The sequence below is a fragment of the Candidatus Nanosynbacter sp. HMT-352 genome (genome assembly GCF_022819385.1).
In the GTDB taxonomy this organism is placed as follows: Bacteria; Patescibacteriota; Saccharimonadia; order Saccharimonadales; family Saccharimonadaceae; genus Nanosynbacter.
In genome coordinates this window covers 344,828-402,498 of sequence record NZ_CP089290.1, presented here as the reverse complement: position 1 = coordinate 402,498, position 57,671 = coordinate 344,828, and the positions used below count along the sequence as shown (strand labels likewise).

The window sequence follows — 57,671 nt, the reverse complement described above, 5'->3', positions numbered from 1 at the left end:
ATTATCAGCGAGCGCCTGCATCATATTAGGACTGGGAATCGCACTCCATTTCACGGCAATTTCCATATTCCAGCTAAATTTTTGGATTATCATTTTAATTACCGCCATCTTGCAAATCCTATTTTCAATTTCTATCGTTAAAATCATCGCCGCACCGCTTAATAAAATTCTGGCGGCGCTTTCTCATAAAATTGGCGAACTGACCACCGACACTCCGCCAAATCCTAACGATAAACGCTACGAAAAAACTGGATTTAAGACGGCGCTTCAGGCAATTTATGGCGATTATCAGCCAGAGCAAAAACCAGCTAGCGACAACGACAAGCCAAAAATCCCGCTCACTCAAGCTCTAAATCAAGCCAGCACTGGCGTCGTGATTCTTAATTCCAATCAGAAGATTATCTTCGCCAATTCCGCCGCCCCGATTTCCAGGAACGCAAAAGGCGAGGATTTTCTGGCGCTTGATTTTCTAAACGAACCAAGCATTTACGATTGGCTTCACGAAATCTCCAATGAGAAAATTAAAGCCGAGCGCCGTTGGCAGCGCATTAGCACCAACCCTGATATCGTCCAAAAAACACGAATATTCGACATCATCGTGTCGTTTGAGAAAGGCGCCGCCGCCGAAACTGTCATTTTTCTCATCGACAAGTCTGAAGGATATTTGCCAGAAGAAGAGGACCTCAATTTCATCTCATTTGCCGCTCACGAACTCCGCGGACCGATTACAGTTATTCGTGGATATCTGGACATTATCAACGAAGAGTTTGCTGGACGCCTGCAGGGCGATGAAAGGCAACTTCTTGATAGGTTAGTTGTTTCGTCCAACCGCTTATCTAGCTATATAGACAACATTCTTAACGTTGCCAGATATGATAGGCATCACTTGAAGGTTTATCTTCTGGAAGACACTGTCGCCAATATTTACGCCTCGATTGCTGACGATATGCAACTTCGCGCCTCGACTCAACACAGAATGCTCAGCGTCAATATTCCAGATGATCTGCCGACAGTAGCCGCTGATCACGGAAGTATCGGGGAAGTGATTGGTAATCTAATTGACAATGCCATTAAGTACAGTTTTGAGGGCGGGTCCGTAACCGTTTCCGCAGAAAAAAAAGGCGACTTCGTGGAAGTGTCCGTCGCCGATAATGGAATTGGTATGCCAGCAAATGTCGTGGACAATTTGTTCCACAAATTCTATCGATCGCACAGATCACGCGAGGCTGTGGCCGGGACGGGAATCGGGCTTTACATCTGCAAAGCTTTTGTCGAATCTCACGGCGGCTCGATAATCGCTCGATCTCGCGAAAACGAAGGCTCGGTATTTTCGTTCACTTTGCCAATTTATGCTACAGTTAAAGATAAATTGCTAGAAGACGGACAGCTGAATAATCAATTGATACGAAAGGGCGGCGGCTGGATAAAAAATCACGCTATGTATAAGGGCTAGGAGGAATTATGATAAAGACAATTTTATGCGTGGAAGACGACCGATTTATTGGCGAAATGTACGTCAGAAGTCTGCAAAAAGCGGGATATGACGTGACGTGGGTGGTTGACGGGAATGACGGGCTAGTGGCGGCACGCAACCAGAACTTTGACTTGATAATCTTAGATTTGATGCTACCAGAGCAACGCGGTGACCAGATTTTAGACGCACTGAGAAATAATAATGTCGATTTGGTTCCGAATAGTAAGATTCTGATTATGACCAATTTTGAGCAGGATGAGGCTTCACGAAAATCCGTCATGAGTCGTGTTGACGGATATCTAATTAAGGCTGACATTACGCCGCGGAATTTGATAGATGTCGTCAAGCAGATGAGTAGCGATGACTAAAAATATTTTGACGCAATAAAAAATGAAGCTGAGGATATTCACCTAGAATATCTGAACTGTAAATGATTCAAGACAATAAAAAAGAGCCTCTTACGGACTCTAAAATGACATTCTTGGTGACCCCACCGGGAATCGAACCCGGGTTGCCAGGATGAGAACCTGGTGTCCTAACCGCTAGACGATAGGGCCGTAACTCCATGGATTATACCATGGAAAGGGAAGACTTGTCTACTTTTTCCCTATGTTAGACGTCGACTTTTTATGATAAGACAGCATAGCCCAAGAAAAGTAAATTGTAAGAATAACAATATATAAGTTTATAAATATTGTTGGCGTCGTCATTGCGGTAGAAAAAACCGCAAGCGCCCTATCACTATCCTTGCTTACAATTATTATGGAATCACTATTGTTTATAGAATCAATCTTATAATCATAGAGTGAGGACGCAAACACAAATGTAAATATCATACATATCAGCAAAATAATTATTTTTGAGACCCGCCCTAGTACTTCATTTGTTGCCCAATATTGCCTAAATACACACATCTTAATCATAATAAGCGACAATGCTAGGTTATAAATTATAAAAATGTCACGTATGAGATCTGGCATCATAACATATGCCACACTAAAAAGGCTGCGGCAAAATGTTTACTGAGTACTGGCGCAATTGTCACAAAACTCACGATTACAAAAAACACCGTCAGCATAATAGTCCTGTCTTTAGTCATATTTTTATTCGTGACTGCAGTAGGCAAGGGCTCTGCAACAGCTGGAGCTTCCGTAAAAGTTAATTGCTTCTTCATATCTTCAGTTCCAGGTGAAGCGATTGGCGCGTTATCCGTAAGGTTGTTTTGATTATTATATTGATCATTATTCATAAATCATTCTCCCGACTATTATATTTTCAAATTATTATCCTATCGCAATTAATAAAGGAATCAGTATTATTAAAGTTCATTATTTTTTTATTTATGCCTATCATATCCATATAATATCACATCAATTATCGGCAATAAATAGATAGTCAATAACGCAACAGGGAAGATGATTACAGGAAAAAGTATTAGAATATCTATCGACACAAGTTTACCATATACCCAAAGCGCCGCAAAAATTATTGCCGACAGTACAGAAGAGTGGATTGCCGCTTTTGGACTATCATTTACCATCTTGTTAATATTCTGATAATAACCCCTCTTGTACCACCTAATCATAAAAATAATTAGCAACGGGGAGAGCATCATCGATGCGTTTGAAATGGCTAATATCAAAAAAGAAACGTGTATGTTATACGGTCCTGTCGATCCTCGCATTGAAACGTAATTTCCTACTAGCGTAATAATGGTAAACATTAAAGAAAAGAGCATAACACGCTTAAAGGCTCTCTTTTTCTCTGTGCTGTCATAGACTGGCGCATTGCTTACGTCGGGATTGTTACTTTGGTCATTATGCTGATCATGATTCATAGAGTTACTATACCACATTTATCACTTGAGATTTTTCTGAAAATTCGCCATAATAAAAGCATGAAAAAGGGCGGGATTTACTTTAAGCCTCACGCAATTTCCAGATTTTGGCTAAGGAGATTGTGTGAAGTGGCATTACTGAGTTGTTTCACAATCATTCTTTTATACGCATGGGCGCGATTTATACCGACCGGCTATCAATTGCCAATCGGATTATCTGTCTCAGATTTGGCGGCTGGCGTAGCAGGAATTGGCAGCTTAATTGTGCTGATTTTATGTTTTTGGCTTCCCAGAAAACACGAAACTGGAATAGGAATTTTCGTGTATTTGTTAACCGTCGCTGTCGCCGCAACCACCATAATTACCAGCGGCGGAGTCGTTTCACCATTCCTAGTTATGTGGATTATCGTGGCAATTTTTGCAGGATTTTTCGGCGCAATAATCTTAGGAATAATGGGACTTTTGGTTATTTTGCAGATTATAGCCACCAGCATTCAACAGGGAATAAACATACAATTCATCATCGGCTACCTCTTCTTCGGATTTTTGCCTTTGATTTTTAGCCTTGTTCTATGGATTCGCCGCCAAAAAACTGATGACAATACGTCCAATCTGGAGAATAGACTTTCCGCGGTTGAGAACAAATCTGACGTAGTGATTAATGCCATCGACGACGGCGTTTTGGCTATTTCCAAAGACGGCAACATTGAATTGATAAACCCATCCGCCCAACAAATCATCGGCTGGGACCAAGGCGACGCACTCGGGCTTAACTGGAAAAGCGTCTTAAAACTCGTCACCTCAGACGGAAAAGACGTAGAAGACCTCGAAAATCCAATAGCTCAATCTTTATCAAAAAACCAGCCAACTCATAACGATAAATTATTCCTATTGACCAGCTCCGAAAAACGCATTTTAGTGTCAATCGTCAGCTCTCCAGTCGGCACGGACGGCGAAGGAATCATCGTAGTTTTCCGCGACATCACCAAAGAAAAAGCCGAGGAGCGCGAGCAAGCCGAATTCATTTCCACCGCCAGCCACGAGATGCGTACGCCAGTTGCGTCAATTGAGGGCTATTTGGGTCTGGCGTTAAATCCAGCCACCGCTCACATCGACGAGAAAGCCCGCGACTTCATCACCAAGGCTCACGAATCGGCGCAACATCTGGGACGGTTATTCCAAGATCTCCTCGATATCAGCAAAGTTGAAGACGGGCGAATGAAAAACAACCCGAAGATCATCAACGTAAACGAATTTTTGAAGGATATTTTTGACGGTTTGGCGACAAAAGCTAGCGAAAAGCAGCTCAATTACATCTTTATGCCAGACATAATTGATGAAGGTAAGGAGAAGTCATTGCAGCCGATTTTTTATGCCAATATTGACCCTGACCATTTTAGGGAAGTTGTCAGCAATTTGATTGAAAATGCCATCAAGTATACGCCGTCGGGCGAAGTTGTCGTCAATATTACCGGCGACGATAAACAGATTTCTGTAAGCGTGAAAGATAGCGGCATTGGCATTCCAGCCGAAGATATTCCGCATTTATTCCAGAAATTTTATCGGGTGGACAATTCTGACACGCGAGAAATTGGCGGAACTGGCTTGGGGCTATATTTGAGCCGTCGTTTAGCCGAGGCGATGTCTGGAAACTTGCGAGTTGAAAGCAAATATAAAGAGGGAAGTACGTTCTATCTGGAAATTCCTCGCATGAATAGTTCGGACGCAAAACAACGCTTGGAATCTGCAGAAACCAAAAAGTCCGAAGATAAAACGCCAGATTCTACCGTTCCAGAAGAAACTGAAATTGCCGCAGAAGAGAAGGCGGAAGATATCACAACTGAAAATAATAGCGAAATTGTCGATTTAGACCCAGTAGCAATCGCAACTCCAGAAAATCCAGATCCAACCACACCCGCAATCCCGACGACCCAGCCAGAAATTCCACAACCAGCCAGAAATTCTTCCGAGCCGACGCTGGCTGAAATTGAGGAAGAATTGCGACGAAAACGCCAGCAATTATCAATTCCTGGTCGCGAATAATAGCCATAAGAACTATGGATTTTTTGTCAAAACTTCAGTATAGTATAAACATATGACAAAAATTTTATTGGTTGAGGACGACAAAAGTTTACGCGAAATTTACGGTGTACGACTTTTGGCGGAGGGCTACGATATCGTTTCGGCGGGCGACGGAGAAGAAGCTCTAGCCATGGCAATTAAAGAACGTCCGCGATTAATTTTAAGCGACGTGATGATGCCAAAAATCTCTGGCTTTGATATGCTGGATATTTTACGCTCAACGACAGAAACAAAAGACGTTAAAGTTATTATTATGACCGCGCTATCCTCAGAGGATCAGAGAAAGCGTGGCGAGCAGCTTGGTGCTGATAAATACCTGGTGAAATCTCAGGTAGGAATAGAGGACGTTGTGAGAGCAGTTCACGAAACCTTGGGAGATCTTCCGGGAGTCGGCACAAATCCAGTGCCAGTTTCACAACCAGCTCATACATATGAGCCAGTCGCTCCAACACCTCAGCCAACTCCAGCAGCGCCGCAGCCAGTTACTAGACCTGATATTTCTTCATTGTCGCCGCAACCAGCCGCCCCCGCTGCAACGCCAACAGCTTCTGTAGTAAATCCGCTTACGCAACAACACCCGCAACAGGTATTCGCTCCAGCGCCGCAACCGCTACCTCAACCAGCGCAAGCTCCAGCACCGCAATCAATTCCAATACCTCAGCCTCAGCCGACAACTCTGCCGCAGCCTATGGCGCCATTTTCATCACCTGCGCCGCGACCTTCAGGGCTTGGTGATCGCATTATTCAACCTTTACCAGCTGATGATTCTCAGAATTCTGTAGATATTTCCAAGCTTATGGCAGAAGAATTAGACAATACGCAGAGAATTTCTCAACCAACTCCAGAGCCTCAACCAGCGCAAGCTCCAACACCTCAGCCAATTCCAACGCCTCAGCCACAACAGCTAGCACCAAATCCTATTGAGCAAGCTAGCGTAATACCTCAGGTCCAAGCACAGCCTCAGGAGCAAAACATTCCACATCAACCATCAGAACCTCAGTCACCACAATTTCCACCGATAAATCCGCAACAATGATAAACCCAGACACAAAGCAAGAATCTTGGCGCCTCAATAAATTCGTGGCGCTGTGCTTGGGTGTTTCCAGGCGGAAGGCCGACGAATTGATAGAGAAGGGAAAGATTATCGTTGACGGTCAGCCCGCCAGATTGGGTCAACAAATTTCTGACGCAAATAAAATTTCCTATAACGGCAAATTGCTAGAATTGCAATCCAAACAGCTCATCATCCTACACAAGCCAACTGGATATCTTTGTTCGCGCGCTTCTCAGGGCGGCGTTCCGACAATCTATAAATTACTACCGAAGAATCTTCACCACTTAAAACCCGTTGGTCGCCTGGATAAAGACAGTTCTGGGCTGATTCTCATGACGAACGACGGCGATTTTGCTCACAGCATGACACATCCGTCGTTTTATAAGATTAAGCGATATCTCGTTACAATCGACCAGCCATTGCAACCTCTACATCGCCAAATGATCAATGATTTTGGTGTACAGCTTCCTGACGGACGCAGTCAATTGACGCTAGAAAGACAACACGAAGGCGATGATTATCGCTGGATAGTGGAAATGAGCGAGGGAAGAAATCGTCAAATTCGGCGAACTTTCGATGCGTTAGGCTACACTGTTAAAAAACTCCACAGAACAAACTTTGGCAATTATTCGCTCGGCGACCTCAAAAGAGGCGAATGGCGAGAAGAGAAATTCATGAATTCATAATTTACTCCGCGACTATTTACATTTTACGTTAAATATTGTAATATAGCTTTTATGCTAAATTTAATAGAAAGTGTAATTGCAAAATGGAAACGCTAGGACGCGAATCTAAGCCCTTGCCCTCAGAAAAACTAAGAGCAGTCGTATGCAACCTTAAGGAAGAAAGGTCGAATACTATATATGAACTGTTCTATGAGAAGGATAAGTCCAAGATTTTACCAAAACTCCTAGAAAACCAAATCTACGCTTACATCGAACTTATTAAAGAGGTTGAGAAACATACTACGAAATTTAAATATCCTATATCCGTAGCGTTCGAAGATGGCGATAATAACGTTTACTACTGCATAAATAACCCTAAAGAAAATTATTACATAACACTTTACCCAAATCCAATTAACGAAGAATCTCCAAAGGCCTACATTCACAATTATGCCAGGGAATATAATAGTGAGGACGAGGAGTACAAACTAGTCGTAGCCAAGTCTAAAGAGTTTACAACAGAAAACAACCCGAACTATTTTACGGATTTCCTGAAAATAATTCGTCCGTGCGAGGCTTATATAAATAGCGTGCTCGCCAAAATGTCTTAAAACTGCTATAATATATAATCATGTCTAAATTACCAACAGTCGCCATAATCGGGCAAGCCAACGTCGGCAAAAGCTCACTATTTAATCGCTTGACGCGCTCTCGCACGGCCATAGTCGCCAGGGAAGCCGGCACGACACGCGACAACGTCGTTAGTAAAGTTTCGTACAAACGACGCAACGTAGATTCTGCGCCGTCAGATAACTATTCGCAATTTTGGCTCATCGACACAGCTGGATTGAAGACTGCTGAGGACGAATTTGAGGCAACCATTCAGGACCAAATTGCTGACGCGTCTGCCGCTGCCGATGTAATCCTCGTAACAGTCGACTCCACTGTTTATCCTTCTGACGCTGATCGACAATTGGCCAAAAAGGCTCTAAAAAGTGGCAAGCCAGTCATTCTAATCGCAAATAAAGCAGACTTAAAAGGCTCTCTTCCTATCGACGAATTCAAGCGACTCGGCATTAAAAACATCATAAAAACTTCTGCAGAACACAGCATCGGCATTTCGGAGCTTCTCGATAGCATCGCCGAACTTATTCCGCCAGCCACCGAAACCGCACCTGATGACATTATTCGCGTCGCGCTAATCGGTCGCCCAAACGTCGGCAAGAGTAATCTATTCAATACCTTAGCGGGCAAGCAGCAAGCCATCGTCGCCAACGTCGCCGGCACAACTCGCGACGTAAACCGCGTTCAAGTTCGTTATCACAGTCAGACGATTGAACTGCTCGACACCGCTGGAATTCGCCGCCAAGGAAAGCAAGAAACGGGAATTGAAAAGTTCTCAGTTCTTCGCACCATGCAAGCCATCAACGAAGCCGACGTTTGTCTGCTTCTTATGGACGTCAATGAGCTTAACGTTCAATTGGATCAGCGCCTAGCTGGAATTATTGACGAAGCGGGCAAGGGGCTTGTTCTGGTCGTCAGCAAATGGGACTCCGTCGAAGGTAAAGACGCTTATACTCATGATGAAATCGCGCCACAAATCAGCTATAATTTCAAGTTCACGCCGTACGCGCCATTGATATTCACTTCTTCCGTCACGGGGCAGAATGTCGCTAAGTTATTCGACCTAGCGCTTGATATTTATAAGCGTCGTCGCCAAGAATGTAAAACTCGCGCCTTAAACGACATTTTACAGAAAGCCATCGCCGCACATCCGCCAGCTGGTCTGAAAAACTCGCACCCGAAGCTGCGCTACATTGTCCAGACTGACGTTGCTCCGCCGTGGTTTGTTATATATGGCAGCAATCTGAAATTTGTCCACTGGAGCTACAAGCGTTATTTGGAGCGAACTTTACGTGAAGCTTTCAATTTTGCAGGAACTCCGATTAAAATGTCTTTCCGCGATGAAAAGCAATTAAAAGCCAATCGTGAACGCGTTGCGCGCGGTCTGGCGCCAGTCACCAAAGCCTACAAGCAGGCCAAAAACGCTGAAAAAGACATATAATACCACATTTTTGACAAAATCTATTGACATTTTGTTCTATTAGTGATATATATATTAGCTTTCACAATGTGTTAGCTTGCGTCAAATTCGACACATCGTTGGAGGAAAATAAATCCTCCGCCCAACTGGAAGGACAGTCCCATGCTGGAAGGATTCCTCAAACTCATGCTGCTCGCAGCCATTGGCGTGACTATCGGGTCCGCCGTGGCAGGAGGACTTACAGGAGCCCTCGTAGGAGGACTCATTGGTAAGGCGGCGGGAGCTCCCGTTGCCACAACTGCTCCAATCGGAGCAGTTGTCGGAGCTGGAACAGCCGGAGCCGCTGCGTGGCGGCGCATCTGGTGCAACGGCAAGAGGGACAACCCTCCTACTGATAGTCAGGCGTAAGCCTGCTCGAAAATAGCTCGCTCGAAAATAGACTCAATATTGAATCCAGTTTTCGGCTTGAGCACGTTTTCGAGCGGGCTATTTTCTTTTATAACGAATCTTAGCTGTATTCGCTTCATAGATACGTGTCTATGCTGATGAGTCGGAAACGACGAAAGCGAACTTTTATTCAAACATCATCAATTGCGCCGACAAAACTTCACGCGTAATTTCGTCCGCACGTTCACCAATTAGCACAATTTTTGCTGGCTCTTCCGCCGCAGAATTAGCTATTTGAATCTGATTTTCCGTTGCCTCCAAATGATGCCGCGCGCCATTATCGTCAATAAAACAGCCCTTCATTCGCCTAAGTTTATAAGCGCCAAAAAGTTCTGGCCAAATTTTTTCCAGAGTCGACGCAGCAATTTTCATACCAGAAACATCCAGCACAGCATACGTCGGATTATCCGGCACGACCAACTCGCCATCGTATGTATCAAAAAACGTTAGTAGTCCCGACGGCGTCGTCATTTTATTGATATCAAATTTACCTCGTGGCGCGCTCAATATTTTTCCGTAAGGCAGGGAGTTCAGCTTGGATTCGTATTGCAATCGCTCGTCGTCACTTAGCAAATCTTCTTTGGTCACTAAAATCATGTCCGCCGCTTGCAACTCAATTTCATGCGCCGGCTCAATTCCACGTAAAATCTCATATGCATCAATAACGTAAAAACTCTGCGCCAACTCGTACTTATTGAATATTTGTGCATTAATCAACTTCTCGACCAAATTTATCGTTCGCGCCACACCAGTCGCCTCAATAAACACTGGGGTGGGGGAATTGCGACAAAAGTCGAGTAGCATTCGCGTCAATGCATGCTTTGACGAACAACAAACACAATCACCAGCCAAAGTCGTCACAATATCCGCCAATTTCTCCAATCGATAACCGTCAACGTTTTCATTAGCATATTCATTCTCAATCACCCGAGAGCCCTTATAGTCACTTTGTTGCAATAAGAACTCAAGGACACTAGTTTTCCCAGCGCCCAGCGACCCATTCACCAAATATAGCGGAACTTTATCGATAATCGCTCGCCCATCATCAAACGGCGCATTAATGCTAAATTCCAAATCATCGTCACGCTTTGCCATATGCTTATTATACGTCATTTTCACAAGGTGATATACTAAGTCTATGAAAGTCATCTTAGCGTTGGGAAATCCAGGCGAAAAATACACAAACACGAGGCATAATGCTGGGTTTTTGGCTATTGATAAATTTGCGTCAGAACAGGGGAAAACCTTTTCAAATAAGCCGAAGTTTTCCGCCGATATCACTGAACTCAATATTTCCGGAGAAAAAATCCTACTAGTTAAGCCAACTACTTTTTACAACGAGGTCGGAATTTCCGCCCGAGCAATCTTAGATTTTTACAAATTGACATTGGACGATTTACTAATTATTCACGACGACACGGCGCTGGATTTTGGTAAAATTCGAACCCGCAAAGGCGGTCGAGACGCGGGCAGTAATGGATTAAAGTCGCTCCACTCTCACGTCGGATCAGACTTTTGGCATATTCGTATTGGCACAGATAATTTGCTTAGGCGCCAAGTTGGTGACGTAGATTTTGTCCTGGGTAAATTCAACTCAGACGAGCAAAAGATTCTCCAAAGCTGGATATTACCCGAATCAATTAATTTGATCGAGAAATTCATCAACGGAACTATCGAGCCGTTCAGTATAAAATATTAAACAGATTCTAGCGTCGTTTTCGCGGCACAATTTTTGAAGCGCCGCTCTTCAATTGCTCTTCGGCTTGATGTAATTTCACAGCCGCAGCTTCTTGCAGATTGATCGATCGAGCCTCCAATATGCTGCTGCCGACCGCCAAACTCACGAACAATAAGCCCAAGCCGCCCGTCGCCCATTCCGGCAATTCCAAGTGGAATAATTTGGCAATCATCATCACGCCGAGCGCCATAATTGCCCAGTGAGCGCCATTTTCCAGATATTTATATTTGCTAAGCGCGCCTGTTCGCAATAAATATACGGTTAGTGATCGAACCCAAATTGCTCCAGCGCCCAGTCCAGCCACGATTAATAGCACGCTGTTGGTAATAGCGAACGCACCAATCACACCGTCAAAGCTAAAGCTGGCGTCCAAAATTTCCAAATATAGCAAGCTAGCAAACGCCGCCCAGCCAGTTTTAATCTTAACGGATTTTGCGTCATCTTCATGGAAAAATGACCCAAATAGTTCCAACCCAATATGCAGCACAATTCCAAGCACTGCCGAAATCAACACCAAAGATTTATGCGGCGCCTCGACCGTAAAATACAAAACAGCCGCCACGCTAAGCATTATACACACCTTAAAATTCTCAAATCGCCCAGCCTTCGCCAAAATCGGCTCAACATGTCGCATCCAGTGAACACGCTTGTTGTAATCGATAAAATAGCTAAGCCCAATCATAATCAAAAACGCACCGCCAAATGCGTCAATCATCGGCGACGCCTCGTGCAGGATTTTGCCGTACTCAACAGGTTTATGTAGCGCCAGATTAACAACATCCATAAATCCGTGGCCGCTCGCAATCATCACAATAGCAATTGGCAATATAAATCGAACAACAAACACCGCCACAAATATACCAGCCGTCAGGAAGACTTTCTGCCAGATTTGACTCATTCCCGCCAAAACCTTGCTATTTATCACCGCGTTGTCGAAGCTAAACGTAACTTCCAAAACCACCAAAATAGTGAATAGCCAAAGACCGCTAACGCCCATATGGCTAAAAATCAAACTGCCCAGACCTAAGGTCAATAGGACCGAAAACCAGAAAATCCGAAACGGATGATGTGAATGTAAAAGATGCTTCATATTGATTTAGTATAGCATAAGCATGGAGTATAATTTTATATATGGCACAAAAATCGCCAGATGGTCGCATAAAAAAGTTTTTATCAGCCAACAGCGAATTGATCGGTTGGGTGGTTTTTGGCGCCCTTATAATTTCTATTTATCAATTCAGCTCACGATTCGGCGTCATGTTATTAAACGGAGAATTTGCAGAATGGTGCAATAAATTACTTCCGTCATTACAAGATTTCATCACGCTGACGCTAAGCGTAATTGTCGAGGCGGTCCCATTCTTAATTTTAGGAATTATCATATCCGCGCTTATCAGATACTTTTTATCATCAAAAGACGTTTTCAAAATATTGCCAAAAAACGCCTTTCTTCGACGAATTGTGCTCTCTATGATCGGGCTAATTTTACCCGTGTGCGAATGTGGTAACGTACCAATTGCACGCAGCTTAATAGCAAATGGACTGAAACCTGCCGACGTTATTAGCTTTCTTTTCGCCGCGCCAATCATAAACCCGATAACCATAATTTCAACCATGACCGCCTTCAGCTTTGACGCCCGAATGGTTTGGTGGCGAATTATTTTTGCACTAATTATCGTACAAATAACCGCTTTTATCGTCGGATTTTTTAAGGAAGATTCCATTGTCAATCCAGAGTTTGAAAAACTTTGCCACCCTCATAATCACGGTTCGAAATTGCCAAACCTATTCAGCTCATCACGTAATGAATTCTGGCAATTATTTACTATGTTGGTCTTAGGTGCTAGCATCGCAGCTGCCACACAAATCTTCGTTCCGCGATTCATAATAAACGCCGTCGGCGGCGACATTTTCTTATCAGTCATATCCATGATCACGCTAAGTTTCATCATTTCGATATGCTCCAGCATCGACGCGTTCTTTGCATTAGCTTACGTGCGAAATTTCACGACAGGCTCAATTTTATCTTTCTTACTATTCGGACCGATGATAGACATAAAAATGATTACGCTATTAAAAACAACTTTTCGCTGGAAATTTATTGCAACAATTACCTTAACTGTATTCTTCTTATCTCTAATTGTCGGACTGGGAGTTAATTTATATGTACGCTAACCTTGCAAAATCAATTGGCGGAATTGTCGTTTGCGCATATATTTTGCTATTAGCTTGGCGCGACCAACTCGGCTTTTACGTTCATCCACGCTATCACACATTCGCGGTCGTAATTAGCGCAATCGGCGTTATACTTTTGCTTATTGATATAATGTTGCAATTAAAAAATAAACCCGCAAAAGACAAATCTAGAATTAGCTTGAAAAAAATTACCCCGATATCTTATTTTGCGATAATTATATTATCAGTCGGATATATATTTCCGCCAAAACCGCTCTCTCCGAGTAGCCTTGCTCAAAAAGAAAGTCCTATGATTATTGAGCCCGAAAGTCGTTGCGAAACACCTCAACCGAAAGAGAACTCTTCTACAATCTCAATAAATCGCTGGAAAACCGCAATAAATTCCTGCAAAGAAACCGCTTATTTTAACGGCAAAGACATCACCATAACTGGCTTCGTTTCAAATGATCTGTTAAAAAACTACGGCTATAATTACTTCAATATTGTCAGATACGTTATAAGTTGCTGCACTGTTGACAGCGTGCCTATGAAAATCCTGGTCGAGAAAAACTTTTCGACAGACTACCCAGATGGAACATGGCTAATCGTCAAGGGTAAATTGTCGCAAAAAATCGTTAATAGTCAAGCTGAATACGTCATAACCGACGCGCATATCACAAAAATCAGCCAACCCAAATATCCTTATGAATTGCTCGGAATATAAGTCTATTGCACACTTGTTGCAATAAGTTATAAACTATTAATAGCACTATGCTAAATGAAATATTTGAACGCCACAATCTTCGCCTGACAAAACCTCGCCAGCAAGTATTTGACATCCTGCGAAATTCAGATGTGCCTCTTACGGTTGGTGATATTGCAAAAAACTGCAAAAACATTAACCGCGCCAGCATTTACCGCACGCTACTGATGTTCGATAATTTGAACATTATAAACACCATAACTATTGGCTGGAAGAATTATTACGAGTTAGCGGAACCTTTTATACCACATCACCACCATCTCTACTGCATCAATTGTCAAAATGCCGAACCTATACAATCGCAAGAACTCGAAAAACTCATAGATCTCATTGGTAAAAAACATAATTTCATAGTCACAAAACACCACTTTGAGCTGGAAGGTATTTGCGAAAAGTGCCGACATATTATAGAAAATAAATAATTTTTCCCAACAAAAAAGCGCCAGGTAAGGGTGGGCATCACCTGACGCTTTTTTACCCTTCAACCCACCCGAGCTACCGTATCAGCGAAGCGTCGCGACTAAAACTCCAAAAGTCCGCGCCTGACTATTATCAACACCAATTAGTGCTCGCCTTAACGGATGTCGCCTTTGAAAAAGGGCAGTTAAAGGGGTTAGTATGCGCGTAACGTTGAACCGCAAAAAGTGGAGGGTAAGAATACTTAATGCCATTGCGCGCAACCTAACATATAGTTAGAATAGGGGGTATAAGGTGCGTTTGGTTAATGATTACTTAACCAATCGTCCTTGATTATAGCAAACATTTGACAAAGTGTCAATACTTTTTACCACATTTTTTATGGAAATCAATAGAATTACACCAGATGAACATATTTTCTCCCAGAGATTAGCGCATATTGCCAATCCACCAAAAAGCTTATGTTATATGGGAAAATTGCCAGAAGTAAGCGCGCCCGTCGTATCAATCGTCGGGTCCCGCAAGCCGTCTGCCTACGGAAAAGAAGTGACCGAGCGATTAGCAACAGATCTGGCAAAAGCCGGATGTGTAATCGTGAGCGGGTTGGCGCTAGGCGTGGATTGCATTGCCCAAAAAGCTGCAATTGAAGCTGGCGGAACGGTCGTGGCGGTCGTCCCAAACGAGCTTCCTGATATTTCACCGCGGACCAATTATCAACTAGCCATGAGCATCATAAAGCAGGGTGGCGCGGTCGTTTCAGAATGGATGAAGGGCGATAATAAAATAGTCAATCGTTGGAGTTTTCTGGAGCGCAATCGGCTGGTTAGTGGGCTGGCAGATGGCATTATCATCACTGAAGCCGCCGAGCGAAGCGGCACACTAAACACCGCCTCGCATGCACTTAATCAGGGAAGAGATTTGTTTGTAGTTCCCGGAAACATAACCAGCCCACTGTCGGCGGGTTGTAATACTTTATTAAAACAAGGGGCGTATTTGGTGACAGACGCCGACGATGTTTTATCAATCATCGCGCCAGAGAGATTACAAAAAGACAACGGCCAAGAATTAGCAGCCAGCGCAACAATTGAAGAAGCTATTATCATAAAACTCATCTCAGAAGGGCTGCGTGACGGCGACGAAATTCAACAAAAATCAGGATTATCCGCATCAGATTTTGCCACGGCGCTTACAATGCTAGAAATCAACGGTGTTATCAAACCTCTCGGGGCGAACAACTGGACGTTACGGTAGTTTTATTATATAATGCTACTTTATGAGAAGCCCCGACAGTTTACATCCAGAAAATGACATTACAGACAAAAAAAGAGAAGAGCCCTTTTTCAGTATAGAAGGCATACCCCCAACGCTACTTAGCCTCATCGGAACTGCCGCTGCGTGCATTGGGATAAAGGACCCTACTACATTTAAAGGATTTGCCACTTTCGTTATTGGCAGTGTAATGGATGCGCTAGACGGCAAACTAGCCAGGGCAACTGGAGGAGAAACTAAACTAGGCAAAATTGTTGACCATACTGGAGATAAAATCAAAGTATTCTGTACTATATGGAACATGTATAACGCAGGCACAGCTCCAAAATTGGTACTTGGTGGCTTTGCCGCGTCTAACGCTATCAATGCAGCGTGTTCAATAAAAACTCATATAGACAACCCCGACATGTCACAGGCGCCTGAAAAAAGTGGCAAGATAGCCATGGCCATGGAAGTTACATCTCTAATATTATATTCTGCCGGTAAATTTGCTGAGCTGCACGGCTTAAGAAAAACTAGCAACACAGTCAGGGCACTAGGTGGGCTGGCGGCGGCAACTGCTATAATTCCTGCGATACTATCGACAGCAAGCTATATCAGACGAGCAAGCGGCAATAACCACAACCCAGAAAAGCACCAAAATACGGGAGTTGATCGCAGTCTTGGAATAGCGGCACTACTTGGTCGCATTGGAGAATCTAGCCGTCAATAGAGATTGTTATTGTAGCTACATAGTGATTTGTTATAATATAAAGTTATGAAAAATCTCGTTATCGTCGAGTCACCAGCCAAAGCTAAAACCATCGAGAAATATCTCGGCAAGGATTTTCACGTCCTGTCCAGCGTGGGGCATATTCGCTCGATCGTTAAAAAGACGAAGGATGGAACGCCGCCGATTGACGTGGCTAACGATTTTTTCGCAATCTATGAAGTTGATCCTGAAAAAAAGAAAGTTATCACCGAACTAAAGAGAAATGTCAAGGCAGTTGGCAAGGAAAATGTTTGGCTCGCAACCGATGAAGACCGCGAAGGGGAGGCCATTGCTTGGCATTTGTGTAAGGTGTTGGATCTTCCTATTGAAACAACTAAGCGAATTGTTTTTCATGAGATCACCAAAGACGCCATAACCAACGCAATTAAGAATCCGCGAACCGTGGATATGAATTTGGTTCAGGCGCAACAAGCCAGGCAAATCCTTGACCGACTGGTTGGTTTTGAGCTCAGCCCAGTCGTCTGGCAGAAAGTTCCTGGCGGAAAATCGGCTGGTCGCGTTCAGAGTCCAGCAGTGCGATTGCTAGTCGAGCGCGAACGAGAAATTATGAAGTTTGAGGGCAATTCTCAGTTTAAAATTACTGCCATTTTTATTCACGACAATCAAGAATTCAAGGCCGAGCTTAATCAAAAATTCGATACAGAAGAAGCGGCGAACAAGTTCTTAAATAGCCTGAAACCTGCCGAATTTATTGTTAGCGATATCTCAAAAACTCCTGGGACCAGAAATCCAGCGGCGCCATTTACCACTTCAACCCTGCAACAGGAAGCCAACTCTAAACTTGGTTTCAGCTCCAAAGCAACCATGGCCTCGGCACAAAAATTATACCAAGACGGAAAAATCACCTATATGCGTACCGACTCCGTAAATTTGAGCGGTCAAGCCATCGCGGCGGCCACCGATTTTATCAAGCGTCTTTACGGTCCAGATTACTCAACGGTTCGCAAATTTAAGACCAAATCCGCATCCGCCCAAGAAGCCCACGAAGCCATTCGCCCGACAGACATCACTCTGGAAACCGCGTCTAATAATAGCTATGACCAGAAATTATACGACCTAATTCGACGCCGAACTTTAGCGTCGCAAATGTCGCCAGCGAAGCTAGAAAAAACGACTATCACAATTGACATCAAAGGCGATAATTTACCTAAGAGCAAAAAACTCGCTCAGTTTGAAGCAAAAGGCGAAGTCATTACATTTGATGGATTTTTGCGCGTTTACGGTGGCAATAAAGATGAGCTTCTACCGAAGTTACAGTCTGGCGATGAAGTCAATTCTCACGATATTACGGCTCGTCAAACATTCACCAGACCGCCAGCTCGCTACACCGAAGGTTCGCTAGTTAAGAAGTTGGAGGAGCTTGGAATTGGACGTCCGTCAACTTACGCTACGATTATTGACACTATTCAGACTCGTGGCTACGTTGAAAAGGGTGACAGCGAAGGTCAACCGCGTGATGTAATTGTTCTGAACTATAACGGCGAGGAAGTCAGTCGAAATGTTGTTCAAGAAAAGACTGGCTCAACTCGCGGCAAGCTTATTCCAACGCCAAGCGGCGAACTGATTGCCGATTTCCTGACGGACCATTTTACGCAAATTGTCGATTACGATTTCACCGCCAACGTTGAGACGGAATTTGACAAAATTGCCGGTGCTAATCTGGAAAAAAGCACAATGCTGCACGGATTTTACACGCCTTTCCATAAATTAATCGAGCAATCTGGCGGGATCGACCGAAGTAAAGTCGGTGCTAATCGCGAAGTGGGAATTGACCCGAAGACGAATAAACCGATTATCGCGCGATTTGGGCGATTCGGTCCAATGTTACAGCTTGGCGAAACTGACGGCGACGAAAAGCCGCGTTTTGCGCCGCTGCCAAAGGGCACGAAAATTGAGACAGTTACTCTGGAGCAAGCACTGGAAATGTTCAAGTTGCCACGCATCGTCGGACAAACAGAGGACGGGCAAGATATTAAGGCGAATATTGGACGATTCGGTCCATACATTCAAGTTGGCAAATTGTTCGTTTCCATTAAGCCGGAAGATCCGCATAGCATTACTTTAGAAAAAGCGCGTGAACTTTACGCCGCCAAATTAGAAGCCGAAGCCGCTAAGAATATCGCCGAATTCCCGGATGGAGTTAAAGTTCTTAATGGACGATTCGGTCCATACATCACCAACGGCACTAAAAATGTCAAAATCCCTAAAGATACGGATCCGAAAACTATTACTCACGAAAAAGCTCTGGAGCTATTAAGCGCCACAACAGCGAAACCAACTCGCAAACGCGTAGTTAAAAAAGCCACCAAAACATCCACTAAAAAGAAATAGCGCTTTCCATACTATCCAATAATTCCGGATAATAAAAACTCTTCATATAATCTATTGCAAAAAACGTAAAATAAATGCTATAATTTATATCAGCAATTATGGCATTTATCTATTGACTTTTGTCAAATGCAATTGTATAATTAAAAACATATTTTCAATCAATATAACCTGTGGTGAGGCAGAGAGGATGTTTCTAGTAGCATGAGCGAGACAGCAAAAACCGAGCAAAGCGCCAAATTAAATTCTGTCGTCGATACTATTATTTCTAAGATTCCGCAAGAGCGCGAGAAGGAAATTATTTCTCGACGATTTGGTTTGTATGACCGAAAAGAAACGTTAGAGTTAATTGGCGATATGTTCGGCATTACTCGCGAGCGCGTTCGTCAGCTAGAAAAAGCAATCTTAACACGTCTACGTGCAGCTGTCGCCGAGGGAGAACTTCCTTCGGTTATTGCTATGGAAAAAGAAATCACTTCGAGTTTGTCTGAGATGGGACGAGTTGCGCGCATGCAGGATTTGGCGTCGCATTTCCTCGGTAAAGAAGCTACTGCAATTGACCGCGCTCGTGTGGCGTTTATTTCTGAGCTGGCAGAAAACATCACGATTGTTACAGAGAATGACGATTATTACCAAGCGGCAGCAATTGACACTCTCGGCAATGAAAAGCAAATCAGAGCACGAGTCGAAGAAGTTGTAAAGACCATCAAAAAACACGGCGAACCCGTTACCGCGGAAGAATTGCACAAAAAATTGGACTATGAACATCCTTCAAACATTGCAGCCTTGGCTACTGTTAGTAAGAAATTAGCCAGCTTAAACGATCAGTGGGGACTAGCCAAATGGCCAGCGGTCAACCCAAAGAACATTCGCGATAAAATCTACGTTGTTCTGGACACGAATGGCTCACCGATGCATTTTTCCGACATTGCCAAAGGAATTCGGGACAGCGAATTTAACCGCCGAAGCGTCACGACGCAGGCAATTCACAATGAACTTATTAAAGACAAGCGCTTTGTTCTGATCGGTCGCGGCATTTACGCGCTTGCCAGCTGGGGCTACAGCCGCGGAACTGTAGCAGATATCATTACCGATATTTTGAAGAATTCCGAAACTCCGCTTCACCGCGATGAAATCGTTCGTCAAGTCCTCGACAAACGACAAGTCAAGGAAACTACTATTCTATTAAACCTTCAATCAAAGCCACAATTCAAACGCGTCGCTAAAGCCACATACGTTTTTGAAGAAGCCGCTTAAGCTAAGTTGCAAACTTCTTTCAGAGGTGAGATAATTTACACATAATGCAGATTATTTCTTGGATCATCGGTACGTTATTACAATGGTACGTTTGGATGCCAATCGTGGCAGTCCTGATGTTTTTGACGTGGCGAAATTATCGGAAAATCGAAGACTTCACCCCAGTTGAGAGCGTACTTTTGATTCTGGAAATCCCACGCACCAACGACAAGCAAGAGCTTGCCGCCGAGCAGTTATTCGCTTCACTGCACGGAATTCTTCGCGACAATAAAGAATTGCGATTATCTGGCGGACACCAGGAGCATATCAGCTTTGAAATCGCCTCAGTCAATGGGCAAATTCGCTTTTACGTTTGGGTGCCAAAAACCTTGCAAAGTTTCGTCGAAGGACAGATCTATTCTCAATACCCAACCGTTCAAATTCACCAAGCCGACGAAGATTACACTGAGCACGAGCGTGACCACGAAGTTGCTTATTCGACAGAATTGACATTAACCACGGATGAGTTTCTCCCGATTCGCACCTTCCAAAACTTCGAGGTCGACCCGCTGGCAGGCATTACGGGCACGCTGGCGAAATTGGAAACCACTGGTGAGGAATTGTGGATTCAGGTACTGGTCAGACCGATCCCTGACGACTGGCAAAACGCCGCAGATCGATACATAAATAGTATAAAAAACGGACGAATGTTCTCCTTGCCAGGATTCGGCGGCAGCATGCAATGGCTAATCGGCGTACTTGGCGCGTTATGGCAACCACCAGAGCAGGGAGCAAATCAATCGACAGCCGTTGAGCTGTCAGATCGCGATAAAACTCGCATTTCTGAAGCAGAGAAAAAGGCCACAAAACTCGGCTACGAGGTAAAAATTCGCTTGGTTTATATGGGCGAAAGTCAGACAAACGCTAAGCTTCGCATGCAGGCACTCGTCGGCACATTTAAGCAGTTCAACTCGACAAATCTCAACGGATTTCACGCCGTCAAGGGCGCGTTTGGTAAAGAATTTATTGATAAATATCGCAAGCGTTCGTTCATTGGCGACGGCTTCATCTTAAACATAGAAGAATTGGCGTCAGTTTTTCATTTGCCGCACACCAACGTCGAGACGCCGAATATAGTCTGGGCAAGCTCCAAAACTGCAGAACCGCCGTCCAAATTGCCAGTCTTAACCGGAGAAGATGTCAACGATGACCAAATTTCTGCCTTTGGCGTCACCAACTTCCGCGGCATCAGCCACCAATTCGGCATGTTACGCTATGATCGCTCACGCCACGTTTACATAATCGGGCAAACGGGCGCCGGAAAAAGTGGACTATTAGAGCTCTTCGCCTTAAGCGATATTTTCCATAATCAAGGATATGCCATCATCGACCCGCACGGCGACTTCGCAATCAACAACATGAAATTTATCCCTGGCAGCCGATTGAACGACGTGATCTATTTCAATCCAGCCGACACCGCGTATCCTCTGGGATTCAACCCGCTGGAAGTCACGAACCCTAATCAGAAAACCAACATTTCGTCAGAGATCATCGGCGTTTTGAAGCGTATTTTCGGCGATTCGTGGGGGCCACGGCTTGAGTATATTTTGCGGTATACAATTCTGGCTTTGCTGGACCGACCAGAAGCGACGATGCTCGACATTACTCGCATGCTAACAGATAAGGAATTCCGAAAAGAAACGCTGACTTATTGCCAGGACACCGTGGTTTTGCAATTCTGGAATGTCGAATTTGCCAGCTGGAATGACAAGTTTGTCGCCGAGGCAATTGCGCCAGTCTTAAATAAAGTCGGAGCTTTCACTGCCAATCCAATCATCCGCAACATCATCGGACAGCCAAAATCCACATTCAATATTCGCCAGATTATGGATGAAGGAAAGATTCTAATTGTCAATCTGTCCAAAGGTCTTATCGGTGAAGATAATGCCGCCATACTCGGTTCGTTTTTGGTTACGAAAATTCAGCTTGCCGCCATGTCTCGAAGTGACATTCCTGACGTGCGCGACCGCCGCCCATTCTATCTTTACGTCGACGAGTTCCAGAACTTTGCCACCGATTCATTTGCGACTATTCTGTCTGAGGCTCGAAAATATGGCCTTAACTTGACCGTTGCCAATCAGTACATTTCCCAGATGAGCGACACGGTTCGCGATGCGGTTTTCGGCAACGTCGGCACCATGATTTCTTTCCGAGTTTCCGCTGACGATGCGCCGATTCTTGCCAAGCAATTCGAGCCGAACTTCGAGGCAATCGACCTACTTCAAATGCACAATCGTAATTTTGTTGTCAATATGGTTATCGGCGGCGAGAAAACTCCTGCGTTTTCTGCTCGCACACTGGAACTTCCGCCAAGCCAAGCCGACAACACGCCGCACATTATTGAACATTCGCGTCGCATGTATTCGCGAAACAGGGAAGATGTCGAGAAGGAAATTGATACCGCAATAAAACCTGTCCGCAACCAAAAAAAGCAGCCTGCCAAACCTCAGTCGCAGCCCGTAAGCAACGCTCCAGTGGTCAATAGCCAACCGGAAAAGCCGCAACCTGCAGCAAACGACGGCGAAGTTGTTCTGCAAATTCGCGGCAATGATAATGCACCTACAGAAACTGCAATCAACACAGTTACACCGCTAGCTTCAGCCACGCCAAAAAGACGACGCCGCCGACGGAAAAAGAGCACTACCGCCGCCTAAAAACTATTCGTATCGCCACTGGCGCATATCGGAATTGTAAACATCGGTAATTCGCGGAGAAACCAACGTAGAAGTCGGTCCAGATGGCACCGATACGGCGTTTTGTTTAGTCAGAAAGGTGAGTAGTTTCTGGTTTTGATATCGTAGGTTTTTCGGTAATGGCTGACTAGCCACAACCTCGACTCGCGGCGTAGACATCACAAAACCCCACTCACCAAATGATGGCACATTGATCGAAAACGCCGTCACATATCGCTCTGGATGAGACGATTTGACGGTGTTTGCCACCATATAAAAAGCGTGCGGAGAGAAAAATGAAGACGTCGCCTGTGTCACCATAACTCCGCGCTCCGTTAAAATATTGCCAATTTGACGATATAATTGCTCGGAATACAACTTGGCTAATTTTTCATTCGACGGATCCACCAGATCAATCAGCACGACATCATATTTATCCTTGGTAGAGAAGGCGAATTGGAAAGCGTCTTGATTGACAATAGAAACGCGCGGATCATGCAACGAGCGCTGATTTACATCGGTGAGAAGATGATTAGTTTTCGCCAGATTAGTCATCACCTCATCAATATCAACCAACGTAATATGCTCAACACTGGGATATTTCAAAACGTCCCGAGCCAACAAGCCATCGCCGCCGCCCATAATCAGCACACGCTTCGGATTGGCGACCGAAGACAGAGCAGAAGCGGACAGAGTTTCGTGATAACGCGCTTCGTCAAGGCTGGAAAACTGCAGATTGCGATTCAAAAACAACCTCGTGTCATTCTTATATCTAGTCAGGACAATTTTCTGATACGGCGTCTGCTGCTGCCACATCACCGGATCTTTATACGTTCGCTTGTCGATTCCGTGCTCAATTTCTGTCGCGAAAATAAAGAATCCCACCAGCAACATTGTCGCAATAACGCTAATTGTCATCACAATTTTCGACGCTTTCATTTGCTTAAGAATCAGAACCGCAACGCCAATATTCAAAGCCGCCACCAGATACGCACTGCGCATCAAACCAAGATACGGAAGCATAACGAGCGGGAATAATAGCGACGCAATTAGCGCCCCAAAATAATCGAGTGCTAAAATCTTGCTAAATAATTTCACCGAAGACTTGCACCCGAACTCCTGAAACATTTTCATTAAAAGCGGAATTTCCAGCCCGATACAAATACCAATTGCCAGACTTATGACGGCAAAAATTAGCCAATGCGAACGCGTAAAAACGAATCCCAAATACATCAGCATCACCGAATTTCCACCAATTAGCCCCAGAATAATTTCGTTCGTTGCGAAGCTGGTTGCTGGATGAAGCTTGATGTAATTGACCAGCAGCGAGCCAATTCCCATGCCGAACAGCGTCACGCCAGTTGCCAGACTAAAGCTCAAAATCGAATCACCCACCAAATATGACGCAGCCGCGCCTAAAATCAGCTCGTAAATAATTCCGCCAATTGCTACTAAAATCGCCGCCGCAAATAAAGCAATTTGCTCCCGTTTTTTCGTACTTGATCGTGACATTATAGCTCCTTTTATTTACCAAGCCCGCCGCTGCTGCCGCCGTAAACACTGCGCGATCCGCCGTGACCTCCGCCATTACTGCTGTCGGAATTGTTGTCAAAGATGAATGCAAACAAAATAATAGCGATAAATATGGCAATGACTATAATCGTCGTCCAGTCAATCGGCTTAATGGTCCTGCCGAACATTTCCTTCTGTTCTTTATCGCTCAGCTGAACCTTGCGGTAGGCATCATATTCGCGATTATTGTACTTCTCAATCGTAATCAACTGACGGTTTTTCGGCGCGCCAGTATCCCTCAAAGTAGCATACGCCATCAGTTCTTTCGGGAAAACTTGATACGTATTTTTACCCTTGATATTCATAATTTCACCAATTCCAACCTCGTCAACCACTACAACGTGATCCTTGCCGTCCTGTTCAGAAACGGTGAATGATTGACCTTTTTTCAATTGCGTTGGGTCAATTGCCTGGGTGAAACGAATCGGCTCGTACAAAGAAACGGTTTGATCGCTGTGATCATATTCCACCCAGCTATCATAATCAGCCAACCCTGTAATCTCCCACTCTTCCCAGTAGTAAAATCGCTTATCTTTCTTATCCCATTCCCGAAAAAGCAAACAGCCAACAACTCGCAAATTCGTCTTCTTGCCGGTCAAAATCTGGTTAATTTTAAGTCGCGCCTTGGTTCGTTTCATCTTACAATGTCATTTCTTTCATAATTATGTTTTCCGCGTCCAGCATCCGTGCAACCAACTCTTTTATTTGTTGCAATTTATCATCATCCAGCATTTTACAAGTTGTCATCGCTATATACGCCACGCCGCTTTCCGGCCACGTATGAATCGCGATGTGCGACTCCGACAAAAGCAGAGCGGCGCTAATTCCTTGCGGAGAAAATTGATGCGTTACCGATTCCAAAGAATGCAAGCCCGCCAATTCCGTAACATTTCTTAACATTTTCTGCAGCTCATCCGCATCATTAAGCAAAGCAGAATCAACTTCGCTCGCTTTTATGGTTATAGATTGTACCTCATATGCATACATATTATAGTAATTATATCACCCCTAGAGAGCGTCAGGAGTAAAGGTGAAACGCGGCTGCTCTTAGGGAATATCGGTATTTAGATTATTAGGGAATTATAGCGAAAGGCGATATTATTGATTTTTCAATGATGGTCGTAGTAATATAGCAGTGTAAGACAGCAGCGCCCCTCTTATGTTAGAGCAACGCGGGCTGTCTTATTTTATTTTGACTGATGTATTACCCTTAAACACCACCAGAACTGTATAATATTAGGAAACTGCTGACATCATAACAATATGTTGACCTACTCCGCCTCTTGAAGACGGCTGCATGAAGGCTCCTCATTTTCGAAGTGCCTTTTTTGGCGGCTTTGAAAAAAATAGTAAATATATTCCAAATACAAGCTTAATTGCCGAGTCAATATATGCTATCACCTCTAATGGGATATCGGTAAAAATGTATCCTACAAAAATATTAATGGCGCAAATAAGACCTAGATATATCATTGATTTTCCATGCACAAAATAATACAGGAAAAAATGTAGCGCGGTTGCCATCAGCGCTCCAAGCCAAATCAATCTCCAATTTTCAGTCGCAAAGAATGGCCCGCCCAGCAAAACCATTAAGATAAATAATAAAATAACGGCGTATAAAGATACTTTCTTTTGAAATTCACTCGAAGGGCCATCAGACAGCCTATTCAACACCTTTTTATTCATGTTGATTGAGAAAAAACTAATAACATATCCAATACTAAATATTTGCATATTTATTATTTGCTTTCCTCCTACTAAAGTAGCTATTGAAATAATCGCCGCTATTACAATTAGCCACAATCCACACGCTCTCTTATAATTGAATTCTAACTTTTCATCTTTATTATAATTTAAAAAAGCCATAAATATCTCCGATAAAATTATCACTCTTATTATATCACCACAACGATAAAGCCTAAAAATCGTAAGCATTTATTATCAACATATGATAAACTAATCTCATGGAAACGCTTATATCTATAGTTATAGTAGCCGCCGCAATTATTTTTCTGGCAATCAAAGCAAGGCAGGGGACCGACGGCGACACAAGCCCAATTAAAACCCCAATAAAGAAAGAATATGTATACATCAAAAAATCTTGTGCAATGACGCCAAGTGAATTATCGTTTTATAAAACACTACACGAAGCGGTAAACGGATGTGTAATTATACCTCAGGCTCATTTAAGTATGTTTTTGGATCACGAGATAAAAGGGCAAAGTTGGAAAGCAGCTTTCGCGAAAATAAACGGCAAATCTGTAGATTTTCTAATTTGCACCAATGATATGAAGCCCCTCATAGCTATTGAGCTTGATGATAGTACTCACAATCAGCCCGATCGGAAAACGCGCGATGATTTCGTCAATTCGATCATGACCAACACTAATATGCCCCTACTGCGATTTAAGGCGGGCGAATGGAACAGTGAAATAATTAAGCACAGAATCACCCAAGCTCTTTCGCAAAATTAGCAATTAAAAAAACAATAGAACAAAATACGAACTAATTATTAGTCATTTTTAAGCGTACATAAAGCCGAATCGGCTGAATATTTATATTGATAAATTTTGCGCAATACAAACATAAATTATAAATCCGAGCCAATGCAGATAAACCAATACACAACATAAAACGCACCAAGCCAGTAAAATAGGGCGGTTTATAAAATAGTAAACGACAAGTGGGTTGATTTGGTAAAGATGAGATAAATTTATCACGAAGAAAGACGATGGGAATAGTCGTGTTTTAGATATAGTTTTAATGTCGCACAATGTACCTTTTACGCAATAATAAATGCCGCACAAAGATGAATATACATATGTCTACATATATTCGCTAACACCTTAAAAACGAACTTTTTTCCAGTAATTCGACCAGGGGATTCTCTATTATACACAACCTCATAGAACATACCGTCTTTTATAAAAAATTACACCAACAAAATACGAACTTAAAAAAATATTTTTTTAATTCCAGCACTATACATGCCGGAGTGCTACATTGATATTTTTACATCAATATAAACTCTGAGTATGCGCGCCGTAAGCTCGTTAAGTTTTCCACAATGCATTTTATATTATTTGACATTTTTATATTTTTATTGCCCTACTCCCCTAGCTTATCATTTTGCGATTATTTGACTTTTGCATATTTTTATATTGTTATATATATTTTCTACGCCATACAGAAATAGAACAAAAAGAGAACTTACTCTATCCAGAAGAGAAGTTGACCACCCTACTTATAGAACGACCTCTGATCCACCCTGACGTCTATATACCCTGGCTTCGCGCCATTATTATCCAAATAACTCAAAGTAGCTATCGCCTGTTTAACCTGAGCTTGAGCAGACCTATCTACCGTCATACGAATCTGGGTTTCCCTGCCCTCGACCTTAAACCAGACTTGGCGTACAGTATTAGCTGGCAGAATAACCTCTGAAACATTCATTTTATGCTGCGAAAATTCAGACACAGCTTGACCAAGGAAGCTCAAGAATTGACGATTGATAACTTCTTGACCACCTCTAGTCGGTAGGCCACTCTCATCACGAACAGCAACCGTAGGCGCGGCAAAATAATTCCGTTCAAAAGTAACACCGCTATCATCAACAAAATAAATCTTATCCCCAGAAGACCACTGGGCCACCGGCTGCCTAAACGTCAACTTGACAGCTGATCGCGCTAGAAAATCTCCCTCCACGCGAATGTTTTTTACCTCAGGAGCTTTCTGTAAAAAGAATTGCTTTAGGTCATTATTATTGAGGAAGAACCGGAACCTCTCCGCTGGATGGGCGCTGTAATATTCATTAAGAACGCTCACGTATTTATTAGCGTTGCTGGAACTTTTTGCGTCGGGAGTTTGGATTGAAATATTGATTGTCAATTGGAACAAAAGAAATATCACAACAAGCAAACTCACCGCAGTCGCAAGCATTTTCCGCATTACACGGCGACGTTTTTTCACCAATTCGTGAGTCTCGAGCCTCTCAGAAGTCTCCAAAGGAGAGGACGTTTGGCGGCTATTAAGCGTCCTGTTCCGACGATACGATTGGGCGGGCAAATCATCGTAATTCTCGGTTCGACGACGCGCCGCGATTTCTCGACGACTCAGATTCTCGTCCGACTTTTTCTTAGAGAAGGGGAATTTCACTTTCGCCTACCCTGCCTTCGCACCGTAGTAAGAATAATCTTCGCCATATCTTTAGCCGCGTTTGGCTTGGCAAATTTACCGAAGTTATCGCCCAAACCTTTAAGAATTTTCTGAGATTTTAATACGCCAATTATTTTTCGTGCCAAGATTTGGTTGTCCTTATCCAACTCATCTTCGGAAACTATCAACGCCGCCAATGCGTCCTGATAAACCTTAGCGTTTTTCAATTGATGCCCGCCCGTCAAATGACCATTAGGGATGATGATTGTCGGTTTATGTAGCGCCGCCAATTCCAGAAGAGTGGTCGCCCCTGCCCTGGTCACGACTATATCCGCCGCCGCCAAAACTTCCGCCATTCCGTTGTGAACAAACGCCTGCAATCGCCAGCCTTCTCGCTCGTCGGTTTGCTCGAGAATTTCTTCATATTGCTGATTTCCCGATATCAAAAATACCGAAGCCTCAGCAAGCAGATTTTCCCTAATTGCTACAATCGCGGAATTAATTCGCCCGGCTCCGAGTCCACCGCCAGTAATAACAACTAGCGGTTTATTGACATTAAAGCCTAATTTTTCCTTCAATTCTTTCCTCTCAGCCTCAGAATATGGATGGAATTCTGGCGCAACTGGAATGCCAACATATGAAGCTTTTTCTGGTGGATAATTGTAATATTCAAGCGGCGCGCCCGTGGCGATAGCTTTTGCGAAGGGGCTCAGCAAGCGATTCGTCAAACCTGGATGCGCGTCAGAATCATGCAAAACCAACGGAATTCTTAATAGCCGAGCCGCATAGCCAACCGGCAGACAAACATATCCGCCCTTAATAAAAATAACGTCTGGACGCCACTTCATAAGCTTAAATAAACTCTGGAAAAATCCAATCATCACCTTAAAACCGTCGCGCAAATTTGGAAATAGAATTGACGGATGCAGATGAAATGAGATGCTTTTTCCGTGATATCGACGCAATTTTCCAGCAATAATCAAATCGACCGGAATATTTTCATCGAACTTAGCAAAAATACCGCGCGCGCTGGCGCCAAATTTTTTATCGCACCAAAAACGAAGCTCGTGATCACCAGTTTTCTGTAATTCTCTAAATACGGCTACCACTGGCGTAACGTGTCCGCCTGAGCCGCCGCCGACCGCTAAGATCTTGGCCACTTTCACCCTCCTCTAATGCTTTATGTGACGTATATTTGGAAATTTGAAAAACTAAACCGAGTGCTGCCGCGATAAATAACATACTTGTACCGCCATAACTTAATAATGGCAATGGAATTCCGGTAAGCGGCGCCAACCCTGTCATTGCGGCGATATTCAGTATCACGTGAGAAGCAATCCAGCCAAAAATTCCCGCCACAATTAGCCGCAACGTCACGTTCGGAAGTCTCGCGGCTACATGCAAAATCGACAATAATAATGCCGTAAATAGCGCCAATATAGCCATTAAGCCGACAAAGCCAAACGTTTCTCCCATGACGGCAAAAATTGAGTCGTTAGTCGCCTCTGGAAGATATCCTGTCGCCTGAACGCTTTTACCAATTCCAAGCCCCAGAAGCCCGCCAGAACCAATCGCAATCCTGGCCTGCTGGATGTGATAATTCTTATTCTCCTGACTGCTCGTCCCTTTGTGACTATCGCCTTGCACGAAAGTCATCACGCGCTCGATTCGGTGCGGCGACGTAAAAATCATCACCAAACCACAAAGCGCAACAATTGCCAGAATCTTCTTGAAAATCTTCCAATCAATTCCAGCCACCAAAATCATTGATAAAATAATCGCTATCAACGAAATTCCCGTTCCCAAGTCTTTTTGCAAAAACACAATCATCAGCAGCGACAAGCCGGAAATAATGCCCAGCGGAATGATAGTTTCTTGGATGTCGTTCAATTTTTCCTGTTGCGACCGCCGCCCTAAAAATCCCGCCAAAAATAATAGCACGCCATATTTGAGCAATTCTGATGGCTGGAAACTTCCCAGTACGCCCAATTGGAACCATCGATACGCACCGTTAGTTTCTTGCGCAAACGACAAATGAAGTACCGCGCCCGAGAGAAATAGTAAAATGCATAGCGCAAATCCAGCGTAGAGAATATACTTCGATCTCTCGCCAATAAACCATTTGTACGGCGTAAAGTAAAACGCAGAAAAAGCCACGACGGCAATAAATACGCTCGTCAGCTGCTTGCCAAAGAAATACGTATCGCTATAATTCGTGCCGTAAGCATAATTCATCACGTTGGCGCGTTGCGGCCCCAGCGCATACATAACAATCAGCCCAAGTAGCAACAAAAGCCCCATATAAAGCACAATCTGATACATCGGTCGATGGCTTCGAACCGGCTGAGCTATAGATTGACGATTTTTGGCGACCGAATTACGCAATATGACCTCCAGCAAGCGCCAGCATCACGCCGATAAACGCCATCACGCAGCCAATAACCCAAAAACGCATCGTCACCTTAGTTTCTGGCCAACCAATCGCCTCCAAGTGATGATGAATCGGCGCAGACAAGAAAATCTTTCTCTTAAACAGCTTCTTGCTGACGATTTGGGTCAAGCTTGATCCCGCCTCAATTACAAACAACAAGCCAATCACAGGAAGTAGGAGTAGAGAGTCGGTCAGCATTGCCACAACGCCCAAACACGCGCCATAAGCGAAACTTCCAACATCGCCCATGAAGAATCGAGCTGGATAAATATTGAACCACAAATAGCTCAAAAGTACACCAACAACAGTAAAGCAGAATCCCGCCAATATAACATGTTGTTGTAATAAAGCAATCACACCAAACGCCCCAAAGCTAATGCCAAGCAGCCCGCCTGCCAGCCCATCCATTCCGTCAGAAATATTAACAGCGTTACCGGTAGCCACCACCGCAAATGCAAACAGCGGAACTATCAACCAACCAATATTCACCTCGCCCACAAACGGCACATGGAAACTCGCCACGCCCAATTTGGCAAAGAAAAACCAACCAAGCACCACGCCAATCAGCGTAATCAGCGCAAACTTCACTGGGCTACGAAGCCCAGCCGCGCCGCCGCCCAAACCACGCAGATTGATGATATCGTCAATCAGCCCGACAATTCCGCCACCAACCAACGCCGCCAGAGGAAGCCAGGTCTGCGCTCGGTCTAAATTGAAGAAAATCGTCACCACGAAAATTGAAATTACACCAATCACCCCAGCCATCGTCGGGATGTTTCGCCGCAATTTTGCCGCTTGGAATTTGGCAAAAACCTTTAGCTTTTTCCCATCAGTGCTTTCCGACCTTTGGCGCTTCCAGAAGCGATATCGATAAGCGAAAAACGTATAAATTGGCGTTAAAAACATCGCTAGCAAAAACGCGCCGACACTCAGCAAAAATACGTGCGTCAATTCATTGGTCATTGTTTGTAAAGCTATTCCCATATTTATTCCTTTGGTGCTATTTTCATATAATCAATCATCCAGTTGGATATATCTGTAAAAATTGGTCCGGCATGAAGATTTCCCTGCAAATTAATCCCCTTGCCTGGAGCCGCTACACGTACCATTATGACATATTCGGTGCCATTTTTTCCACCGCCATAACCAATATATGTAGCAATCGTTTCCTTTTGAGTGTAAGCGCCATTAACCACCGCTTCAGAAGTACCAGTTTTTCCACCAATTTCATAGCCAGACTTGTCGCTCTTTGACAAGAATGAAGATCGGCGCGCCGTCGTTAGCATCGTTCGCATCTGCGATGACGTACCGCCGCTTACGGTTTGGCGAATGACTTTATTTTCCGACGATTTCAAATTGCCAGATTCGTCAATTGTACCAACGAGAATGGTTGGTTTGTAATATTGACCGCCGTTAACCAGCGATGAAAATCCAGCCGCGACTTGAACCATAGTCAAGTTCATACTTTGTCCGTAAGTCATAGCCGAATAACGAACCTCATTTCCTTCAGCGCTATCTGGCGGATAAATATAGCCCGAAGCCTCGCCCAGCTCAATTCCAGTTTTAGCGCCAAAGCCAAATTTATCGTGATAATATTCATACAAAGTCTGGCGAGCCGGCAAATTAATCTGAGAGCCATTTCCTAATTTTCGAATCGCGGTAATCGTACCGACGTTGAGCGAGTTATTGAATGCCCCCTGAATCGTCATTGGACCGCCCAAACCTCTCAAGACATTACACATCGTGCGGTCGGCAACCTTTATACAATCGGTATTATTATAAGTTGTAGACGGTGATACAACGCCCTTATCAATTGCCGTGGCAAAGCTAAAGGATTTGATAATCGATCCCGGCTCAAATGGCACCATCGACGCGCTGTCTACAAACACCGACCCATTTTTCTGCTTGGCAAAATCCGCCGGATTATAAGTCGGATAATTCGCCATTGCCAGAACTTGACCGTTTTTCGGATTCATAACAATCACACTTCCCTCGGTGGCGCCAGCTGCTTCGACTCCCTTTTTCAACGCCAATTCAGTCTGGCTTTGGATATTCCTATCCACCGTCAGTGCTAAATTGTCACCAGATTTCGCCTCGATTCGCATATTATTTTTTCCGACCGTCAAAGGTATATTCCTCACGTCAGTTACAGATTGTAATAGTCCGTCCCGACCCTTAAGCTGCTTATTCAAAGAGCCTTCGATGCCATATTGACCTTCGCCAGCCGCATTCACAAATCCAAGCACGTGTGCGCCCAGTTCGCCCTCAGGATAATTTCGAATAGAACTTTGTTGATATAGCACGCCCGCAAAGTTTTTCTTTTTCAATTTTTCCGCTTGAGTTCTGGTGATATTCTTCGCCAAAACTTCATAGCGTGACTTTTTATTATTGAGCCGTTCAGATACATTTTCCGTCATTTCGCCACCAGCAATTTCCCTCAAACTATCAACAAGCTGACTCCGCTCTTTATCGTCAATCGACTGCGGATCCGCAATCACCGTATAAACCGTCTGATTAAGCACCACAGGAACTGGCGTTTTCCCGTCCATCATATAAATTTTCCCGCGCTCCGCAGGAATGATAAATTGACGCTGCTGACTCGCTCGCGCTAATTCCGTATATTTGCCATATTGCAAAATCTGCAATTGAAATAATCGCAACACAAAAGCCGCCATCACTACCAGTAAAGCGATGGCTAACCAACCAGTTCTTGAACGAATAAGCCGCTGCATATTGCTTATCCTATTATATCACTATTGTGCGTAATGCGTTTCAGTTGTAGTCATAGCTGAAGCGACATTGCTATTCTTCGCCTTCTCTAACGCCGTCAAGCGTGCATTCTGTACTTCCAATTCTGACTTTTTTGCGCTTAGTTCGGTAATTTTTGTGTCCAGACTCTGAGCTTCATAGCCGTAAGCCGTAAGCCTGGTTGCCTGAGTAAGATAAATCAAGCCCAGTACTGTAATCATCAATGCAACTAGCACTGTATGAGCAACAGGACCAAGTTTGACCTGAGACTGAAAACGTGTAGAATTCTGATTTCGGCGCAATTGACCGTGTGAACGTCGTGAAGTAAATGTGGTGGTGTTTGTCATTTGTCTCTATCTTTTATGTTTATATTTGTATTTAACATAACAAACCAGCCCGCCCGTTAAAGACAGGCTGGTTTCTATAAGGTATATTCCGGAATACGCTTTAGTTTAGCCGCGGCGTACTGAAACAGTCTCTGCCTTGTCTGTATTCTGGAATTCTACTTTGATGTGGATTGGCATAATAGCCTCCTTCTTTTTGTTTTATTTTTTCACGGCGTATCGAAATTTTGCACTTCGACTACGCGGATTGTGAACATCTTCAGTTCCAGACACCGGTTTTTTCTCTGGAACAATCAGCTCAGCTTCATAGCCAGCCGTTGCTTGCTCCGAAAAATAACGCTTGATCAATCTGTCTTCCAAGCTATGAAAACTAATTATTCCTACTCGCCCGCCCTTATTAAGTAAGCGTGGCAAAAGTGGCAATAGTTCTTCAATCAGCTTAAGTTCGCGATTGACTTCAATGCGTAGCGCCTGAAAGGTACGAGTCGCAGGATGATGTTTCATGCTACCGCGACCAACGGTTTGCTTGATCAGGTCAGCCAGCTCAGTCGTTCCCTGAATTGGTCGAGCTTTGACAATTGCCTGCGCAATTCGCCTTGCTCTCCCGGGATTTTCTTCGCCGTAACGAATAATCAGCTGCGTCAAATCGTCAACCGAATACGAATTGACAATATCTGCCGCTGTAATTTCCGTCCGATTGTCCATCCGCATATCTAGCGGACCGTCAAATCTGAACGAAAAACCTCTCTCTGCTCTGTCAAGCTGCGGTGACGACACCCCCAAATCAGCCAAAATCACGTCAAACTTACGCCCCTGCTTGACCAAATCTTGCGCCGCGCTCACAAAATCTTTGTGAATTAAAGTTACGCCTTTTTCAGCCAAATCGCCCAATGTTTTAATCGCGTTTTCATCGCGATCTACTAACACTGAGTTCAAGTAATTATCCGTCCTATTTAAGAATGCCCTGGCATGGCCGCCATAGCCAGCCGTCAAATCGAGATACGACTCGCCTTCGACTGGCTGCAGCTTGCTAAGGGTTATCTCCAAAAGTACGGGAACATGAATCGGTTCGCTATCTTTTAGCTTTTCCGACTGTGGTGGATGTTCTTTAATACTCATCATTATTCCATTATACAGAAATAATGCTCGAGATCACCTAACTGGATATTTAATTCTGGCTTTTTTGTATTTGTGTTTTGTTTGTTTTTGTTGTCTTAGAGTGGAAATTTATTGATTGTCAGTAACAACCATGTTTTCCAAAGAGACTTATGTGTGAGGTGGAGTTTTTTTGGGAGGTGTTTGAAGAAGGTGCGTTGCCGTTTTTAATGTGGAGCAAATTGCCACATGCCATTTTCAAATACCCAGATAGTTGATCTCGAGAGGTTTCTAATTGTTAAAGTGCTTAGCTAATCTACTATTCCGCATTCTCGGCCGCTATTAGCCGAAAATATTCCCCTGCTCGCACAGCAACGACTTCTCTGTCAATTCCAGCGTAGTCGAGCAAATGCTGCTCAATCGTCACTCGTCCTTGTTTTTGGTCGAGCGCCGATGCGGTTTTACCTCGTCGGAATTTAACGTTCAGGTCGGCAACCCGCTCATCCAGAATACTTCCCGTTAGAGCGCTTTCCACTTCCCGATCCCATATTTGCCGTGGATATAAGTGGAGATATTTACCAAACCCGCGAGTTAGTACGACGCCTGATGCAAATTCTGCCCTGAGCTCAGCTGGAATTGTCAAGCGTCGCTTGTCGTCCAACTTACGCTCAAAGTAATCTGTCTGCACGTCGTCCTTCCTTCGTGGTAGATTAGTTGTTTTTTATAGTGGATGTTTGTTTTTGTTGGTGATTTTCCATCAACTTTCGTTCCACTGACTCCACTATACTACCCACAGCTACCCACTTGCAAGCCCTTTTTATGACTTTTTACCCATTTTTGCATCAAATAAAAACTTTTCCACATTTTTGTGGAAAAGCCTAGTGTTGGGTTGATGTAAGTCTACGCTATTTAATAGTTTTGGGCAATGGATTAGCATTTAAAGTTATTTCAGACCAAATTTCGACAGCTCACCCCTGTTATGATACAATGCAGATATGAAAAAAGCTATAATAGCCGCACATATTAAAAAACTCCTAGGATGGTTGTTAACCGCCCCTAAAATCACAATAATAGCCATACTCATTACTACGATAGGAGTGAATTGGTCATCGAATGCAGCAATACCCCATCAAGTAGCCACTAATACAATCTATACAGCACTAGGGGTCGGAGGGTTTGGTTTTATCTTATCTATAGTAAGAACAGTTAAAACAGAGAAAGGTAGACCACGTAGAATAAAAATACTTGGTACAATAATGATACCTATAATAGGAGCTGCAGCTTTAATAGGAAATCATCTCCCCATTTACATGTTTAATCAACAACAAGAAGAGCCTCAACAATTCCAAAATTTCGACATCAGACAAAAGCCCACGCAACCGGTAACCCAAGATCCCGAGTTGTTATCCGAGCTACAATACCTGGAAGCTACCTATGACTATCATAAATTAAATCTAATATACACAGATAATCCAGCCGCAGATTGCAAGTGGGACTTGGCAGATGGATGTTATTTTGACTTTCAAAAGACTATAAAAATGAAGAGAAATAACAACAAAACAGCCCTTAGGACGATCTTAGCTCACGAATATTTACACTACGCATGGTACGAAAATCACCTAGATACAGACAGCAGACTAGTGTCGGATCTCATAGCTCTATATGGTAGATACCCAGAATTTCGACAGCGAATAGCTGGCGTAGATGGTCATTATCAAGCTTCTGGAGGACTGTTACCTACAGAACTTTTTAGCTATGGATGTACGGAAATATCTGATGCAAAACTTGGTAGTTATATAGCAGGAAAGTGTAGACAATATATAAATATCAATAAATTACCCGCTCTATTCTAATACCTATCACCCCTGTATCTCTCAGCAGACTCCCTGCTCGCTTGTCTCAAAACCTCGTCAATCGCCAACGCATCAGGAGAAACTTCCAGCGCCCTACGGTTAATTCCATATAGATACAAATTGTCCAAATCTCGCACGCGACTCAAAGCCACATAACCCATACCTTCAACAAACGCCTTTCTCAGGTCAATCTTAGCCGCATCCAGCGTCATTCCCTGACTTTTGTGAACCGTTATCGCCCACGCCAAACGTAGCGGAACCTGAGAAATACTCGCTCGTTTGCGCTCTCCGTCTCGCAACTCCCAAGCATCCGGCACCATCGTCACCCGACGACCATCTCGAAACTCAACAACCGGATATTCCGTCAATGGCTCAAAATCAACCACCGTGCCGATACTTCCATTGGCATATAATTTTTGCGGCGAATTTTTAACCGCCATCACCAACGCACCCAGCTTAATCACCAGATTTTCTGGAGCCAAAACTGACCTTTGCAGATTCTCTACATAAATTTTCGAGCCCGTCGTCGTCTGTTGATACGAACGTTCTTCCCCTGGCAATTCCGCCAATTTTTGAATATTGATATCATCGACATCAACGTTTACAGTGTGCAGCTCTGTGATATCACCATCTGGCGGCTCAATTTCCGTGCGCGCCAGCAGCGCCTCAACGTGACGTCGCCTAACATCGCCAGTTCTTAGGGCGGTCAGAACCCCCAAAAGCTGCTCATCATTCTGACGATATTGTCGCTCCAAATATAAAACCGCCGGCTGAAGTTCTTGCCAAGCATCAGAATAAACCACAAAACCGCCGCCCTGCTCGTTCGGACGATTCACTGGCGGCAATTGGAAAAAGTCGCCGCTCATCACCAACTGAATGCCACCAAATGGCCGATCATTTTCCCTGACGGTTCGTAAAACTTTATCAATCATATCCAGCCGAAAATCGTGAAGCATTGAAATCTCGTCAATGATCAACACGTCAGTTTTGGAAATCACATCACGCCGCGTTTTTGACAATCGTTCAAAAAAATTGTTCGGCAAACGATCACTTACGCCAATACCACTCCAGCTGTGAATCGTATTACCACCAAGATGTGTCGCCGCCAGACCAGTTGTCGCTGTTACCGACACCTTTTTACCGCGTTTTCGCGCCTGCGCAATAAAAGTATTCAACAGGTAAGTTTTGCCCGTTCCAGCCGCACCAGTCAGCAACGCCGACCGACCGCTCAGCAGAATAGCCAACGCTAATTCTTGATCCATTTTAGCCTCGTGGCGGTTCGCCTTCTGGCTCGCCGAGCAGCTTCTTCGACTTAATTTCGTAACGCTTGCCCGTGATTTTACTCTCGATATAATCCTCGTTAATGAGATTTACAAACATGTCCAGATCATTGCCGTCCATGATAATAATCGCACCGTTATCATCGCTCATCAATTCCAATTGCATCTCATCAGCATAGTCCAAAACATCTTCCTGTTTAACCGCACCGATTTCCAATTTCTGCAATTTATTAATCGTCTTTTTGCGCTCCTTCACCAACGCATTAAGATCCATTCCCTCCGGAAAACTTAGCTTATATTCCTTCTCAATTTCCGCTACTTTTTTATCAGCAATCACCTGCTTTTTGTATTCATAGCCAAACATTCGCTCAAATTTTCCAGGATTAAACGCAAAAATATCTTTACCAACAATCAAAACTTGATTATCATCCGGAACCTTAAAACCAACCTCCGCATTAAACGAACCAAATTTGCCGTCAGAAAACTCCCAAGCCAACGCACTCTTCAGCGTCTGGCCTTGCTGAATCAACTTAACCGTGTAGAATGTCGCATCAGGATTATTCGGATCGGTAAATCGCGCCACAATTCCCTTCATACGCCTGAACTCGTGTTCAGTTTCCGAAAATTCTACGATGTCATGACGCTCATGTTCAATCAAATGAATCAGCGTTTCAGCTCGCCCAACCTTTTCCAGATCAGTCCTCAGTAGAACATTATCTTCCGATTCGCTCAATTCATAATCGCGAACGCTCAGTCCAGTGCCCGCACCCAAATTGACCTGATTGATATAATCAAACAAGAACAACGGTCTGAGCTGTTGCTCAACATCGCCTTTTATCGGCATAAAATATGGCGTGTAATTTTTGCTAAATAAGAACAGCTCTATCTGTAAATCATTCTTTTTTGCGTCATTTTGATTTGCCCACAAAAAAATATCAGTCGTTTCCCTCACTTCTTCCATTTTTCTAGTATAGCAATTTTTATAAGATGTCGCTAGCAGTTATTTTGTCAATCTCTCGCCTTCACGTGCTCGATTAGCCCACTCATCCGCTAGTTCATTCCCTTCATCGCCCTCATGACCGCGCACCCAACGCAAATCCGCTTGAGAGCTTGAATATAATTCGTACAATTCACGTACAATATCCAGATTTTTAATCTCGCCGCCCTTCTTCGTCCAGCCGCGCTTTTCCCAGCCCGGAGCCCACTTGGTAACTACGTTAATCCAAAATTCACTATCAGAATAAATCACGCACGGCGCACCATTAGCGTCTTTCAATGCTGCAATTAAAGCCTTGCCCTCCATGCGAATATTAGTGGTATCACCATCTTCCGATCCTAAAATATAAGGCTGAAGATCACGAATCACCGCGAAGCCGCCCGGACCAGGGTTTGGCGAAGCAGAGCCATCAGTATAGTAAGTTGTCATTAGTGTAATTATATACCAATGATAGCCCTTTTAGCCATCTTGCGACGCCTTTTCTCTAGCTTCCTGTAAGCACGTTTAAACTCACGTACACGCTTACGACTCTGATTTGTCAGATGCTTCTCTTTGGCGTCGTCGTCAGGACTATTAAAGTAGTCCTGTTTACGCTGCCAAATATCAATTACCTTCTCTGCTGTTTCATCACTCATATTGACCAAATCGCCGTAAATTTTCTGCAGCTTAAAGAAAAAGTGTGCCGCCTTTTTATCAGTACGAGCCACCAGACGAGCATCTGGCGTAGAAAATTGCATCTCAAACGGCGCATACGGGATTCTTCCATCGTCAGTTTCATAGAATCCCGTAATCTTCGCATCAGTAAATCCGCTGCTACTATCTTTAAAACTGAACATTTTCATGTCAACGCCTGGTATCTTATCGATAATTTTCTGGCGGATCTTCTCCTGAAAATCCGAAGAACCCTTAACAACAAAACATTCGCTTTTCCGTCCTGGAGCTGGATATGGAGTAATCTTACCGCTGTTAATAGCCTTAATCACGGCATAAGCATAGACATCAGCTAGCTGTTCGTTGTCTTGACAAATTACCGTCATACCATATAAGTCGATCGGATGGAATTCTCCTGAATCTTTCAGAGGCTGAGAACGTTTATCGTAATAACCTATGGTCTGTAGCAATTTTTTACAATACGAGCCGCGACCCTTACCTCGAGCCCTTACTTCCAACTCTGCCCCATTCGGGGTTTTTACAGTACCAGATCCAAAAAATGTACTATGTAAGGAATTAGTATTTACGGCAGGTTTCAGATCTGACTCCCCTAGCAACTCAGAAAACACGCCATTAAAGTTACCCATAGCAAAATCAAATCGTGTAGGATCGGTCGAATACCTGCTACCAAAATGCAACGACACAACCCTGTCCACCTCATTCATGATCGAATCGATATCATTACTCAAGGCATCTTTGCGGTATAAAGCATCGCCAATATTACGCCCCGTCATAACACCAATTTCATCTTTTAACTCAGACTCCAAGTTGTCTAGCCCAATAATACTACACACTGGAATTAAGAAATTTTCGGCAAATACTGCACATTTATACGCGAACGCGCTATGATAAGGGGCGATTTTTAAGTTAGATAAGGTTATGGCTCCAGCAATCATCGCAGTCTCCAAGCCTACACCTTCAGCTCCTTCGCCTTTTGTTGAGAATACATTTATCAAGTTATCAAGATGCGGTGCTGGAATTGACGGATTTTCAGCCCACGGACTCTTACCATAATCATCACCGTCCATGTCTAAATCGTCAGGAATTGTTTGATTGTCCTTAAGCTTTAGCGCTTTTCCTGCTAGCGAACCATCATCAATATCTTTCATGTACGACGAAAAAGCCTCTTGTAAGGCCTTATAGTCCTCAACTATACCTATAACAGTATCCTTGCTAATCTCTTCAGAGGCGCCATCTAGCGACCTCGTAATATATTCAGTACGTTGCCTACGACTTAAACCTTCCGGCATCCCGATAATAATCTCTGCAGCCAGTTTACGCGACGGAGTTAAGTGATCTCCGCTAAATGTTTCCACCAATCCCATGGCCAACTCTCCCCTTTCAAGAGAAAAGTCAACTTCGCCTTGATTTTGAAGATTGGTGTTATTGTCTAATGATTCTTTACTTTTCATAATGTAGCTTGTAAATTATATCACAAACTATAAATTTTTGCAATAGCTAGACGATAGCGGTTATCTACGCAAAATAAATCCGCATCAATTCGCGTGCTACCCTGTCGGCATCGTGACGAATCAAGCTACGCTGAGCTGCTAACGGATCGCTACTGGAGTTCGTATTAACCCACACGTCATCAGCAATCAAACGCTTGCCCGACGCATAATAATGCTTTTTCTTCAGCAATTCCTTATCCCACTCGACCAAATATTCGCCGTCGTGAGCATATTTCTTTATCAATTCCTCTGGCGGGCGATGATTATTGTAAAGCACATAATCCATATTCACCCCTGAAAATCGCTCAATTTCATCCGCAAAATCCGCCACGGTAAACCCATCAGTCTGCGTTGGTTTTGTGACCAAATTGCAAACATAGACTTTCTTCGCCTTCGTTTCAGCAAGCGCCCGAGTAACGCCTCGAACCAACAACGCTGGCGCCAAACTACCATACAAAAGCCCCGGCGCAATCACCACCAAATCGGCATCCAAAATCGCTTGACGAGCTCGCGGGTTAATCGTAGCTGGCGGTTTGAGCTCTAGCCACGGACGCTCGCCACGTGGAATCTTTAGCGACTCAGCCGCGTGTTGACCATCAACAACCGTGCCGTCTTTCAGTTTAATCGACATTGTCGTATCGTCCAGAGTAATCGGATAAACTCGACCATTGACGCCCAAAACTTCGCTAGCCAATTCCACTGCATCGGCAAAACTTCCTGTCATCTTTTCTAGCGCCGCCATGAATAAATTGCCAAACGCGTGACCTTTCATACTGCCCTCGCCGAACCGGTAATTGAACAAATCGCGAACTTTCGGCGAAGTGCTTAACGCCACCAGGCATTGCCTGACGTCACCCGCCGGCAACACGCCCAATTCATCGCGCAACACGCCAGTTGAGCCGCCATCGTCGACCATATTGACCAACGCTGTGATGCTGTGTGTATATTTTTTCAATCCAGAAAGCAGCGTGAAACTTCCCGTTCCGCCACCAATAACTACAACTTTTACCCCAAAATAATCATTATTCGAACCATTTGTCATGCTTGAATTATAGCACCTTGGAAAGCCTAAACCAACGTGCCTTTTGGCAACGCCCATTCCAAAAAGGGCTGCTGCTGACAATCAATCGCATTGATAATGTGCGTGGCAATTTTCGCAGGATCGTTGAAAAACATATAGTCAGCTGGAAGATCGCGCCCATTCCAAAACGGAGTTTTCATAGCGCCGGGCAAAAATAGCGCAACTCTAACTGGAAGTTTTTGTTCATCTGCCTGCATTCCCAAACTTCGCGCCAAACCCGCTTGAGCGTGCTTCGTCGCAACGTACACAGCTTCATCTGAGCGCGCTTTAACGCTACTTGTCGATCCGATAATCGTCAGTACAGACTTGCGATTTTGTGCTGACATCTTACGCCAAGCCCATTGAACCAGCGGCAACGCGCCTGAAAAATTAACTTCCGCCATACTGCGAACACTCGGCTGATCTTCAAAATTGCCGCGCCAGCCATATCCAGCCGCCCACACGAATTGATCAATATCATCACCGTTTAAAATCTGCTCGATTCGCGCCGACGCCGCTTCTACTTGATCTGAATAATAAACATCCAGAGGAAAACCTTCGCCGTGCTTCTGCGGATTATGAGTCTTGCCCAGAACCAACACACGCTCGCCACGCTCTCGCAGCTGCTTCGCCATTTCCAAACCGAGTCCACTCGTCCCACCAAGAATAATATGCATATGGTTATTATAACAATGGCAATATTAAATGTAAATTCCGTATCTAAGCCTCGGTCACACAATCTTTGGCCATTTTCTTATGTTCTCTCCACTCGCTGCCAAAATCCACATTACCATGGAAACGAGAAACGAACTCATCCACTTTATCCGAGGAAAAATGCTCAACATGAGATTTTCTAAGTTCGTCCAACGACAATCCTGCACAATGCAAAGCCACGGCTCCAACACGCAGAGCAATCCTAACAACTTCAATCTTTTGATTATCTTCAATAGAATCAGGGACAACAAGCTCGGTTGGTATTACTTTGCGCAAGAAAGAAATTCCACTATGCAACATCGGGTCAGCCATTAGCCAGCCGCTTACCTTCACCTCATCTTCAATCCCCAGACACTCTGAAATAGACACTCGCGCCATATTCTCACCAATTCCGCGAACCTTCTCTATTAAATTCCCATGACTACGAATATCACCCACTCTTCTGGCAAACACCATGGACGCATTCACAGTCCCATCTTCTTCCAAAGACCAATCGCCATTATAGACTCCAATCAAGCGCCGACTTTCGGCAGAGGAATAATTCTCTGAGCCATCACCAGAGTCAATAAATCTAATATCAAGAGATACGCCGCCTGTACTTTTTTCCATGCCTGATATTCTATACTATTTTATGGAAAAAGTCAATACTACTCTGTCGGCAAACTATTTACGCTACACAATTTCTGCCACTTCAAATGTACTTTATATCGAAGCGGCGCGCCCGACTCGCTCTCTTGGAGCCGCAACTCTTCAGGATTCATAAACATCACTTCGTCCGCATCAACGCCCGCTGAAAAATCAAAATTTTCCGTCCACACACGACAAGAAAAACAAATTTGGTTAGCGTCAATTCGCTCAATATAAATCTCGTCCGACGCGTCAAAAAGCTGATAGCGAAGATTGCCCTTATAGCCAACTTCTTCATACAATTCCCGCTTCAAAGCCGACTCAAAAGTCTCGCCATAATCCATTCCGCCGCCAGGAAGATCCCAAAGCGGTCGCCCGTCCTCTTTAACAACCAAAATCTGCCCAGCATCATTATAAATCAGAGCCTTTATGGAAATGCGATAGAGGTAATCGCGCTTGATAGCACCTTCTGAATCGTGTGTGATGAGTTGTCCTTTTATGGCGTTTGACATAATAGCAATTATATCACAATTATTTACTTTGTTTCTTGGAAACATCATCCTTAAAAAATGACCCGCTTTCAATAAACCAGCAAATCATTGTTGCAATAATTACCGCCTGTTGCGCCGCCTCAGCAGATAAACTAAATTCTCCGACTTCTTTAGAAGGGTGACGTCCCGGATTTGTCTTCTGGATCAGATCCATACCACTCCAGAACCAATTAGCAAACTGTTCGTTAACATTCAATTTGTCCTTGGGCTGCTTAGTGATAATATTTTGTAAATCATACGCGTCCCTTGCCCTACTGAAATAAAGGTGCGGATTCGCTTTTATGTCACCAAGAAGAGTGCCGTACACCTTGCTAGTAGCCTTCGTAAGCCCAAGATTTGAAGCAATATTCTCAATGGCTTTTTGTGCCGATACAACTGCATTTTCAGGATCGGGTTGACACTGAAAAGCTTGATTCCACGCCTTGGTCAGGAAATCGTTATCTAGATTTTGTGCAATTTTTGTAATTTCTGGATTGACTCGCTCGATAAGCCCAGATTCACTATTTCGATCTCGCAAGACCTTCCACTTACTGCCATTACTCAATAGGTTTTCTATTCCGTCCAGCAGGTCACCGCCGTATACGTCACCTAATTTACTCTTTGTCTCTAGTGTATTAGGCGCATAATCACGAATATATTTAATAGTAATATCTAACAAACGAAGTACTATATCTCCAGAACCGTTACTACAATTTTCCTCTAAAGACTCCAAAAAAATATACTCATTATGATAATTAACCGGACAATACTCAGGCAACATTATTCTCATACGGCGTTGAATAGTTTGAACAACATTATCATTCTTTACACTAAAAAAGATTAATGTAATATGTCTAATGATTGAATCTACAGACCACGGTGGAACATCATACATAACCTTCCAGCGTTCACGGTTATTATTCTCATATTCTTGAAGTGGTGATGCCATATCTATTGCCTACAACTCCCCAATTTTCATCCGCCTCTGTTCGGTCGTATCTCGCTCGCGAACAGTAACAGTGTCATCTTCCAGCGTTTGGAAGTCGATGACCACACAGTGCGGTGTACCAATTTCATCCTGACGGCGATAGCGCTTACCGATGTTGCCATTGTCGTCCCACATAACACGTCCAGGATTTTTCTTAGACAGGTTGGCGTAAATTTCACGCGCCTTCTCCACCAATTCTGGCTTATTCTTAAGTAGCGGTGAAACGGCAAATTTAACTGGCGCCAAATGTTCTGGAAGCGCCAAATAAACACGCTTACTGCCGTTCTGCTCGTCCTCGCGATACGCGCTCGACAAGACCGCCATCAGCGCCCGCTCGACGCCAAAACTCGGCTCAATCACGTGCGGCACAAATTTTTCATTCGTCCCCTTAATCGTATATTCCATACTCTTTCCGCTGACGCGCTGAATGTTCATCAGGTCAAAATCAGTCCGATACGCAATTCCCATCAGTTCTTCCTTGCCAATTGGAAAATCGTATTCAATGTCAATCGTTTTCTTACTGTAATGCGCCCTGTCTTCCGCCGGAACATCCAACTCGTGAATATTATCAGGATTTAATCCCAACGCCTCTAAAAACTCGTGCGTCAACTTCAACAATTCATCAAACGCTTCCTGCCATTTTTCTGGATTGACAAAATATTCAATCTCCATTTGCTCAAACTCTCGAGAGCGGAAAACAAAATCTCGCGGCGCAATTTCATTACGAAACGCCTTGCCCTGCTGAGCAATTCCAAACGGTAAGTCTGGATAAAAACTATCAACAACGTTCTTAAAATTGGTAAAAATTCCCTGAGCTGTTTCTGGGCGAAGATATGCAACGCTGTCTTCACTTTCGGTGGCGCCGACGCTCGTCTTAAACATCATATTGAACGTTCGCGATTTGCTTAGCGGATTTCCATCTGGACTTTTAATTCCTTTTTCTGCAATCACTTCGTCCATTTGCTCCATCGTCAAGCCGTCAACATCAATACCATTGTCCTTAAGAATGTGGTCAGTGCGATAACGCCGATGATTAACCGTATCTTCGCACAATGGGTCAACAAACGTATCCACATGCCCACTCGCCTTCCAAACTTTCGGATTCATCAAAATCGCCGCATCGACGCCATAGATATCATCACGCTCATCAACAAACATTCGCCACCATAAATTCATGATGTTTCGCTTCAATTGAACGCCCAGCGGACCGTAATCCCACGTTCCAGACAAACCGCCATAAACATCCGAACCCTGATAAATAAAACCGCGACGCTTACACAGGCTAATAATATCTTCCATTTTTGCTTGACTCATCAAAAAACCTTTCTCCATGTTGGCAACATGGCGATTCACATTATTACCCAAATTATACCATTTTACTGACAATTTTACACTGCCGCGTGTTGTCTGGCGGTCAACCAACAATCGTTTATAACCTCAGTTATTCCGCCGATTTGCGCTACATTCGCGAGCGGCTTTGCCTGAATCAGCCTCAGTAGCTTGATGGCGTCCGCACCCAAATCGCCCTGCTCCGCCAATCTCAAACCTTTTTCTGCGCTATCGTACATATATTTTTTATCAGGAAGTAGTGCTGCCGTCGTTACGTCCGTGCGAAGATTCAGCTCATCTCCCAGCAAACTCTCATATTGCAAATAAAACCACGTTTCAATCAATTTTTGGTTTATCGCAGGATTATTCAATTGCTCCAAAACTTGGCTCAGCACATAATACCACTCTGGTTCGTCAATATTTTCGCTCGCTGCAGAAACCAGCTTCATCGCCGAATATGCAAATTGCATCCGATCATAATCTTCCAAAATATGCCGATAAAAAGCCGACAATCGAGCGGAAGTTAATAGCCCCAAATCGCCCCGACCAGAGCGAATAACCACATCACAAATCGCGAATAATTCAATTCCGCCTGCCAATTTACTGCGCTCCCGACGCACGCCTTTTGCGATTACGCTGCGTCGACCTTTTGGCGTTAATAATTGCAAAACTCGGTCAGCTTCGGCGTAATTCGTTCGCCTCAGAACAATTGCTTTTACTCGCTCACTTTGCCCCGTCATTTAGAACCTCGCGAAAAATCGTCCGCGCCTCATTCGGACGCATCGATGTTTTATTCAAAATCGCCTTCACGCCAAGCGGACGCAAATCGTCCATTTTAACGTCAATATTCGTACAAACCACAATCGGCAAACTCGCCAAATCCGCGTACGACCGCAACTCATTCAACAAAGCAATCGCCGTTTCGCCAGCCAACAACATATCCAAAATTAAAGCGTCAGGTTGCCAATCGTCAATAATTTCAATCGCCTGACCACCAGAAACCACCACTCGATATTCCGCGCCAACATCCGCAGCAAACCTGCCCAGAATATCCGCCCAATTCTTATCGTCCTCAACAATTAACAACTTTTTCATATCAAGCTCAACTGCCGACTAATTGGCATTTCTACATAAAAAGTCAATCCATCACGGTGACGAATCAGACCAATCCGCCCGTTCATCGCCCGCGCAAATTGATTCGCCACGTAAATCCCCAGCCCGCTACTTTCCGGCCTTGTTCGTACAGTTTTTCGCGTTTCCATTTCATCAAGCAAAAGCCGATATTCCTTCAAACTCATCATCGGCCCAAAATCCCGCACGCTCATTCTCACGGCATCTTTTGTCGCCTTAACCGAAACCTTAACCTCCGATCCATCCTCCGTATACGCCAACGCGTTATTTAAGAAATTCGCTAAAATTCGCCCTAAAAGTGTTCGGTTCGCTAATATCAATTGACTATTTCTGCCGCTCTTAGGCCAGCTAACTTTTCGTCCATAAAACATTGCGTTGAACTTCGTTTCCATCGCTACTTGCTGACATAAAGCCAACGGGTTGACCGGCTCAAGCGGAAATAACGACGGCGTTAAATTGGCTGAATTTGCCAAATCGATCGTAAGCTGCAACGCCTGCTCAGAAGTCCTAATAATTCGTTGCTGAATCTGAGTTTTATCGGCAGAACTGGTTAAATCGTCGTCCAACAATAATGCCAATTGTCTAATCAAAGCCAACGGCGTTTTCAGCTCGTGTGCCGCAACCAGAACACTCGGCAATCCCCCAAAATCAGCATCACTCCACTCTTTACCTGCCATACAATTCTAGTATAGCAAATATGTATCGAGTTTTTCTATTCAGAGATTTTTACAGTGCTCAATATAGTCTGGAAATCTGGCTTAAACGTATCCGCGTCGGTTGAAAAACGAATAGTTTTATCGCGAACTTTCATCAAAACCACAGAGCCACGCAATTCTTTCTCAAACGTACCGTCAATTCGAGTCGCTGAGATTCCGTTAAACTCGGTACTACTTGAGGTTAATTCACCCTTCTTTAGTCGTGATTGATAATCATTCAGCACCGTATCCATATTCTTATTAATAATCTCTAGCCTCAGCGCAAATCGACTATTTTTATTAGTTGTCGAAGGAACTGAAACTGGATGAAGATATGCTTTATAATCACCCCTGTCGCTGCCGTCATTTGCTACATATACACTCCAAGTTTTTGGATACATAAACGACACTCGACCGTATTCAGCAGGACCGACAAATTCAATACGCGGGTTTTTTGCTTCTTCAGAAAATTTCTTCTGGTCTGATTCGGCTTGTTCGCTCTTCCCTTTAGCGACTTCAATTGCCACTTTACTATCAACACTGCTTTTTTCTCGGGAATATTGCATGTACGCCCAAATTGCCAAAGATCCAGCAATCAAAAACAATATCAGACAGCCGATTGTGCCGACCATCCAGCCATTAACTGAGCCACGCTCACTCTTATCTCTCGTCATCATATTGTAAAGTATAGCTTATGCTTTAATTGATGTAAAGATCCTACTCAGCGTTAAAATCCTCGCTAAGGACCTCGATATCATGTTGCATATCTTCCAGCGTGACAGTAATTTTTTTTGATAATTCTCTCGCCTCAATAAATCTCTGTTTCGCCTCATCCAGATTAAAATCATCGCCTTGAAACCACGCGATTCGCTCGTTCAATTCAGCCATCATTTGCTCAATTGTCATATCGTTGTTCACTATTCTCAATCCTCACTTTCATAATTATATCTTTTGTTGTAATCTCTACAATATTACCAATCTGTAAATCACCCTTGATCATTGCATAGCCACGACGCAGCGCCATTTCCGGATCATACTCAGCGATGACTTTTTGTTGCGACAATGTTGCATTTGCAGCCACATCCACACGGCTTGACCACTGTTTTAGTGCTTCTTTTTGCAACATTGTTGCATTAAGCGATTGTTCTTCGATAGCTCTACAAATTGAATCTTTCGCGTCAATTAGCCTGTAGTGTAAATACCTAACCACTTCTCGCTTATCAGGAAACAGCAATTGTGCGGCGTTACTCGGCGTAGCTGCACGAACGTCCGCCGCCAAATCGCATAAACTTTCATCAATTTCATGACCAATTCCAGTCATTGTCGGAATGCGGCTGCTCGCCACCGCGCGCACCAGTTTTTCATCGTTAAAACTCGCCAAATCTTCCGCACTACCACCGCCACGAATTAAAACAATCACATCTGGAGATTCTGACATTTGATTAAAATATGATATTGCTCGAACAGCTTGATCTGCAGCATTCGCACCCTGCACATTAACGTTGGCGACTACGAATTTCACACCACCCCAACGCTCACTGGAAATCTTCATAAAGTCCGCATATCCTGCCGCTTTTGTACTGGAAATAATAGCCACCCTCTGAGGATATTGCGGTAATGAACGCTTTCTTTCAGAATTGAACAAACCCTCAACTGTCAATTTTTGTTTCAAAAGCTCAAAACTTCGCTTCAAACTTCCCTTGCCTAATGGGCGAATCTCTTGAACATTCAAACTAAAGGCGCCATTATTCCTAAGCGCCGGCATTGCCCGAACAACAACCTTCATCCCATCTTCAATTGGCGTACGTAAATTGCTAAAACCAACAAAACACCGGACCAGCCCGTCGTCATCTTTCAGATCGAAAAAAGCGTATTTCGGAGGATAAGACTTGAAACTAGAAACCTCGCCCTCAACTTCAACCATTCCAGCAAAAGCCACGTCAAAAGTTTGATTGACAACTGCTATGAAATTGCTAACACTAAACCTGGGAATCATCTGGCTTGCCGTATTTAATCAGTGCATGTTGATAGAAAATATAGCCAAAGATAATCGTGCCAGTAAGTAAAATTGCTCGCGTCAAAATTATTCCAGCAATCGCCAAATCCGGCGGAGTGCCTGCCATACTTAAGAAAATAATCATAATAGTTTCATAAACGCCGGTTCCGCCGGGAGTAAACACGACAATCGCTGCCAATCCCGCCACGCCATATCCAACCATCAAAATCGCCGGATTAACAAAAACACCCAACGACAGAAACGCCACAGCAAACATCGCCACGTCAAAAACAGTGTAGACAGTTCCCCAAATCATCGGTTTTATTAGAAGCTTCGGATGATTGGATAAATCTTGAAAATCGTCCTGCATATCAACAAAAAACTCTTCGACTTTCTTCGACTTCATCACTCGTCGCTTCTTGCCCAAGGTTGCAATTTTTACCAACGTATTGATGAATTTAGACAATTTAGCAGCAGTCATTTGCATACGTCGCTTTGACGAAAACACGAAAATCAGACCAAACGTCAGCGCCAAAACCACGATAATCAACAAGAAACTAGCGGCAACGATATAACGATTAACCTTACCGTCAATAGCCAGCGCCAGCACGGCAATCACCAACAAAACCAAAAGCGACAAAAATCCCGTAACGTAACGAATCACCTGCGCGAATGTCGAACGCGCCGAACTCACGCCGAGCTTATGCATTCGCCACGTCGTATACGAGATACCACTAACTCCGCCCGACGGAAAAATGTGATTGACCAAATTAAGCTCCAGCGCAATCCTCGTCTGCTCCAGCCTGGAAATATGATGAATCAGATTCTTCTCTCTTAAATATGAGAAAATCATCTCGCCGCCAGCGAAGTACACGATAATCTGAAACGGCAATAACAAAAACAATAGCCATAAATCCGCATGCAAAAACAGATTCCACGCCTTCACGAGCTCATGCCGAGATAGAAAAATTATTATCGCCAAAACCACCAACGTCAAAACACTCATAATGGCTCGTGGCGATTTCAACAATTGCAACACCTTCGGTAACATAACCTTCATTATACCACGATAAATGTTATAATTACGACATGTTTATAGCTATTCTTGGCCGTCAACCAGAAATCTCTATCGCTGAATTAGAGGCGGTTTACGGCACTCAAAGCGTCCAAAAAATCTCCAACCAAGCCGCTACGGTTAATTGCGACAATTTATCAATTGACAATCTCGGCGGAACAATTAAATGCGGACAAGTCATCACGAAGATAAAATCGCAAAAATCAGACCGCAATACCCTGCTCCAAGCCTCAAAAATTATTGTTGAAAAATACACGAAAAAACTTTCACATAGCCAGAAAAAAATAACGCTTGGAATAAGTTTTTATGGCAATAAAACAGATCCGAGGAACATCCAAAAAATCGGAATTATCTTAAAAAACAACTTGAAAAAATCTGGCGTTAGTTTGCGTCTAATTCCTAATAAAACCGCCGCATTGTCCACTGCGACATCTCACAATAATAAACTCGGCAAGTCTGAGTCGAAAATTGAAATTATTATAGCTAAGAACGTATATGGAGATTTGATAATCGCTGAAAGTCGTGGCACGCAAAATATCAATTCGTATACTCAGCGCGACCGTGGACGACCAAAGCGCGATGCCTTCGTGGGAATGCTTCCGCCCAAGCTTGCACAAATTATGATTAACCTATCTGGCGCAAAACCTAACAATTACCTCTGGGATCCGTTCTGTGGCACAGGAACGGTACTGCAAGAAGCTGCGCTTATCGGCGTGAATGCTTATGGCAGCGATTTGAGCGATAAGATGATCTCTTACACAACCGAAAATATGAGCTGGGTGGAAAAAACTTTTTCAACAAACACTTTCTGGCAAGCACCTCAGGCCGACGCTACCTCTGTAAAATTGACAAATGAACAGAAGGAGCGGATTTCTCGAATTGTTTGCGAAACGTATTTGGGTCAGCCATTTTCTGCGCCACCTAGCCCAGAAAAACTTCACGAAGTAGTCGGAAATTGTAATCACATAATTAGCGATTTTCTGCAAAATATCCGCTTGCAAATCCGTCCAGATACAACGCTTTGCATAGCCGTTCCAGCGTGGCAAAATCACGAAGGTAAATTTACTCACTTGCCTCTGATAAAAAACCTTAAAAAACTTGGATATCAGCAAATTATCGATAAAAACCTCTTATATTACCGCGAAGATCAAGTCGTTGCCAGAGAAATATTGGTATTAAAACCCGCAGATATAGCCAAAACCGCTTGACAACTGGCTTTATTTTCGATAAACTAGAACAGATTGTTTTATAGAAACTATAAGGAGTAAAGAATGTCGAAGGTTAAAGCTGGTGGTTCTAGTAAGAATATCCACAACAATGCTGGTCAACGTCTTGGCGTTAAGCGATTTGGCGGTCAAAAAGTTTCCGCTGGAGAAGTTCTAGTTCGCCAAACTGGTGCCACAAAGATCGCTGGTGACGGTACATACGTTAGCCGCAATTTCACCATCCACGCTGCAAAAGATGGCGTAGTTGGCTTTAAGTCAGTTAAGAAAACCAAGTTTACCGGCAAATCAGAACGCCGAACGCAAGTTGTTGTTCTTTAATCGGTAAAAAATTTTGCTTAAAATAACTCCGTTTGTGCGGAGTTATTTTAATATCAATCACCTCTTTTGATGATATCCCTCACTCTTAATTCCCTCAATACCACCTACGATACCCCGACGGTATTCACTAGCTGTCGACAAATCACTAATAATTTCACCAATCACCTGAGATATATTACTTTTATAGCCGTCGGCTCCCCATCTGTCATTCTGCCACCCCTCAATATAACGTCTTATTCTTATTAATTTATTCAACAAACCATTAGTTACTTCACCCAGAACTGTATTATTCACGCCCATCTGATCTACGTGCTCAGTTAGCTTAACCAGACGCCTACGCTCGTCATCATTTTTAATCTTCTTTTTTAAGTCTTCCAGGATGTCATTTATGTTATTCTTAAATTTATTCGCATCCTCAGCCCTAGAATCTTCAAGATTTCTAATTCTATCCGGCTCAGATGTTATCATCTCTGAGACCACAGGATCATTCATTGCTGCTGTTGGATTATATTTAATTAGCCCCCTAAACCGATCCAGCTCTCCAGTTATATATTGAACCTTTGCAAAAAACTTACCATTATTCTCTTTGGTGTCTTTTTCAAAATCATTCATCACAGATTTAAAGTCCTCAGGTAATATGTCTGTATTGGCTTCATTCGTCTCCATCGACTTTTCAACCACTGGGTTTTCAACCGATTTAGCTGCTGGCAAGTCTACTAAATCAGCGCTTGCCCTATCCGCCTCTACCGGCTTTTTAACTGGTTCGGTTGCCACCAAATCCGCTGGGTTAGCACCTACCTTATCTGCCTCCACTGGCTTTTTAATTCCAATAGCCCTAACCGCTGGAAAATCTACTGAGTCATTGACTTTAATTGCCCCAATCGACTCCATAATTTCTTTAGTCATCACCAAAGCTGATGAATTAGCACCAACCTCATTCGTTTTCACTGGCGAAACTTCGACAGTCTTAACGGCTAGATTCCCCATTGCAGGACTAACTTCATCCACTAAAGACTTCTCATGATCAGAGGTATTATCTTCAACCAAGCTATTACTTGGGGTTTCTGCGCCTGAGTCTGAGCCTACCCCTGGAGCCAAAGACTCAATCCTCATACTATCCGGATGTTTCTGCCGCCAAATCTGCTTAGCTTCTTCAATCATTTCCTTAGGAGTTTTTCCATAAAGATACTTAATATAATCTTCGTTTAGACCCTGAATGTCCTCCAACGGCACAAACTCAGTTTTAATATCAGTTCCAACCAGTTTATATGCTTCCATAAGCAGCTTAATCGGACCAATACCCTCCTCAGAATCAGTGTCACACACGACCGACATACCAATAGGATTCCAACCTCTGTCATACTCAACGCCCTCTCCGTCTTGACCACTGCGAATAACAGTTAGTGGACGCCTTGCATCATCTGGATCAACATCGACATGAAAAGTTGCAACTACATAGTCTTCCAATGTTTTCGGTTCTTGTTCGTGATTTCGTGTTGGTTTTTGGGGATTTTCCATATGTTTATTTTATATCAAAAAATAATAAAAAAGTCAACCCCCCGTAGAGGCTGACTTCTTTTACTCAGCTTAGCTTCTATTGAATACCCAAATGATGTTTTACGCGAGCCACAACGTCGCCAATTACAACCTGAGATTTCACCAAATAATCATCAACACCCAGACTCTCAGCACGCTCCTTGTCCTTCGGCTGACTAAGCGCCGTCAACATAATAATCCTCACGTTAGCAGTTTCTGGCGTATTACGAAGAATATCCAAGACATCAAAGCCGCTAATCTTTGGCATCATCACATCCAAAAGAATCAAATCTGGACGGTATTCAACAGTGGCAGACAGAGCGTCTTCTCCATTATTGGCTTCCCTAACATCAAATCCCTCAATCTCTAGTCGCGACCTATAAACCGCAGACAGAGCCATATCATCCTCAACTAGTAAAATCTTCTTTTTTTGTCCGTTCATACTATCTCCATTTTATGTTGTCCAGCCTAAAAACACAAGCTTTATAACGACTTCGCCTTATCCATCTGCGGATCTACGTTATTATTGACATCGTCCGACGAAAGATCAACTTTTACATCAGGTTCTATACCAGTTTTATCTATATTTTTGCCCTTTGGCGTGTACCATCTGGCTTCCGTAACCTTCATTTGCGACCCGCCAGGCAGCCCAAGCACGATCTGCACGCTTCCCTTGCCGTAACTCTTCTGTCCAACCAGCGTGGCTTTTCCGTATTCACGAAGCGCCCCAGCCGTAATCTCGCTAGCACTGGCACTGTTGCCGTTAATAAGCACCACTGTCTTCATATTGCCCAGAATTGGTGTTCCAGTTGTACGCAGCGTTTTAACTATTTCAGAGCCACGACGCTCGGTCATAGCTATTTGATTGTCCAGCCAAATACCCAATAGCCCTTGAGCAGCCCCAACCGTTCCGCCCGGGTTGTTTCGCAGATCCAAAATCACCTTCTTAACGCCTTTTTCAACAAATTCCGAAGTGTATTTTCTGGACAAGCTTACTGTATCATCGCCGAATCGATTAACTTTCAAAATACCAATTTCTCCATCAATTTCCGACTCCACTGCCGGAGAAACTATATTCTGACGCACAACCGACACTTCACGCGTTTGACCACCGCTTAATAACGTCAACTTAACGGACGTACCAACTTCTCCGCGAATTTTACTCACAACTTTTTCCACCGACCAGTCAGAAGAAACTTCATCATTCACTTTAACAATCGCCTCACCAGCCTTAATTCCAGCCTTCTGAGCTGGACTGTTTTCCAGAGGTTTTATGATAGTCGGCTTATTATTTCTAAGACCAATCTCCGCACCAATTCCACCACCAATTTGACCACTTAATGACTTGTCAAACTCCTTCGTCTCGTCAGGATCCATATACGCCGTATGAGGATCGCCAGCCGCTTCAACCAGCCCGCGATTGGCGCCATAAATCAACTTTTGAGTATCCAATTTTCCGTCATAATTAGCAATCAGCTCTTGATATGTTTTTTGAACGCTAGATAAGTCAATCGTCTTATTTGAAGTTCTAACGCCAAATACCGACGCCACATTAGCAAACAGTGCATCGGAGCGAGCCCCCGCCACAAAACTAACAATAGCCACAATAACAAGCGTCAAAAACCAACTTAATTGCTGTCTTTTCTCTCCCGTAACCATATGCTTATTATACTACAAAACGCCCGTTTAACACGAGCGTTTTATGTAGTAATTTAAGCCGATTAGAAGTAAACGTATGTCAATCCTGAAGCTGAGCGTGTGTAATGCCTATATAAACCGTCCCAGGCAAAGTTGTAGTCACTAACAGTAATGGTTCCATCGCCATTGACAGATTCAACATACATAACGTGTCCGTAATATCCAATATTCATCACGGCTGCCGCGCCAGCTTTTGGCGTTGAGCCGCTAGAAATACCATAGCGCGCTGCAGTTGACGGCCACTGATTTGCGTTGCCTGCGCCACCAAAATGCGGAACATATCGTCCAGTACTATGAATTTTCCAAGCCACGTAGCTCACGCATTCACGCGTGTATAGCCCCCATGGATCGACATAAGCGTCAAGTGGAGCGCTCGCCCAGGCGCCAGGATAACCGCCGCCGCCAGGTACGCCGCCCGGAATAGAGACATTGCTACCACCAAGAGCTCGTCGGTTGGCTGCAGCCTGCTCTTCTCGGAGCTTCGCTACCTCAGAATTGCGCTTCTGAGCCAGCGCCGCATAGTTATTTTGGTCATTTTTCGTATCAGTAATCAGTTTCGCCTTCTCAGATTGTTTAGCAGCCATCGCATTGCGCTGCAATTCTTGGTCGCGAAGCGTATTCTCGACAGACTTCTTATTCTCTTCCAGCTTTTTCTGCAAAGACTTAATTTCTTTAATCTTATCATTCAATGAAGTTTTCAAAGAATTACGCTGTTCTTGCTTGTCAATGTAATCGCTAATATTTTTTGAGCTAGCAAGCATCTCCAGTGGCGAAATCTGATCATCAACATACAAATCCGCCAAAATTCGCCCCATCGCTTTACGATTGTGCTTAATTAGCTCTTCGTTCTTTTTTATCTGATCATTAAGGCTATTAATCTTCTTTTGGCTATCAGAAATCTGCGCTTGAATAGCTGATATTTGTCCGTTTATCTTATCAAGTTCCGCTTGCAAACTATCAGCCATCTCACCCAAGCGCGAAGCCTCAGAATTATAGTTGTCTGCTTCTTGTTGTTTTGCCTGAATTTCGGCGTTATAGTCGCGAGCTAACACGTGTGATGCCAAGCCAAAAATGCCCG

57 protein-coding genes and 1 tRNA gene (2 of these 58 running past the window's edge) are annotated in these 57,671 nt (G+C 43.8%); 20 read left to right on the top strand and 38 right to left on the bottom strand.

All coding sequences use genetic code 11. The features are described 5' to 3' along the window. On the top strand, positions 1–1,453 hold the 3' portion of the coding sequence (locus LRM44_RS02070; RefSeq protein ID WP_243803575.1) for a sensor histidine kinase. Its footprint begins 74 nt before the window's first position; only the last 1,453 of its 1,527 coding nucleotides appear in the window; the start codon falls outside the window, past its left edge; the stop codon is at positions 1,451–1,453. Between the two features lie 8 nt (positions 1,454–1,461). Further along, positions 1,462–1,842: a response regulator transcription factor gene (locus tag LRM44_RS02065; RefSeq protein ID WP_243803574.1), complete on the top strand. Its 381-nt coding sequence runs from the start codon at positions 1,462–1,464 to the stop codon at positions 1,840–1,842. A gap of 114 nt (positions 1,843–1,956) precedes the next feature. Here LRM44_RS02065 and LRM44_RS02060 read toward each other — a convergent pair. From LRM44_RS02060 to LRM44_RS02050, 3 genes are all read right to left on the bottom strand, one after another. Then, positions 1,957–2,031 (bottom strand) — tRNA-Glu (locus tag LRM44_RS02060). A 422-nt stretch (positions 2,032–2,453) separates the two neighbouring features. Then, positions 2,454–2,723: a hypothetical protein gene (locus LRM44_RS02055; RefSeq protein ID WP_243803573.1), complete on the bottom strand. Its 270-nt coding sequence runs from the start codon at positions 2,721–2,723 to the stop codon at positions 2,454–2,456. Positions 2,724–2,810: 87 nt separating this feature from the next. Continuing rightward, positions 2,811–3,311, bottom strand: a complete 501-nt coding sequence (locus tag LRM44_RS02050) for a hypothetical protein (protein WP_243803572.1) — start codon at positions 3,309–3,311, stop codon at positions 2,811–2,813. Positions 3,312–3,371: 60 nt separating this feature from the next. Between LRM44_RS02050 and LRM44_RS02045 the strand changes: the two genes are divergently transcribed. From LRM44_RS02045 to der, 5 genes are all read left to right on the top strand, one after another. Continuing rightward, complete coding sequence (locus LRM44_RS02045) at positions 3,372–5,354, top strand: ATP-binding protein (protein WP_243803571.1); 1,983 nt, start codon at positions 3,372–3,374, stop codon at positions 5,352–5,354. Between the two features lie 52 nt (positions 5,355–5,406). Continuing rightward, positions 5,407–6,429 (top strand): response regulator transcription factor, encoded by a 1,023-nt coding sequence (locus LRM44_RS02040; protein ID WP_243803570.1) that lies wholly within the window; start codon positions 5,407–5,409, stop codon positions 6,427–6,429. Continuing rightward, a complete protein-coding gene (locus tag LRM44_RS02035; RefSeq protein ID WP_243803569.1) occupies positions 6,426–7,133 on the top strand; it encodes a pseudouridine synthase in 708 nt (235 codons plus the stop codon). The genes LRM44_RS02040 and LRM44_RS02035 overlap by 4 nt, the downstream gene beginning before the upstream one ends. Before the next feature lie 83 nt (positions 7,134–7,216). Continuing rightward, positions 7,217–7,723, top strand: coding sequence for a hypothetical protein (locus LRM44_RS02030; protein WP_243803568.1), 507 nt, complete (start codon positions 7,217–7,219; stop codon positions 7,721–7,723). 20 nt (positions 7,724–7,743) lie between these two features. Next, the gene (der, locus tag LRM44_RS02025) at positions 7,744–9,177 is read left to right on the top strand and encodes a ribosome biogenesis GTPase Der (protein WP_243803567.1); all 1,434 of its coding nucleotides are present in this window, start codon (positions 7,744–7,746) and stop codon (positions 9,175–9,177) included. A 552-nt stretch (positions 9,178–9,729) separates the two neighbouring features. Here der and LRM44_RS02020 read toward each other — a convergent pair. Further along, positions 9,730–10,698, bottom strand: coding sequence for a GTP-binding protein (locus LRM44_RS02020; RefSeq protein WP_243803566.1), 969 nt, complete (start codon positions 10,696–10,698; stop codon positions 9,730–9,732). A 43-nt stretch (positions 10,699–10,741) separates the two neighbouring features. Here LRM44_RS02020 and pth point away from each other — a divergent pair, with 43 nt between their 5' ends. Next, positions 10,742–11,302, top strand: coding sequence for an aminoacyl-tRNA hydrolase (pth, locus tag LRM44_RS02015; protein ID WP_243803565.1), 561 nt, complete (start codon positions 10,742–10,744; stop codon positions 11,300–11,302). A gap of 7 nt (positions 11,303–11,309) precedes the next feature. Here pth and LRM44_RS02010 read toward each other — a convergent pair whose 3' ends face one another. Further along, entirely contained in the window at positions 11,310–12,431 is a 1,122-nt protein-coding gene (locus LRM44_RS02010) for a DUF475 domain-containing protein (RefSeq protein WP_243803564.1), read from the bottom strand. A gap of 41 nt (positions 12,432–12,472) precedes the next feature. Between LRM44_RS02010 and LRM44_RS02005 the strand changes: the two genes are divergently transcribed. From LRM44_RS02005 to LRM44_RS01970, 8 genes are all read left to right on the top strand, one after another. Continuing rightward, complete coding sequence (locus tag LRM44_RS02005; RefSeq protein WP_243803563.1) at positions 12,473–13,516, top strand: permease; 1,044 nt, start codon at positions 12,473–12,475, stop codon at positions 13,514–13,516. Further along, on the top strand, positions 13,506–14,240 hold the full coding sequence (locus LRM44_RS02000) for a TIGR03943 family putative permease subunit (protein ID WP_243803562.1): 735 nt from the start codon (positions 13,506–13,508) through the stop codon (positions 14,238–14,240). The genes LRM44_RS02005 and LRM44_RS02000 overlap by 11 nt, the downstream gene beginning before the upstream one ends. Before the next feature lie 47 nt (positions 14,241–14,287). Then, positions 14,288–14,701: a Fur family transcriptional regulator gene (locus tag LRM44_RS01995; protein WP_243803561.1), complete on the top strand. Its 414-nt coding sequence runs from the start codon at positions 14,288–14,290 to the stop codon at positions 14,699–14,701. Between the two features lie 376 nt (positions 14,702–15,077). Beyond that, complete coding sequence (dprA, locus tag LRM44_RS01990) at positions 15,078–15,947, top strand: DNA-processing protein DprA (protein WP_243803560.1); 870 nt, start codon at positions 15,078–15,080, stop codon at positions 15,945–15,947. 22 nt (positions 15,948–15,969) lie between these two features. Beyond that, on the top strand, positions 15,970–16,677 hold the full coding sequence (locus LRM44_RS01985; RefSeq protein ID WP_243804456.1) for a CDP-alcohol phosphatidyltransferase family protein: 708 nt from the start codon (positions 15,970–15,972) through the stop codon (positions 16,675–16,677). 45 nt (positions 16,678–16,722) lie between these two features. Further along, positions 16,723–19,068 (top strand): type I DNA topoisomerase, encoded by a 2,346-nt coding sequence (gene topA / locus LRM44_RS01980; protein WP_243804454.1) that lies wholly within the window; start codon positions 16,723–16,725, stop codon positions 19,066–19,068. Between the two features lie 201 nt (positions 19,069–19,269). Continuing rightward, positions 19,270–20,322 carry a sigma factor-like helix-turn-helix DNA-binding protein gene (locus LRM44_RS01975; RefSeq protein WP_129632578.1) on the top strand — a complete coding sequence of 351 codons (1,053 nt, stop codon included), beginning with the start codon at positions 19,270–19,272 and terminating at the stop codon, positions 20,320–20,322. A 44-nt stretch (positions 20,323–20,366) separates the two neighbouring features. Continuing rightward, positions 20,367–23,015 carry a type IV secretory system conjugative DNA transfer family protein gene (locus LRM44_RS01970; RefSeq protein ID WP_243804452.1) on the top strand — a complete coding sequence of 883 codons (2,649 nt, stop codon included), beginning with the start codon at positions 20,367–20,369 and terminating at the stop codon, positions 23,013–23,015. Between the two features lie 3 nt (positions 23,016–23,018). Here the strand turns inward: LRM44_RS01970 and LRM44_RS01965 are convergent, their stop codons facing one another. The 4 genes from LRM44_RS01965 to LRM44_RS01950 form a co-directional block, all read right to left on the bottom strand. Further along, positions 23,019–24,545 carry a polyamine aminopropyltransferase gene (locus LRM44_RS01965; RefSeq protein WP_243804450.1) on the bottom strand — a complete coding sequence of 509 codons (1,527 nt, stop codon included), beginning with the start codon at positions 24,543–24,545 and terminating at the stop codon, positions 23,019–23,021. An 11-nt stretch (positions 24,546–24,556) separates the two neighbouring features. Further along, positions 24,557–25,243: a hypothetical protein gene (locus tag LRM44_RS01960; RefSeq protein ID WP_243804449.1), complete on the bottom strand. Its 687-nt coding sequence runs from the start codon at positions 25,241–25,243 to the stop codon at positions 24,557–24,559. Between the two features lies 1 nt (position 25,244). Continuing rightward, positions 25,245–25,592 (bottom strand): adenosylmethionine decarboxylase, encoded by a 348-nt coding sequence (gene speD / locus LRM44_RS01955; protein ID WP_243804447.1) that lies wholly within the window; start codon positions 25,590–25,592, stop codon positions 25,245–25,247. A 321-nt stretch (positions 25,593–25,913) separates the two neighbouring features. Beyond that, on the bottom strand, positions 25,914–26,471 hold the full coding sequence (locus tag LRM44_RS01950; protein ID WP_243804446.1) for a DUF6609 family protein: 558 nt from the start codon (positions 26,469–26,471) through the stop codon (positions 25,914–25,916). A gap of 98 nt (positions 26,472–26,569) precedes the next feature. On the opposite strand from LRM44_RS01950, the gene LRM44_RS01945 reads away from it, so the two are divergent. Next, positions 26,570–27,079 (top strand): DUF2726 domain-containing protein, encoded by a 510-nt coding sequence (locus tag LRM44_RS01945; protein WP_243804444.1) that lies wholly within the window; start codon positions 26,570–26,572, stop codon positions 27,077–27,079. A gap of 766 nt (positions 27,080–27,845) precedes the next feature. On the opposite strand, the gene LRM44_RS01940 is transcribed toward LRM44_RS01945, so the two are convergent. The 8 genes from LRM44_RS01940 to LRM44_RS01905 form a co-directional block, all read right to left on the bottom strand. Then, positions 27,846–28,760 (bottom strand): cell division protein FtsQ/DivIB, encoded by a 915-nt coding sequence (locus LRM44_RS01940; RefSeq protein WP_243804442.1) that lies wholly within the window; start codon positions 28,758–28,760, stop codon positions 27,846–27,848. After that, positions 28,757–29,920, bottom strand: coding sequence for a UDP-N-acetylglucosamine--N-acetylmuramyl-(pentapeptide) pyrophosphoryl-undecaprenol N-acetylglucosamine transferase (locus tag LRM44_RS01935; protein WP_243804440.1), 1,164 nt, complete (start codon positions 29,918–29,920; stop codon positions 28,757–28,759). Before LRM44_RS01935 ends, LRM44_RS01940 begins: the two co-directional genes overlap by 4 nt. Further along, complete coding sequence (locus LRM44_RS01930) at positions 29,853–31,145, bottom strand: FtsW/RodA/SpoVE family cell cycle protein (RefSeq protein ID WP_243804439.1); 1,293 nt, start codon at positions 31,143–31,145, stop codon at positions 29,853–29,855. Before LRM44_RS01930 ends, LRM44_RS01935 begins: the two co-directional genes overlap by 68 nt. Beyond that, a complete protein-coding gene (locus tag LRM44_RS01925) occupies positions 31,138–32,175 on the bottom strand; it encodes a phospho-N-acetylmuramoyl-pentapeptide-transferase (RefSeq protein WP_129632551.1) in 1,038 nt (345 codons plus the stop codon). The genes LRM44_RS01930 and LRM44_RS01925 overlap by 8 nt, the downstream gene beginning before the upstream one ends. 2 nt (positions 32,176–32,177) lie before the next feature. Next, complete coding sequence (locus tag LRM44_RS01920; protein ID WP_243804437.1) at positions 32,178–33,923, bottom strand: peptidoglycan D,D-transpeptidase FtsI family protein; 1,746 nt, start codon at positions 33,921–33,923, stop codon at positions 32,178–32,180. A 21-nt stretch (positions 33,924–33,944) separates the two neighbouring features. After that, the gene (locus LRM44_RS01915) at positions 33,945–34,286 is read right to left on the bottom strand and encodes a hypothetical protein (RefSeq protein WP_243804435.1); all 342 of its coding nucleotides are present in this window, start codon (positions 34,284–34,286) and stop codon (positions 33,945–33,947) included. Positions 34,287–34,484: 198 nt separating this feature from the next. Next, the gene (rsmH, locus tag LRM44_RS01910; protein ID WP_243804433.1) at positions 34,485–35,405 is read right to left on the bottom strand and encodes a 16S rRNA (cytosine(1402)-N(4))-methyltransferase RsmH; all 921 of its coding nucleotides are present in this window, start codon (positions 35,403–35,405) and stop codon (positions 34,485–34,487) included. A 292-nt stretch (positions 35,406–35,697) separates the two neighbouring features. Further along, positions 35,698–36,066 (bottom strand): division/cell wall cluster transcriptional repressor MraZ, encoded by a 369-nt coding sequence (locus LRM44_RS01905; RefSeq protein ID WP_243804431.1) that lies wholly within the window; start codon positions 36,064–36,066, stop codon positions 35,698–35,700. Positions 36,067–36,373: 307 nt separating this feature from the next. Between LRM44_RS01905 and LRM44_RS01900 the strand changes: the two genes are divergently transcribed. After that, positions 36,374–37,231: a hypothetical protein gene (locus tag LRM44_RS01900; RefSeq protein ID WP_243804430.1), complete on the top strand. Its 858-nt coding sequence runs from the start codon at positions 36,374–36,376 to the stop codon at positions 37,229–37,231. Here LRM44_RS01900 and LRM44_RS01895 read toward each other — a convergent pair. From LRM44_RS01895 to LRM44_RS01815, 17 genes are all read right to left on the bottom strand, one after another. Beyond that, positions 37,228–38,493, bottom strand: a complete 1,266-nt coding sequence (locus LRM44_RS01895) for an ATP-dependent DNA helicase (RefSeq protein ID WP_243804428.1) — start codon at positions 38,491–38,493, stop codon at positions 37,228–37,230. The genes LRM44_RS01900 and LRM44_RS01895 overlap by 4 nt on opposite strands. Before the next feature lies 1 nt (position 38,494). Continuing rightward, positions 38,495–39,472 carry a Kiwa anti-phage protein KwaB-like domain-containing protein gene (locus LRM44_RS01890; protein ID WP_243804426.1) on the bottom strand — a complete coding sequence of 326 codons (978 nt, stop codon included), beginning with the start codon at positions 39,470–39,472 and terminating at the stop codon, positions 38,495–38,497. Between the two features lie 39 nt (positions 39,473–39,511). Then, positions 39,512–39,937 carry a ribonuclease H family protein gene (locus LRM44_RS01885; RefSeq protein ID WP_243804424.1) on the bottom strand — a complete coding sequence of 142 codons (426 nt, stop codon included), beginning with the start codon at positions 39,935–39,937 and terminating at the stop codon, positions 39,512–39,514. Positions 39,938–39,945: 8 nt separating this feature from the next. After that, on the bottom strand, positions 39,946–41,631 hold the full coding sequence (locus tag LRM44_RS01880; RefSeq protein WP_243804422.1) for a hypothetical protein: 1,686 nt from the start codon (positions 41,629–41,631) through the stop codon (positions 39,946–39,948). A gap of 64 nt (positions 41,632–41,695) precedes the next feature. Then, positions 41,696–42,712, bottom strand: a complete 1,017-nt coding sequence (locus LRM44_RS01875; RefSeq protein WP_165000139.1) for a gluconeogenesis factor YvcK family protein — start codon at positions 42,710–42,712, stop codon at positions 41,696–41,698. Between the two features lie 26 nt (positions 42,713–42,738). Continuing rightward, on the bottom strand, positions 42,739–43,407 hold the full coding sequence (locus tag LRM44_RS01870) for an SDR family NAD(P)-dependent oxidoreductase (RefSeq protein ID WP_129744247.1): 669 nt from the start codon (positions 43,405–43,407) through the stop codon (positions 42,739–42,741). Positions 43,408–43,450: 43 nt separating this feature from the next. Continuing rightward, complete coding sequence (locus tag LRM44_RS01865) at positions 43,451–44,053, bottom strand: hypothetical protein (RefSeq protein WP_243804420.1); 603 nt, start codon at positions 44,051–44,053, stop codon at positions 43,451–43,453. Between the two features lie 38 nt (positions 44,054–44,091). Then, positions 44,092–44,583: an NUDIX hydrolase gene (locus tag LRM44_RS01860; protein ID WP_243804419.1), complete on the bottom strand. Its 492-nt coding sequence runs from the start codon at positions 44,581–44,583 to the stop codon at positions 44,092–44,094. A 19-nt stretch (positions 44,584–44,602) separates the two neighbouring features. Continuing rightward, complete coding sequence (locus tag LRM44_RS01855) at positions 44,603–45,550, bottom strand: hypothetical protein (RefSeq protein ID WP_243804417.1); 948 nt, start codon at positions 45,548–45,550, stop codon at positions 44,603–44,605. A 9-nt stretch (positions 45,551–45,559) separates the two neighbouring features. Beyond that, positions 45,560–46,921, bottom strand: coding sequence for a glycine--tRNA ligase (locus LRM44_RS01850; protein ID WP_445083031.1), 1,362 nt, complete (start codon positions 46,919–46,921; stop codon positions 45,560–45,562). A gap of 56 nt (positions 46,922–46,977) precedes the next feature. Continuing rightward, positions 46,978–47,658 carry a DNA repair protein RecO gene (recO, locus tag LRM44_RS01845; protein ID WP_243804414.1) on the bottom strand — a complete coding sequence of 227 codons (681 nt, stop codon included), beginning with the start codon at positions 47,656–47,658 and terminating at the stop codon, positions 46,978–46,980. Then, on the bottom strand, positions 47,642–48,013 hold the full coding sequence (locus LRM44_RS01840) for a response regulator (RefSeq protein ID WP_243804412.1): 372 nt from the start codon (positions 48,011–48,013) through the stop codon (positions 47,642–47,644). Before LRM44_RS01840 ends, recO begins: the two co-directional genes overlap by 17 nt. Beyond that, entirely contained in the window at positions 48,010–48,726 is a 717-nt protein-coding gene (locus LRM44_RS01835; protein ID WP_243804410.1) for a sensor histidine kinase, read from the bottom strand. The genes LRM44_RS01840 and LRM44_RS01835 overlap by 4 nt, the downstream gene beginning before the upstream one ends. Positions 48,727–48,761: 35 nt before the next feature. Beyond that, a complete protein-coding gene (locus tag LRM44_RS01830; protein WP_243777687.1) occupies positions 48,762–49,421 on the bottom strand; it encodes a hypothetical protein in 660 nt (219 codons plus the stop codon). 40 nt (positions 49,422–49,461) lie between these two features. After that, positions 49,462–49,662, bottom strand: a complete 201-nt coding sequence (locus LRM44_RS01825; RefSeq protein ID WP_243804408.1) for a hypothetical protein — start codon at positions 49,660–49,662, stop codon at positions 49,462–49,464. Beyond that, entirely contained in the window at positions 49,640–50,740 is a 1,101-nt protein-coding gene (xseA, locus tag LRM44_RS01820) for an exodeoxyribonuclease VII large subunit (protein ID WP_243804407.1), read from the bottom strand. Before xseA ends, LRM44_RS01825 begins: the two co-directional genes overlap by 23 nt. Further along, positions 50,724–51,791 carry a lysylphosphatidylglycerol synthase transmembrane domain-containing protein gene (locus LRM44_RS01815; RefSeq protein ID WP_243804405.1) on the bottom strand — a complete coding sequence of 356 codons (1,068 nt, stop codon included), beginning with the start codon at positions 51,789–51,791 and terminating at the stop codon, positions 50,724–50,726. Before LRM44_RS01815 ends, xseA begins: the two co-directional genes overlap by 17 nt. Positions 51,792–51,829: 38 nt before the next feature. On the opposite strand from LRM44_RS01815, the gene LRM44_RS01810 reads away from it, so the two are divergent. Both LRM44_RS01810 and LRM44_RS01805 read left to right on the top strand, forming a co-directional pair. Beyond that, complete coding sequence (locus LRM44_RS01810) at positions 51,830–53,023, top strand: TRM11 family SAM-dependent methyltransferase (RefSeq protein ID WP_243804403.1); 1,194 nt, start codon at positions 51,830–51,832, stop codon at positions 53,021–53,023. Between the two features lie 63 nt (positions 53,024–53,086). Beyond that, the gene (locus tag LRM44_RS01805) at positions 53,087–53,359 is read left to right on the top strand and encodes a 50S ribosomal protein L27 (RefSeq protein ID WP_129632482.1); all 273 of its coding nucleotides are present in this window, start codon (positions 53,087–53,089) and stop codon (positions 53,357–53,359) included. Positions 53,360–53,416: 57 nt separating this feature from the next. Here the strand turns inward: LRM44_RS01805 and LRM44_RS01800 are convergent, their stop codons facing one another. The 4 genes from LRM44_RS01800 to LRM44_RS01785 all read right to left on the bottom strand — a co-directional run. Then, positions 53,417–54,877 carry a hypothetical protein gene (locus LRM44_RS01800; RefSeq protein WP_243804402.1) on the bottom strand — a complete coding sequence of 487 codons (1,461 nt, stop codon included), beginning with the start codon at positions 54,875–54,877 and terminating at the stop codon, positions 53,417–53,419. 76 nt (positions 54,878–54,953) lie between these two features. Continuing rightward, a complete protein-coding gene (locus LRM44_RS01795) occupies positions 54,954–55,337 on the bottom strand; it encodes a response regulator (protein ID WP_129632476.1) in 384 nt (127 codons plus the stop codon). A 41-nt stretch (positions 55,338–55,378) separates the two neighbouring features. Further along, a complete protein-coding gene (locus tag LRM44_RS01790; RefSeq protein WP_243804400.1) occupies positions 55,379–56,554 on the bottom strand; it encodes a S41 family peptidase in 1,176 nt (391 codons plus the stop codon). 62 nt (positions 56,555–56,616) lie between these two features. Further along, positions 56,617–57,671 carry the 3' portion of a CHAP domain-containing protein gene (locus LRM44_RS01785; protein ID WP_243804398.1) on the bottom strand. The gene runs 85 nt beyond the window's last position, so 1,055 of the gene's 1,140 nt are visible here — the last part of the coding sequence; its start codon lies off the right edge, out of view; the stop codon is at positions 56,617–56,619.

What these genes read in the sequence shown, in the direction of transcription:
- LRM44_RS02065 (WP_243803574.1), top strand. Translation starts at nt 1,462, where the DNA reads ATGATAAAGACAATTTTATGCGTGGAAGACGACCGATTTATTGGCGAA.
- LRM44_RS02055 (WP_243803573.1), bottom strand. Translation starts at nt 2,723, where the DNA reads ATGAATAATGATCAATATAATAATCAAAACAACCTTACGGATAACGCG.
- LRM44_RS02050 (WP_243803572.1), bottom strand. Translation starts at nt 3,311, where the DNA reads ATGAATCATGATCAGCATAATGACCAAAGTAACAATCCCGACGTAAGC.
- LRM44_RS02045 (WP_243803571.1), top strand. Translation starts at nt 3,372, where the DNA reads ATGAAAAAGGGCGGGATTTACTTTAAGCCTCACGCAATTTCCAGATTT.
- LRM44_RS02040 (WP_243803570.1), top strand. Translation starts at nt 5,407, where the DNA reads ATGACAAAAATTTTATTGGTTGAGGACGACAAAAGTTTACGCGAAATT.
- LRM44_RS02035 (WP_243803569.1), top strand. Translation starts at nt 6,426, where the DNA reads ATGATAAACCCAGACACAAAGCAAGAATCTTGGCGCCTCAATAAATTC.
- LRM44_RS02030 (WP_243803568.1), top strand. Translation starts at nt 7,217, where the DNA reads ATGGAAACGCTAGGACGCGAATCTAAGCCCTTGCCCTCAGAAAAACTA.
- der (WP_243803567.1), top strand. Translation starts at nt 7,744, where the DNA reads ATGTCTAAATTACCAACAGTCGCCATAATCGGGCAAGCCAACGTCGGC.
- LRM44_RS02020 (WP_243803566.1), bottom strand. Translation starts at nt 10,698, where the DNA reads ATGGCAAAGCGTGACGATGATTTGGAATTTAGCATTAATGCGCCGTTT.
- pth (WP_243803565.1), top strand. Translation starts at nt 10,742, where the DNA reads ATGAAAGTCATCTTAGCGTTGGGAAATCCAGGCGAAAAATACACAAAC.
- LRM44_RS02010 (WP_243803564.1), bottom strand. Translation starts at nt 12,431, where the DNA reads ATGAAGCATCTTTTACATTCACATCATCCGTTTCGGATTTTCTGGTTT.
- LRM44_RS02005 (WP_243803563.1), top strand. Translation starts at nt 12,473, where the DNA reads ATGGCACAAAAATCGCCAGATGGTCGCATAAAAAAGTTTTTATCAGCC.
- LRM44_RS02000 (WP_243803562.1), top strand. Translation starts at nt 13,506, where the DNA reads ATGTACGCTAACCTTGCAAAATCAATTGGCGGAATTGTCGTTTGCGCA.
- LRM44_RS01995 (WP_243803561.1), top strand. Translation starts at nt 14,288, where the DNA reads ATGCTAAATGAAATATTTGAACGCCACAATCTTCGCCTGACAAAACCT.
- dprA (WP_243803560.1), top strand. Translation starts at nt 15,078, where the DNA reads ATGGAAATCAATAGAATTACACCAGATGAACATATTTTCTCCCAGAGA.
- LRM44_RS01985 (WP_243804456.1), top strand. Translation starts at nt 15,970, where the DNA reads ATGAGAAGCCCCGACAGTTTACATCCAGAAAATGACATTACAGACAAA.
- topA (WP_243804454.1), top strand. Translation starts at nt 16,723, where the DNA reads ATGAAAAATCTCGTTATCGTCGAGTCACCAGCCAAAGCTAAAACCATC.
- LRM44_RS01975 (WP_129632578.1), top strand. Translation starts at nt 19,270, where the DNA reads ATGAGCGAGACAGCAAAAACCGAGCAAAGCGCCAAATTAAATTCTGTC.
- LRM44_RS01970 (WP_243804452.1), top strand. Translation starts at nt 20,367, where the DNA reads ATGCAGATTATTTCTTGGATCATCGGTACGTTATTACAATGGTACGTT.
- LRM44_RS01965 (WP_243804450.1), bottom strand. Translation starts at nt 24,545, where the DNA reads ATGTCACGATCAAGTACGAAAAAACGGGAGCAAATTGCTTTATTTGCG.
- LRM44_RS01960 (WP_243804449.1), bottom strand. Translation starts at nt 25,243, where the DNA reads ATGAAACGAACCAAGGCGCGACTTAAAATTAACCAGATTTTGACCGGC.
- speD (WP_243804447.1), bottom strand. Translation starts at nt 25,592, where the DNA reads ATGTATGCATATGAGGTACAATCTATAACCATAAAAGCGAGCGAAGTT.
- LRM44_RS01950 (WP_243804446.1), bottom strand. Translation starts at nt 26,471, where the DNA reads ATGGCTTTTTTAAATTATAATAAAGATGAAAAGTTAGAATTCAATTAT.
- LRM44_RS01945 (WP_243804444.1), top strand. Translation starts at nt 26,570, where the DNA reads ATGGAAACGCTTATATCTATAGTTATAGTAGCCGCCGCAATTATTTTT.
- LRM44_RS01925 (WP_129632551.1), bottom strand. Translation starts at nt 32,175, where the DNA reads ATGGGAATAGCTTTACAAACAATGACCAATGAATTGACGCACGTATTT.
- LRM44_RS01920 (WP_243804437.1), bottom strand. Translation starts at nt 33,923, where the DNA reads ATGCAGCGGCTTATTCGTTCAAGAACTGGTTGGTTAGCCATCGCTTTA.
- LRM44_RS01915 (WP_243804435.1), bottom strand. Translation starts at nt 34,286, where the DNA reads ATGACAAACACCACCACATTTACTTCACGACGTTCACACGGTCAATTG.
- rsmH (WP_243804433.1), bottom strand. Translation starts at nt 35,405, where the DNA reads ATGATGAGTATTAAAGAACATCCACCACAGTCGGAAAAGCTAAAAGAT.
- LRM44_RS01900 (WP_243804430.1), top strand. Translation starts at nt 36,374, where the DNA reads ATGAAAAAAGCTATAATAGCCGCACATATTAAAAAACTCCTAGGATGG.
- LRM44_RS01895 (WP_243804428.1), bottom strand. Translation starts at nt 38,493, where the DNA reads ATGGATCAAGAATTAGCGTTGGCTATTCTGCTGAGCGGTCGGTCGGCG.
- LRM44_RS01890 (WP_243804426.1), bottom strand. Translation starts at nt 39,472, where the DNA reads ATGGAAGAAGTGAGGGAAACGACTGATATTTTTTTGTGGGCAAATCAA.
- LRM44_RS01885 (WP_243804424.1), bottom strand. Translation starts at nt 39,937, where the DNA reads ATGACAACTTACTATACTGATGGCTCTGCTTCGCCAAACCCTGGTCCG.
- LRM44_RS01880 (WP_243804422.1), bottom strand. Translation starts at nt 41,631, where the DNA reads ATGAAAAGTAAAGAATCATTAGACAATAACACCAATCTTCAAAATCAA.
- LRM44_RS01875 (WP_165000139.1), bottom strand. Translation starts at nt 42,712, where the DNA reads ATGACAAATGGTTCGAATAATGATTATTTTGGGGTAAAAGTTGTAGTT.
- LRM44_RS01870 (WP_129744247.1), bottom strand. Translation starts at nt 43,407, where the DNA reads ATGCATATTATTCTTGGTGGGACGAGTGGACTCGGTTTGGAAATGGCG.
- LRM44_RS01865 (WP_243804420.1), bottom strand. Translation starts at nt 44,053, where the DNA reads ATGGAAAAAAGTACAGGCGGCGTATCTCTTGATATTAGATTTATTGAC.
- LRM44_RS01860 (WP_243804419.1), bottom strand. Translation starts at nt 44,583, where the DNA reads ATGTCAAACGCCATAAAAGGACAACTCATCACACACGATTCAGAAGGT.
- LRM44_RS01855 (WP_243804417.1), bottom strand. Translation starts at nt 45,550, where the DNA reads ATGGCATCACCACTTCAAGAATATGAGAATAATAACCGTGAACGCTGG.
- LRM44_RS01850 (WP_445083031.1), bottom strand. Translation starts at nt 46,921, where the DNA reads ATGGAGAAAGGTTTTTTGATGAGTCAAGCAAAAATGGAAGATATTATT.
- recO (WP_243804414.1), bottom strand. Translation starts at nt 47,658, where the DNA reads ATGACGGGGCAAAGTGAGCGAGTAAAAGCAATTGTTCTGAGGCGAACG.
- LRM44_RS01840 (WP_243804412.1), bottom strand. Translation starts at nt 48,013, where the DNA reads ATGAAAAAGTTGTTAATTGTTGAGGACGATAAGAATTGGGCGGATATT.
- LRM44_RS01835 (WP_243804410.1), bottom strand. Translation starts at nt 48,726, where the DNA reads ATGGCAGGTAAAGAGTGGAGTGATGCTGATTTTGGGGGATTGCCGAGT.
- LRM44_RS01830 (WP_243777687.1), bottom strand. Translation starts at nt 49,421, where the DNA reads ATGATGACGAGAGATAAGAGTGAGCGTGGCTCAGTTAATGGCTGGATG.
- xseA (WP_243804407.1), bottom strand. Translation starts at nt 50,740, where the DNA reads ATGATTCCCAGGTTTAGTGTTAGCAATTTCATAGCAGTTGTCAATCAA.
- LRM44_RS01815 (WP_243804405.1), bottom strand. Translation starts at nt 51,791, where the DNA reads ATGTTACCGAAGGTGTTGCAATTGTTGAAATCGCCACGAGCCATTATG.
- LRM44_RS01810 (WP_243804403.1), top strand. Translation starts at nt 51,830, where the DNA reads ATGTTTATAGCTATTCTTGGCCGTCAACCAGAAATCTCTATCGCTGAA.
- LRM44_RS01805 (WP_129632482.1), top strand. Translation starts at nt 53,087, where the DNA reads ATGTCGAAGGTTAAAGCTGGTGGTTCTAGTAAGAATATCCACAACAAT.
- LRM44_RS01800 (WP_243804402.1), bottom strand. Translation starts at nt 54,877, where the DNA reads ATGGAAAATCCCCAAAAACCAACACGAAATCACGAACAAGAACCGAAA.
- LRM44_RS01795 (WP_129632476.1), bottom strand. Translation starts at nt 55,337, where the DNA reads ATGAACGGACAAAAAAAGAAGATTTTACTAGTTGAGGATGATATGGCT.
- LRM44_RS01790 (WP_243804400.1), bottom strand. Translation starts at nt 56,554, where the DNA reads ATGGTTACGGGAGAGAAAAGACAGCAATTAAGTTGGTTTTTGACGCTT.